Below are 55,148 nucleotides of genomic sequence, written 5' to 3'. Positions count from 1 at the left end.
CGCCGCCGCCTGCTCGACGTGATCGGCGACCTCACCTCCCATTCGCCGGTCGCGCCGAACGTCCAGTTCACCGGCGCCATCGACACGCTCGTGCCCAGCCGCATCCACCCGCACGCGGAGGCGGTGTTGCGCGAGGCCCTGAGCAATGCGCTGCGGCACGCGCGGGCCACCACCATCGACATCTCGGTGGCCGCCGCGGACGACCTCATTGTCACCGTCGCGGACGACGGCATCGGGATCGCCGACGGCGCCCGGCGCAGCGGACTGGACAATCTCGATCGGCGCGCCGAGCACTGCGGCGGCACCTGCACCGTCGATTCCGCGGGCGGGGGAACCGTCGTCACGTGGCGGGTACCGTTGACGTGACGAAACTGTCAGTGCTCTTTGCGTAACTCGGTGGCCAGCACCGCCGCCTGCGTGCGCCGCTGCATCCCTAATTTGGACAACAGCCGCGACACGTAGTTCTTGATCGTCTTCTCGGCGAGGAAGAGTCGCTCGGCGATCTCCCGGTTGGTGAGCCCCTCGCCGATCAAGTCGAACACGGCGCGTTCCTGCTCGGACAGTTGCGCCAGCGGGTCGTCCCGGCGGGCGGATCTGATCCGGTTCATCAGCGCCGACGTCGCCCTGCTGTCGAGCAGCGAACCGCCCTCCCCCACCGTCCGCACGGCCGCCACCAGGTCGGTGCCGAGGATCTGTTTGAGGACGAATCCGGACGCCCCGGCCATGATGGCGTCGAACAGCGCCTCGTCGTCGGAATACGACGTCAGCATCAGGCACCGCAATTCGGGCAGCGCAGCGCGCAGGTCCCGGCACAGCTCGACACCGTTGCCGTCCGGCAACCGGACGTCGAGCACGGCGACGTCCGCGCCGCTGCCCGGGATCCGCGCCATCGCCTCACCCACCGACGCGGCCTCCCCGACCACCTCGAGGTCGGGCACGCTGCCGAGTAGATCGACCAGGCCTCGCCGCACGATCTCGTGGTCGTCGACCAGGAACACCCGCGTGGTCATATCTGCACCTCCACCGCCTTCTCTACGAACCGTACCGCGCACACCCCGGGTATCCACCGATCCGGGACCTCTCCCGCACACAACGGGACCTTCGACCCCAGCGAGCGCCACTCGGCGCGCGGAATGCTGAGGATGCGGGGGAACACCCGGACACCACTACTGGAGGTCGCGATGAACAGCTGGTCGCTCAGTGACATCGAGGTGGTCTCCCGCGCCATCGTCTCGGCTCCGTCGGTCCACGACACGCAGCCGTGGGATCTGCGGCTGGACGGCACGTGCGCGCAGATCAGCGAGCGCCGCGGCTTCACGGACACACCGCGCGCCGACCGCGTGATCTCGTGTGGCGCTGGTGTCGCGAACGTGGAACTCGCGTTGCGGGCACTCGGCAGACAGATCGAGACCGATCTGCTGCCCGATCCGCGCCGGCCCGAACTCGTCGCAACCGTTCGCGCAGTGGGGACGGCTTCGCCCTCGAGCACCGATCTGAGGCTCTTCTCCGCCATCGCCCGCCGCCGAAGTCATCGAGAGGCGTTCGCCGACATACCGGTTCCCGCGGCCACCGTCGCCGACATCGTCGACGCGGCCGAGATGGAGGGTGTCTGCGCTCGCCTGCTCGCCGCGGACGAGGCGCCCGCGCTCGCCGACGTGCTGCTCTATTCGGCCGACCGTGTTCGGCAGGATCCGGGCCACCAGCGCGACCTCTTCCCGTGGACGTCGCACTGGCTGCCGCGGGGCGGTCACGAGTCTTTCGACACGATCCACACCGTCGTCACCCGCGGCGTCCCCGATTCGGCCCGCCTCGCCGCCGCCATCGAGAGCGAGACCGTCCTCGTGTTCGCATCGGACACGCAGGAGTCGATCGACCTGGTCCGCACCGGAATCGCGGTCGAACGGGCGTGGCTCACCGCCGTCGACGCCCGGCTCGGCGCCTCCGTACTCTCCCACCCGCTGCGCGTCGACGACTCGGCGCCTCGGCTCGCGAATCGACTGAACCTGCCGGGCCATCCCCAGCTGATCCTGCGAATCGGATACTGACAGAACAGAAACGGAGCGCCATTGTGAGCCGCGTACTCACGGACCGCGAACTGCTGCACGAACTCGAGGATGTTGCGGAAGACAACGTCAACCGGCACCTCGCCATGGCCAAGGACTGGCACCCCCACGACTACGTTCCGTGGGACGACGGCCGCAACTTCGCGGCGCTGGGCGGCGAGGACTGGGATCCGGAACAATCCCAGCTCAGCGACACCGCGCGGGCGGCGATGATCACCAATCTGCTGACCGAGGACAATCTGCCGTCCTATCACCGCGAGATCGCCCAGCACTTCTCACTCGACGGCGCGTGGGGCACATGGGTGGGCCGGTGGACCGCGGAGGAGAACAAGCATTCGATCGTGATGCGGGACTATCTGGTCGTGACACGAGGGGTCGACCCGGTAGCGCTCGAGCATGCTCGAATGGCCCACATGACACAGGGCTTCGATCCCGGCGGCGGGTCGATGCTCGATTCGGTGTCGTATGTGACGTTCCAGGAACTGGCCACCCGGGTGTCGCACCGCAACACGGGCAAGGCATGCGGTGATCCGGTCGCGGACCGCATGCTCGCCCGGGTGGCGGCCGACGAGAACCTGCACATGATGTTCTATCGCAACATCGTCGGCGCAGCCCTGGACTTCGCTCCCGATCAGACGATCGCCGCGATCCACAAGGTGGTGACCAACTTCCAGATGCCCGGCGCGGGCATGCACAACTTCCGCCGCAATGCGGTCCTGATCGCGAAGGGCGGCATCTACGACCTGCGCCAGCACCTCGACGAGGTCGTACTGCCCGTGCTCCGAAAGTGGAACATGTTCGAGCGCAACGATTTCGGTCCGGACGGGGAGCGTTGCCGGGAGGAGCTGGCGACGTTCCTGCACGGCATGGAGGCCACGGCATCCCGGTTCGAGGAGTCCCGGGATCGCGCACTCGCCCGCGAGGCCCGTCTCGGCGAACGCGTCGCGGCCCGCTGACGCACCTCGAAGACCTAGCTCTCCGGCCGGACGATCATCACCGGGCAGTCCGCGGTGTGGAGCAATGCGTTGCTGGTGGAGCCCAGTAGCATTCCCTTGAATCCACCCCGGCCGCGGCTGCCCACGACGATCAGTTGCGCCTTCTCGGCGAATTCGCTGAGCACCCGCACGGGGCGGTCGCGCGCGACGACGCGTTCGACCGTCACGTCCGGATACCGCTCCTGGTACCCGGCGAGACGCTCCGACAGCACCACTTCCTCGCCCGTCTGAATGCTGCTCCACAGTGGGTCGTCCGGGCTGGCGCCGAGCGACGGCTGCACACTCACATCGCTCCACACGTTGACCGCGACCAGGCTCGCACCCCGGGCGGCGGCCTGCTCGAACGCCACTTCCAACGCGGCCCGGCTGCTTTCCGAACCGTCGACACCGACCACGATCGGCCCCTCGGTCGGCGGCTGCCCGTCCAGGGTGCGCCCCCGCACGACCACCAGCGGGCAGTGGCCGTGCGCGGCGACCGCGGACGTCGTGGAACCGATCAGCAGGCCGGTGAACTCGCCGTGCCCGCGCGAGCCGAGCACCACCATGTGGGCGTTGGCGGACAGTTCGATGAGGGTCTGACTCACCTTGGCCTCGAACTGTTCGGTGGTGATGTCGAGCGGTTCGTCCACCGTCTGCTTGGCGTGCACCCGCGCACTGCCCAGCCGGGCCTTCGCCGTGTCCTCGAGTTCTTCCTTGAAGCTCTCGGCCAGATACGGCTCGGTGTAATAGAAGGCGGGAATGTGGACCACTGTCACGATGTGCAGCGGGAGCGACAGCGCGGCGGCGGCCCGAGCGGCCCACGCCACGGCGGCCGACGCCGACTCGGATCCGTCCACACCCACGACGATCGGCTTGATTCCGGTCATGGTCACCTTTCCTGATTCTTCCGGCTGTGCACTGCTGAGGTGTGCGGGTGCTACCCGCAGATCTTGCGGAGCTTCTCGACCAACGCGACACGACCCGCACGATCCGCGGCGAGCGGTGTGACGGTGAGCGTGGTGACCCCGGACTCGGCGAACGCGGCCACCCGCTCCGCGACGTAGCTCTCCGGACCGATCAGCGACACGGCCCGCACCAGGTCGTCCGGCACCGCGGCTGCGGCCTCGTCCTTCTTGCCCGACAGGTAGAGGTCCTGGATGGTCTCGGCTTCCTTCTCGTAGCCGTACCGGACCGCGAGGTCGTTGTAGAAGTTCTTGCCTTTCGCGCCCATACCGCCGATGTACAGGGCCAGACCGGGGCGGACCCAGTCGAGCATGTGGTCGACGTCGTCGCCGATGGCGAGGGCCGGCGACGCGAAGACCTGCAGGTCGCCGAGGCTCGGGTCGCGCTTCGCCTTGCCCTTGGCCAGCGGCTCTCCCCACACGCTCGCGGCCTTCTCCGGGTGGTAGAAGATGGGTTCCCAGCCTTCGGCGATCTCGGCGGTCAACTCCACGTTCTTCGGTCCGAGCGAGGCGATGACGATCGGGATGCGATCACGCACAGGGTGGTTGATGATCTTCAGCGGCTTGCCCAGCCCGGTGCCCTTCTCGGCAGGCAGCGGAATCTGGTAGTACTTGCCCTGGAATTCGACCTTCTCGCGGCGCCACACCTTGCGGCAGATCTCGACTACCTCGCGGGTGCGTCCGAGCGGGGCGTCGTACTTGACGCCGTGGAAACCCTCGATCACCTGCGGACCGGAGGCGCCGAGCCCCATCACGAAGCGCCCGTCCGACACGAAGTCGAGGCCGGCGGCCGTCATCGCGGTCAGGCTCGGCGTGCGGGTGTAGATCTGGAAGATGCCCGAAGCGAGTTCCAGGGTGGTGGTCTTGGCGGCGAGGTAGCCGATCTGGCTCACCGCGTCGAACGAGTAGGCCTCGGGCACGAACGCGATGTCGAGCCCGGCTTTCTCCAGGTCGGCGACCTCGTCGACCGTCTCGGCGAAACCGCCGCTGTAGTTCAAGCCCATACCTATGCGCACGTCGTTCCCCAATCCTGGCGTTACCTGCAACCTGTTCCTGCTTCGTTCCAGAACACTACTGCTCGTAATCGCCTCAGGGGCGTGCAGGCCTCACGACGACGACCGGGCACTGCGCACCACCGACCAGGCTGTTGCTGGTCGAACCGAGCAGCATCCCCTTGAATCCTCCGCGCCCCCGGCTGCCGACGACCAGCAGTTGCGCCTTCTTCGACCAGTCGAGCAACCGCGCCCGCGGATTGTCGATGTACACCTCGCGGGTGACCCGCACGTCGGGGTATTTCTCCTGCCAGCCGGCGAGGCTCTCGGCGAGGACGGCACGTTCGTCCTCCTCGAGTCCCTGCGGCACGAGAGCCGCGGCCCTCGGATCCTCGAACGCCTTCGATCCGAGGTCGCTCCACACGTGGACGGCCACCAGCGGAGCATTCCGCATCGACGCTTCCTGGAAGGCCACCGAGATCGCCCGCTCACTGGTGGCGCTGCCGTCGACGCCGACCACGACGGGCCCGTCCGGATGGGCGTCGCCGCGGACCACGACGACCGGGCAGTGCGCGTGGCTGGTGACGTTGATCGCCGTGTTCCCGAGCAGCGCGGTGGCCGCGGCCCCGGCCCCGGATGCTCCGACCACCACGATCCGAGCGTTCTCGGACAGGTCGACGAGCCACTGAGCGCTGCTCCCGATCGACAGTTCGGTGCAGACCTCGATGATGGGATTGACCGCGAACGCCCGCTCCTGCGCCTCGGCGAGAATCGCCTTGCCGCTCGCCTCGACCCACTCGTACACGCCGCCCGAATCCATATACGGGCCACCGAACCCGTACGGAGCGAAGTCGAGTGCGTGGATGATCTTCAGGTTCAGTCCACGTTCGGTGGCGAGTTCGGCAGCCATCCGGACAGCGGACTTCGAGCTGTCCGATCCGTCGACGCCGACGACGACGCTGTTGCGGTCCCGTGTGCTCATGGCTTCACACTATCCCCGGCCTCCTTTTCGCGTCTGCCGCCCTTCACCTTTCGACGTGGGGACTTAAGTCCCCACCGATTCGGGCTCTCCGGCCATAGCCTCAGCGGCGAGATTGGGCGATGATGAGAAGTGGAGGCGTGTGTCTCGATCGAATATTACTGGGCCACTGTACTTTTCAGCCCAGTAAATCCCGAGCGATCTCGGTCACAAATTTGGTATCCGAGATGCGAATTAAAGTACGTTCGGGTCATGCAACTCACACAGTTCACCGACCTCGGACTGCGGGTGGTCATGCGACTGGCCGTGGCCGGGAACGGCGAACGACCGGGTAGCCGGGCGATCGCCGAGGAACTGTCGGTGTCGTACACCCACGCCGCCAAGGTGATCACCCGACTCGGCGAACTCGGCATCGTCGACGCACGCCGCGGACGTGCCGGCGGCCTGGCCATCACCGAACTCGGGCGCACCGCGTCCGTCGGCTGGCTCGCCCGCCGACTCGAAGGCGACGCGGAGGTCGTCGACTGCGACGGCGCCCAGCCGTGCCCGCTGCGATCGGGGTGCCTGCTGCGGTCGGCGCTCCGGCGCGCGCAGAACGCGTTCTTCGAGTCGCTGGACGGCCTCACCGTCGAAGACCTCACCCGAACCCCCACCGGAACCGTGCTGCTCGCCCTCCCCCGGGTGGCCACCTCAACTTCCCAGTTTTCTCGAACGATCGGAGAATGACATGCTCTCGCCCACCTCGACGGACGTCATCCGCGCCACCCTGCCCGTGGTCGGCGCCGCGATCTCGGACATCACGACGCTGTTCTACCGCAAGCTGTTCGACGCTCACCCCGAACTCGAACGAGACCTGTTCAACCGCGGGAACCAGAAGCAGGGCGAACAGCAGAAGGCGCTGGCAGGCGCCATCGCCGCGTTCGCCGCCCTCCAACTCGAGCCCGATCAGGCGCGCGTCGACCTCATCCTGTCGCGGATCGCCAACAAGCACGCCTCGCTGGGGATCGAACCCTCCCAGTACGCGATCGTGCACACCCACCTGTTCGCGGCCATCGTCGAGGTCCTCGGCGACGCCGTCACTCCCGAGGTCGCGGCCGCCTGGGACGAGGTGTACTGGCTGATGGCGGAGACCCTGATCGCGATGGAGGCCGGGCTGTACGCCTCGGCGGGGGTGGCCGCCGGGGACGTGTGGCGCGACGTGCGGGTCCGCGAGCGCAGGCACGAGTCCGCGGACACGGTATCGTTCGTGCTCACCTCCGTCGACGGCTCGCCGCTTCCGGCGTTCGCTCCGGGGCAGTACCTCTCCGTCGCCGTTCGCCTGCCGGACGGCGCACGCCAGATTCGCCAGTACAGCCTGTCGTCGGCCCCGTCGCGCGGCGACTGGAGGATCTCGGTGAAGCGCGCCGGCGAGGTGTCGAACTTCCTGTACCACAACGTCTTCGAAGATGACGTCTTGACGGTGTCGACGCCGTTCGGCGATCTCGTCCTACAGGACGACGACGCGCCGCTGCTCCTGGTGTCCGCGGGCATCGGGTGCACCCCGATGATCGGGATGCTCGGCCACCTCGCCGACACCGACGACAGCCGCCCGATCTCGGTGCTCCACGCCGACCGGTCCGCCAGCAGTCACGCGCACCGCGCGGAGCTGACCGAACTGGTGGAACGTCTGCCGTTCGCGGTGATGCACCGCTGGTACGAAGACCTCGGCACCCGACGTCCCGAGGGCGGCCTGCGGGAGGGACGGGCCGACCTCGGCGAGGTCACGATCGCGCCCGGCACCCGCGCCTACCTGTGCGGCCCGCTGCCCTTCATGCTGGGAATACGCGAAGCGCTCCTCGCCAAGGATGTGCCCGCCGAGAACATCCACTACGAGGTGTTCGGCCCCGACAGCTGGTCGGCCACCGTGTGACTGCAGGTGCGGCGCCGTTCACACCGGCCAGGTGTGGACGGGGCTGCCCTCCCGCATGTTCTCCACGTACTGACGCAACATGGCGGCGAGGGCTTCCCGGCGGCTCAGGCCGGCGTTCTCGTGCCGGACCACCTGAGCGCGCTGCCACGACGCCCCCGTCTGCCGGGTGACGCACCGGCCCTCGATGACGCTGAGGTACCGGTCGCGGGCCTTCGCCGACAACCCGAACGCGGCGAGCCCCTCGTCGGCGATCGGCAGCAGCCGCCGCAGGACGAGTTCGTCGGCGCCCGCGAACCCGACACCGGGCCAGTACAATTCGGCGTCCATGCCGTATTTCGCGCCGGCGTGCAGGTTCTCCTCGGCGGCGTTGAACGACATCCGCGACCACACCGGCCGATCCGATTCGGCGAGCCCGCGCAGCGCGCCGTAGTAGAACGCGGCGTTCGCCATCGTGTCGAGCACCGTCGGGCCCGCGGGCAACACCCGGTTCTCGATCCGCAGGTGCGGTTTGCCGTCGTCGCTGTCGTACACCGGGCGGTTCCACCGGTAGATGGTGCCGTTGTGCATCTGCAGTTCGTTGAGGTCCGGCACCCGGCCCGCGTCGAGTTCGGCCGACGGGTCGACGTCGGACACCTCCGGCAGCAGCGCCGGGAAGTACCGCGAGTTCTCCTCGAACAGGTCGAAGACCGACGTGATCCACCGCTCGCCGAACCACACGCGGGGCCGCACACCCTGGTTCTTCAACTCCAGCGGACGCGTGTCCGTGGCCTGCGCGAAGATCGGGATGCGGGACTCGTGCCACAACGCCTTGCCCGCCATGAACGGTGCGTTCGCCGCGAGCGCCACCTGGGCACCGGCCAGGCACTGCGCGGCATTCCAGTGGGCGGCGAATTCGTCCGGCGCGACGCGCAGGTGCAACTGCAGCGACGTGCACGCGGCCTCCGGGAGCACCGAATTGGCGTCCACCTTCAGCTGTTCGGCAGACCGCCCCTCGAGCGGCACGCCCTCGAGGTCGAGTTCGATGTCCTCTCCGCGCGCGGCGAAGATCTGGTCGTTGAGCTGCTCGTAGCGGGGGTTCGCGGTGATCCACTCGCGGCCGAGATGCTCGAGTTCCAGCGTCGGCAGCATGCCGACCATCACCAACTGGGCGTCGTGGCCGTGAATCCGGGCGTCGGCGACGTGCAACGACGCCCGCAGGGTCCGTTCGAGCTCGAACGTCCCCTCACCGTTCAGCGGCCCGGGGCGGACGTTCATCTCGACGTTGAACTGACCGAGCTCGGTCTGGAACACGGCATCGTCGTCGATCGACTCGAGGACCGCGAGATTCGACATCGCGGGCGTCATGTCGGAGTGGACGAGATTGAACTCGATCTCCATGCCCAGCATGGGCCGCGGCGGGTCGACGTCGTCGGCGAACGCTCCCTCCCGCAGCATTCGCTCGAGCGCGTCGACGCACATGAGCACCTTCTGCCGGAACAGGCGCCGGTCTTCTCGGGTGAATGTCCGAGACGTCACTTCGCGACCCATACCACTCCCCAACTGCGCGTCGAACTGCGCTCACGGGGGAGCATATCCGTTCAGCCCTCGCGAATGCGGGATGGCGGGCTAACCTCGAACCAGACGCTGGTGAGCGGAAGGACCGGAGATGACGCCTGATACCGACTCCAAGAAGAAACCAGAGTTCTCCGTGGGCACGCGCGTGAAAACGCGGCACTCGGCCGATCACGAACTGGCCGAGAAGAAGTGGCCCCTGGAGGCCGGCGTCATCGTCGACGATTTCTCCGGCGTCCAGGACATCAGCAACGATTCCTACGGCCGGGACTGGGCCGTGTCACGCCGCTGGGCGATCGCCCTCGACAGCGGACCACTCGTGTTCCGCAACGACGACGATCTCGAGCCGGAATAGGCCCTTACGCGTTGGCGCCCGCGTTGCCCCAGGTGACGGACACGCCGCGCTCCTGCAGCCAGCGCCCGGGATCGATCTTGTTTCCGCTCGCGTCGTGCACCTCGAAGTGCAGGTGCGGTCCGGTGGACTGGCCGCGGTTGCCGACGTGGGCGATTTCCTGCCCTGCGGTGACGCGCTGCCCCACGCTCACGGTGTAGTCGTTGACGTGTCCGTAGACGGTGACGGTGCCGTCGTCGTGCAGCAGACGCACCCACAGTCCGAAGCCGGACGCCGCGCCGGCGTCGATGACCTGACCGTCGGCGGCTGCGAGCACCGACGTGCCGATGGGCGCCGCGATGTCGATGCCGCCGTGGTGGGCGCCCCAGCGGGAACCGAAGTCGGAGGTCAGCTTGCCCGACACCGGCTGAACCGTGTGGGGCTTGACCGGGTTGACGGAGGACAGCCACTGCTGAGCCTGGGCGCCGAGCTCCGGGCCACCGAGGTTCTGGGCGGCGGCGCCGAGGTCTGCGGGCAATTCGAAGCCGGCGGGGAGGACACCGGCCGGGATCTCGAACGGCAGGCCCGGCAGGGTCTGCGCGCCATTCGTCTCGTGGGAGTCGACGGGGGCGGCGGCGGCGTTTCCGGCACCCAGCTGGGCTGCACCGACAACGATGGCTCCGGTGGCGGCCGCGACAGTCGCGGCCTTGATGCCCACACCCGCTCCGGCCTGCTGGTTGCGATGACGCCCGCGCGCCGCGTCCGGATCGATCTCGAAGCGAATGGAAGACCCGCTCGCCCGGTGGTGGGAACCCACAGTTAATACCTCGTCAGTCGTCGGATTGCAGCCCTCCCCGTCCGGGGCGGGCTCCTCTGTCTGGCGACGAATGTAACAAAACGATATAGGACCGCGCCACCGTTACCTAACGTTTATGTTCGGCGCTCCTCGAGTTCCGCCTTGAATGCGGCGTACCGAGCGCGGTGCGGGGCGCGCCGGCGAATCACCGCCCACGCGATCCCGAGCACGATGAACCATACCGGGGTGACGAGGAGCGCCTCGAGAGTGTCGTCCTCCTGGGTCAGGGCCCAGATGAGAAAGACGAAGAACGCCAGGACGACCCAGCACATCACCACCCCGCCGGGCATCTTGAACTTCGAGGCCTCGTGCAGTTCGGGGCGGCGCTTCCGGTACACGAGGTAGCTGGCCAGGATCATCGTCCACACGAAAATGAACAGCACCGATGAGATTGTCGTCACAGTCGTGAACGCCTCGATGACCGAGTCGCCGGAGAACAGCAGCGCGATCGCCGACAGCAGGAAGGCGCAGGAGAACATCAACGCGTTGGCCGGGACCTTGCGGGAGCTGAGCCTGCCGAGCCCGGCCGGTGCGTCACCTTCCTGCGCGAGGCCGTAGACCATCCGGGACGTCGAATAGATTCCCGAGTTGGCCGAGGACGCCGCGGACGTCAGCACGACGAACTGGATGACTCCCGCCGCGATTCCCAGACCGGCGAGCGTGAACATCGCCGTGAAGGGGCTCTCCCCGGGGACGACCTCACGCCACGGCGTGACCGAGATGATCACGATCAGCGACACCACATAGAACAGCAGGATGCGGATCGGGATGGAGTTGATCGCCTTCGGCAGGTTCTTCTCCGGATCCTTCGCCTCGGCCGCCGTGGTACCGACGAGTTCGATACCGACGAATGCGAAGACCGCGATCTGGAATCCGGCCACGAAGCCCATCGCGCCGGTCGGGAACATGCCGCCGTCGTTCCACAGGTTGTCGAATCCCGCCTCCGAGCCGCCCGGCGACGTGAAGTGCGTGAACACCATCACGAGTCCGACGACGATGAGACTGAGGATGGCGATGATCTTGATCAGCGCGAACCAGAACTCGGTCTCTCCGAACGCCCGCACGGTCGGCAGATTCAGCAGCAGCAGCGCCGCGATGGCGATCAGCGCCGGGATCCACAGCTGGAGGTCGGGCCACCAGTACCGGACGTAACCGGAGATCGCGATGATGTCGGCGATCCCCGTGACGATCCAGCAGAACCAGTATGTCCACCCCGTGAAGAACCCGGCCCAGGGGCCGAGCAGGTCTGCCGTGAAGTCGGAGAACGACTTGTAGTGCAGGTTGGAGAGCAGTAGCTCCCCCATCGCCCGCATCACGAAGAACAGCATGAAGCCGATGATCATGTAGACGAAGATCACCGACGGTCCGGCCAGCGAGATCGTCTTCCCGGACCCCATGAACAGGCCCGTGCCGATTGCTCCGCCGATCGCGATCAGCTGGATGTGCCGGTTGGCGAGCTGCCTGGACAGATGCGGTTCGCCGTCCGCTCCCGTCCCCGGGTCGCCGCCCGATCCGATCGAGTCCGTCGAGGAAGTGCGGTCAGCCATGGAACACCTGCAACCCTTCTCAATCCTTGCTGTCACCGTCCGAAAGCGTGGGTCACGTTACGCCCGGGACTTGACAGAAACCGAGTAGCTAAGGCTAACCTCAGTCCGTTACTTCGAGGCGAGGAGCCCGCACATGATCGAGGACCTGATCGAGATCGCGTACGCCCAGGGCGCTGTCACCTGTGTGGCTCAGGCCGCCGGCGGCGTCGACGAGTACGAACTCGCTCGGGTCGATTCGGTCGCGTCCAGCGTCACGGTCACGGTGCGGGCCGACGGCAAGTTCGCGAAGGCCACGAGCATCGAGGGCTACCTCAGCCTCGGCCAGGTCGTCCGGGCATGCGGACTCGACTACCGGCACGCCACCTCCAGCGCCCGCCAGTACGCCCACTGATCAACTCAGATGCTCCCCGAAGAAGCCGTCGATCCTCGTCCACGCATCGGCGGCGGCTTCCGGGTCGGGCACCATCCCCGTGACCTTCATCAGGGGACGCATCACCTTCGGTCCGGCCAGTGCGTCGTTCAGGAACGTATGGCCAGATCTCGGATACTCCTTCACATCGTGGACCACACCTGCCCGGGTCAGCGCCGACTCCAGCTTGGCTGCCGCATTCGGCAGAGCGAAGTCCTTCCCGCCGTAACTGGCCACCACCGGGCACGCCCCCGCCACCGCCGCCTCCAGGTCACGCGGCAGGACGCCGTAGTTCGGGGCTGCCGCGTCGAACCCGGTGCGCAGCGTCATCAGCGCGAACCCGCCACCCATGCAGAACCCGATGACCCCGATCTTCCCCGTGCAGTCCGAAGACCCGGACAGCCACTGACGCGCAGCCTCGATGTCCCCGTACGCCCGGCCCTTCCCCGAGAGCATCGCCCGCATCGTCGACACCAGGCACCGTCGCGCACCGCCCGCACTGAACAGATCCGGCGCCAGAGTGAGAAACCCCGCCGACGCCAGCCTGTCCGCCTGCCGCCGCATCACATCGTCCAAGCCGAACGCCTCGTGCACCATCACCACACCCGGCCACGGACCCTCACCCGACGGCCTCGCCAGATAGCCGTGCAAGTTCAGCGAACCGTCGTGCCGCGCAGCGAGGTCGGTCAAGTCGATCTCGGACATGTGCGTCTCCCGTTCCGTCGTCACTTCCAGAACATCTGCGACAACCATGCCCTCCCCATCGCGAGCGCACCACCATTCCCGCTACACTCACCTCGGTGTGCGCCCCGCGCGTGCACCGCGCCTTCGTAGCTCAGGGGATAGAGCAACCCTCTCCTAAAGGGTAGGTCGCAGGTTCGAATCCTGCCGAGGGCACTCTCCTGCATGCGGTGGTCCGCAGGCGAACAACGGGGCGCGATCATGATCGGCATGCTGCCCGACCTGCCGTACCTGGGGTTGGACTGGGAGTTCTTCTTCCCGACCAATCTGTACATCGCGTTCATCAACTGGGGGAATCCTTTCTAGCGCACGGTAGCCCGGTCAGCGGGGCCCGCGTACACGCCGCCACCACCTGGCCTTTCGCTTCGCCTTCTCTGCCTCCTCCATCTGGTGCCGCATCTGCACCAGGACTGCCGGGGCCTCGAGCGCGTCGAATGCCCGGGATTCGGCTCTGAACTCCTTCAGGTACGTGCAGCACACGAATCCAGGGCCGAGCGAGCCGAGAGAGAAGGGAAGCGACACCAGCAACCAGTTCCCGCCGTACGCGTGGCCGAGCGCCACGCAGATCAGGGCGACAGCGCCCAGGGCGAACTGGAGATACAGGAACTTCCCGCCCTGCCGCCTGGCATGTTCCATCCCGGAGAGGTGATAGTCCATGTTCAGCCTGTGGATCTCGATCTCCCGCTGGGTCCGAATGATGTAGTCGTCGAACGTCTCGCCGTCATTGAGATAGTCGTCCATCGGGCCGCCTTCGTCGCGTGGGAATCGCAGCGTAGACGCGCCGACCGACATTTCACGGACACCCATATCGCGGACCGTGGCTGACCTGAATAGTTCGTATCGTCGCCGCATGACCAACACAGCGAACCGCCCCGCCGCCCTGCACTCGTACTTCGCCTACCGCGACGCCCCGGCCGCTCTGCGGTGGCTCGAGCGCGCGTTCGGTTTCGAGACCACCCTCGAGTTCCCGGACGACAACGGCGGGATCATGCATTCGGAATTGCGACGAGGCGACGCCGCCATCATGGTCTTCAGCGACGACGGCGACTACGACCGGCCGGCGCTCCGGGGTGAGACCGTCGGGCACGGCACCTATCTCAGCGTCGGCACCAATGGCGAAGTCGACGCGGTCTACGCCACCGCCCTCGAGGTCGGCGCCACCTCGGTCTGGGCACCCGCGAACACCGAATGGGGCAACTACCGCTGCCGGGTCCTCGACCTCGAAGGCTTCGAGTGGACTTTCGGCACCCTGCGCCCCGGCGAGAGCAGCAGTGACTGGTCGGACGGCGAACGACGGTGACGCGGAACCTGATAGCCGCGGCACCGCACGACGGCGTCAGTCGATTGCGAAGAGCCGCGCCGCGTTGTCGTGGCACACTGCCCGCAGCCACGGCTCGCCGAGGTCGAATCGGGTGAGACCCTCGAGCGCTTCGAGGTACGGATACGGAATGTTGGGGAAGTCGCTGCCGAACACGATTCGTTCCTGCAGTTCCGACAGGCGATGCACCTGATCGCGCGGAAACGGTGTGGCCGCTTCGGTGTAGTCGGTGAACGTCATCGTGGTGTCGAGATACACGTTGGCGTACTGATCGGCCAGGTCCAGGAATTCCCGGTACTCCGGCAGCCCCATGTGGGCGATGATCAGGTGCAGCCGCGGGTACCGCGACAGCAGTTCGGCGATCGGGCCCGGGCCCGTGTGGGTGCCGGGCGCCGGCCCCGATCCACAGTGGATGACCACGGGCACACCCGTCTCCTGCAGCACGCCCCACACAGGGTCGAGGAGGGGATCGTTCGGCGAGTAGTCGCCCACCTGGATGTGGGACTTGAACACACGCGTCCCCGACTCGATCGCTTCCGCGACGTACGTGGCCGCGGACTCCTCCGGGTAGAACGTGGACGTCCGCAGGCAGTCGGGGGTCTGCGCGGCGAATTCGGCCGACCACTGGTTCAGCCACGCGGCCATCTCCGGCTTGTGCGGGTAGATCATCGACGTGAACCGCCGGACACCGAACCCGCGGAGGTGCTCGACGCGGACGTCCTCTTCGTGCCGGTAGTGGATGGGCCACTCACGGCCGGTGAGGGGACCGACGGCGTCGAAGTAGCCCCACACCTTTTCCATCACGTTCGCGGGCATGAAATGGGTGTGGACGTCGATGATGCCCGGCAGCCCCAGCGCACGCCAGAACTCCTGCACCCGCAGATCCTCGGACAACACTCTTCTCCTCGACGCAGTGCCGGACCACGGAACCCCGGCGGATCGGAACGGGGGCCGACTCAGAACAGCGTGAACGCGTCCTCGGGCTCGGGTGCCGGTGCGACAGGCGCCGGTGCGGCGGCAACGGCGGGGGCAGCGGCAGGGGCTGTGACCGGCGCCGGCGCGACCGCACCGGATGCGACGGCACGAGCCGCCTCGCCGGCGAGGACGTCGGCCATCTCGTTGTAGTGGTTGCCGACGTGGCCGCGAACCCAGCGGAACCGGACCGGCCCGGGGCGTTCGCTGATGGCCCGGTCGATGGACTGCACCAGCCCGAGGTTCTTGACGGGGGCGCCGCCCGCCGTCTTCCAGCCCTTACGTTTCCATCCGGGCAGCCATTCCGACGCGCACTTGATGGCGTACTGGGAGTCGGATTCGATCAGCAGCGGATCGGCGCCGGGATGCGCGGTGATCGCTTCGAGCAGCGCCCGCAGCTCGGCGATCTGGTTGGTCCCGGAGGGTTCGCCACCCGATTGGCTGGGACCCTCGTGATTGACCCATGCCCAGCCGATCGCCCCACCGGGGTTGCGGAGGCAGGATCCGTCGGTACTCACGATGATCATGGCTGGGACTTTACGTGCGCGCTCCGACAGCCGCCGGTAGCGGTCGCCTTCACAGTGGATACGCTGCATTCGATGACGTTTTCGCTCGAGGTGGTCGAGACCACCGTGACCGCGCGGCGTCCCCTGGACGTCGCCATGTCGTTGCAGCCGCTGCAGCGCGGGAAGGGCGACCCCTGCCACCGCCGGACGGCCGACGGCGCGATCTGGCGGACGTCGGTGCAGAAGTCGGGCCCGGTCACCTATCGCCTCACCCAGATCGACCGTCATTCGGTGCGCTGCCAGGCGTGGGGTGCGGGTGCTCCCGAGCTGACGGCGGGGCTGGGCCGCCTCGTCGGCGAGCACGACGAGTGCTCGGACTTCGCCCCCGACCATCCGATCCTCGTCGAGGCGCACCGGCGTTTCCCGCACCTGCGGCTCGGCCGCACGGACCGGGTGCTGGAGGCCCTCGTGCCCGCGATCCTCGAGCAGCGGGTGCACGGCATCGCGGCGTTCGCGGCGTGGCGGCATCTCGTGTGGAAGTTCGGCGCGCCTGCTCCCGGTCCGGCTCCGGACGGGATGCGACTTCCCCCGACCGCGGACGTGTGGCGGCGGGTTCCGTCGTGGGAGTTCCACCGGGCCAACGTCGACCCCGGCCGGTCGAGGACGATCGTGCGCTGCGCGCAGGTCGCCGACCGGCTCGAGAGGATCGTCGACCTCCCCCGCGAGGAGGCGAACCGGCGGCTGATGTCCGTTCCCGGCGTCGGGATCTGGACGGCGGCCGAGGTGTCGCAGCGCGCGCTCGGCGATCCCGATGCCCTGTCGGTCGGCGACTATCACCTGGCCGCGATGGTCGGGTGGTCGCTGCTCGGGAGGCCCCTCGACGACGCCGGGATGGTCGAGTATCTGGCTCCGCTGCAGCCACACCGCCATCGCGCCGTGCGACTGCTGGAGGTGAGCGGGCAGGCCGTGAAACCCAAGTTCGGGCCCCGCACGGCGGTCGTCGACCACAGCCGGCACTGACCAGCGGTCGCGCACGACACCTGCTCACATTCCGATACCTGTGAACACCTGTTCAAGTGTTCATACGAACAACTAGACTTCTAAGGATCAGCTGCCGGCCGGAGGAGACGCCGTGGAATCCGTGGCAATGCACATGAGCGACGGCCTGATCAACGCACCGACCTCGCTGTTGTTCGCAGTCGTCGCCGCAGCGGGACTGTCGATCGCCGCGTGGCGGGCGCGCTCGGAACTCGACGAACGCACCGCACCGATGGCCGGTCTCGTGGCGGCCTTCATCTTCGCGGTCCAGATGGTCAACTTCCCGATCCTTCCCGGTGTGAGCGGCCACCTCCTCGGTGGCGCGCTCGCCGCCATCCTGGTCGGCCCGTACACCGGCATGCTCTGCGTCTCGATCGTGCTGATCGTGCAGGCCCTGCTGTTCGCCGACGGTGGGCTGACGGCGCTGGGGGCGAACATCACCAACATGGCGATCATCGGGGTCGTGGTCGGCTACGGCGTCGCGGTGGCGTTGCGCCCGCTCGTCGTGCGGCAAGAGCGACTGCGCTTCCGCGTCCTCGGCGGACTGTCGTTCGCCGCGGCCCTGTGCGGAACGGTGGCGGCGTCGATGGGCTTCGTCCTCGAGTACGCGATCGGCGGACAGGCCACATCCGGGGATTCGACGTCGCTGGGCGCGGTGGCCGCGTACATGCTCGGGGCGCACGTGCTGATCGGCATCGGCGAGGGCCTCATCACGGCCGTCACGGTCACGGCCGTCGCGAAGGCCCGCCCCGACCTCGTCTATCTGCTGCGGACGGCACCCCGACGGGTCGAGGTGCGGGCATGATCTCCCTTCGCCGCTTCCTGATCGGATTCGCGCTGGTGGCGCTGCTCGTCGCCGGTGCGGTCTCCTACCTGGCCAGCTCCAGTCCGGACGGTCTCGATGCCGCGACGACCCGCGGGTGCGAGACCGTGGAGACCGACACCGGGGAGGCGCTCGTGGGTGACTGCATCGCCCGGAACGCGTCCGCTCATCACCTGTCGGAGTCGCCGCTCGCCGACTACACCGTGGCCGGCCGGGCGCATCTCACCGGGGTCGCAGGTGTGATCGGCGCGACCGCCACGTTCGTCGTCGCGGGTGGCCTGTTCTGGTTGCTCGCCCGCGCGCGGCGGAACCGAACGAGCCCCTGACCGTGGGAGCCGGTCACGCCCATCCGCTCTACCTCGACGGCGCCTCCCCCCTGCACCGACTGCCCGCCGAGGTCAAGATCGTCTGCGCCGTCGTCTTCGTCTTCGCGGTGGTCGCGACACCACGCGAGGAATTCTGGGCATTCGCCGGGTATCTCGCCGTCCTGATCGTGGTCTGGCGGATCGCCGGGATCGCGCTCACCTGGATCGGGCCGAGGATGCTGATCGAGTTGCCGTTCGTGACGCTCGCGGTTCTGCTGCCGTTCGCCGAGGGCGGCGCCCGCGTCACCGTCGCCGGACTGTCGCTGTCCGTCGCGGGCCTCTATGCGGCCTGGGGCATTCTCGTGAAGGGCACTCTCGGCGTCCTCGTCTCGCTGACACTCGCCGCGACGACACCGGCACGGGACCTGCCGTTGGGTCTGGCGCGATTGCGCGTGCCCGCGATGCTCACCTCGATCGTGGTTCTGATGCTGCGCTACCTCGACCTGCTCACCGCCGAGGTCGAGCGGATGCGCACCGCCCGGCTGTCCCGCGGCGACGACCCCCGGACGTTCCGGCAGATCGGCGCCACCGCCCGGGGCGTCGGCGGATTGTTCGTGCGTTCCTACGAGCGCGGCGAGCGCGTCCACCTTGCCATGCTGTCGCGGGGGTTCACGGGTTCGGTTCCCACAATCGGGGCGCCCCCGGCGACCGCTGCGGGGTGGCGGGCGGGACTCGTGCCCGCGGTGTGCGCGGTGGGGATCTGTCTCACCGCGTGGGTGCTCCGATGACCGCGGCCGTGCACCTCGAGGGCGTCTCGTTCGCGTATCCGGACGGCCGGGCCGCGCTGCACCGGATCGACCTCACGGTGGAACCCGGCGAGCGGGTGGCCGTCCTCGGTCCGAACGGGGCGGGCAAGACCACACTGATGTTGCACCTCAACGGCATTCTGACGGCCACCGAAGGCCGCGTCACGGTGGGCGGGCTGGCGCTGTCGCGGGGTGCGCCGCGGGACACGGTGCGCGAGGTCCGGCGGCGAGTCGGCATCGTCTTCCAGGATCCCGACGACCAGTTGTTCATGCCCACCGTCGCGCAGGACGTCGCGTTCGGTCCGGTCAATTTCGGCGTCACCGGGACGGCGCTCGACGCGCGGGTGCGCGACGCGCTGGCGGCCGTGGACATGACGGCGCATTCCGACCGCAACCCCGCGCACCTGTCGGTGGGCCAGCGACGCCGGGTCGCGCTGGCGACCGTCCTCGCGTGCGCCCCGAACGTCCTCGTGCTGGACGAGCCGTCGAGCAATCTCGACCCCGTCGCCCGGCGCGAACTGGCCGAGGTTCTGCTGGGTATCGACACCACGCACCTGCTCGTCACGCACGACCTCCCGTACGCCGCCCAGTTGTGCACACGCGCCGTGATCCTCGACGAGGGTTGCCTGGTGGCCGACGGTCCGATCCTGGACATGCTCGGCGACCCCGCGTTGCTCGCCCGGCATCGCCTCGAGTTGCCGTGGGGTTTCCGGCTTCCCACCGCCGAGCCTCATTCGCCCGGCGAACGATCCGTGACACCGCCGACCGGGTAGCCCACGATGGGGTGACGAAGCTTCGCCCGCACTCCGACCGGAGGTCAGCGATGTCCACACCCGAAGCCGATGCCGCGACGGTGTCCCAGCGCATTTTCGACGCGTCGCTCGGGGCCATCGACCTTCTCGCCGTCCACCTGGGAGACCGCCTCGGCTGGTACCGCAGTCTCGCGTCGGAAGGCCCGGCGACGGCGGACGAACTGGCGGAACGCACCTCCACTCATCCGCGGTACGCACGCGAGTGGCTCGAGCAGCAGGCCGTGTCGGGACTTCTCACGGTGGACGCCGCGGATCCACCGAAGTTCACGCTTCCGGCCGGTGCCGCCGAAGTGCTCACGGACGAGCAGAGTCTCAACTATCTGGCACCGCTCGCGCGGATCTTCGTCGCCGCGACCACGCAGATGCCCGCACTGCTGGAGGCGTATCGCACCGGCGGCGGCGTGGGGTGGTCCCAGTACGGCGCGGATGCTCGTGAGTCGCAGGCCGATATGAATCGGCCGTGGTACGAGCAGGTTCTTCCCGGCGCGCTGGCGTCGGTGCCCGAGGTGGACGCGCTGCTGCGGGCGCCCGGTGCCACCATCGCCGACGTCGGATGCGGCGGCGCCTGGTCCACGATCGCACTCGCGCGCGCCTACCCGGACGCCACGCTCCACGGCTACGACATCGACACCGCGACCGTCGAACTCGCGAGGTCCAACGTGCGCGAGCGGCCGGATGTCGCCGACCGGATCACGATCACCGAATCGGACGCCGCGGGAATCCCCGAGGGCAGTTGCACCGCGGCCTTCGCCTTCGAGTGCATCCACGACATGCCCGCTCCGGTCGAGGTGCTGTCCGCGGTCCGCAGGGCGCTGGCCCCCGGCGGTGCGATGATCGTGATGGACGAGGCGGTCGACGACGAATTCTCCGCGCCGGGAAGCGACGTCGAGCGACTGATGTACGGCTTCAGTCTCACCGTGTGCCTGCCCGACGGCATGAACCACACTCCGAGCGCGGGCACCGGAACGGTCATGCGCCCGAGCACATTGCGCGGCTACGCCGAGTCCGCCGGTTTCGGCACCATGGACGTCCTGCCGATCGAGGATTTCGGGTTCTTCCGGTTCTACCGGCTGACGGTGTAATCCTCGCACCGGCACCCCGATACGTACGTATTTTGCGGAAAGGCCGAAAACTGGGGCGTCCGAAGGGGGAAGATGTCTGCAGTAGGCAGGTTACGGACGCTTTCGCCGGTCGGGGCAACTGTGAAGCGCCAGGTCGAACCAGATTTGTCGTTTGTCATCCGCTACTACGCATGGGAAACACCATGAAACTGCATAGAGTGACAGCGCCGGCAGCGCTGCTGATCGCCACCCTGTGTGTCGGAATGGGTACCGCGTACGCCGCCCCCACTCCCGCCGACCAGGCCGTCATCTCGCACACCAGCCTCAGTGCCGACGGCCGATCGGTCGGCACCGCACTCGACGCGGGATATTTCACCCTGTCGAGGACGGCCGCCGCAGTCGACATCTCCAACGATTCGGGAACCACGGTGGCCACGATCCCACTGCGTTACTCGATCGCCGGCGTGCAGTTCGCGATCGATCCGCTCGTCACCGACGGCGGCCGGTTCCTGAGCCTGACGCCCACGACGACCCCGGTCGCGGGAACACTCGCCCTCACCCCGGTCGACAGGGATTCCGCGTACGCCAACATGATGACGCAGCTCGAGATCGGCTGGGTGAACGGCGGCGGGACCGCGACCGCGATCGGCGCGGGCATCGGATTCGTCGCCGGGTGCATCTTCCTCATCCTCGGCGGATGTCTCCCCGGTGCCGCGGTAGGCGCAGCGATCGGCGCCGTCACCGGTATCAGCAACGCGAACCCCGCTGCGACACCGGCGGTTTACGAATTCCTCGGAACCCTGTAGCGGGGCTTCCGTTCCGACCTCGAGCGACGATTCCGGGAGGACTATGGGTAAGTTCGCACACGGGGAGCATCACCGCGCACCCACATCTGCATGTAGCCGTTCCGGTTTTCCAGCGAATATGGTCCACGCACAACGATGTTCGGTGCACTCAGGTGGGGACCGTGTTCGTCCTACGACATGGTGGGAATTTCCATGAAACTCTTGAGAACTCTGGCATTGTCCATATTCGTCGTGTCCGCGATGGCCGTCGGGGCGGGAACGGCGTACGCCGATCCGGCACCGCAGGGAATCGACTGGTCGCAGCCGCTCATGACCCCGGCCGCCGATGGCGGTAGCAGCCAGGTGGCCGAGCAGTTCTTCCCGGAGAACGAGACCAAGCAGGACGCCTTCGACAAGATGACCAACGAGATCAATACCGGCTGGAACAACGCGGGCCTGCAGGGCATGGCGATCGGTTCCAACGTGGGCATGGCCATCGGGTGCGTGTCGATCTTCCCCAACTTCATCGCAGGCTGCATCGTCGGCGCAGTGGTCGGCACCATCGCCGGCGCCGTCATCGGCATCGGCGTGGGTAACCCCAATGCCCAGCCTGCCGTAGAGCAGTTCTTCGCTACACCCTGAGCGAAGAGCGGGCTGCAGCCCCGGCCTCACTCGGGCCGGGGCTGCGGCGTGTCCGCCCACGACTAGTTGATGCATGACCAATTAGTGCGCTAACTGATCTGCTCGGTCAGCCGACGACACCCTCCGCACGCCGGTGCGCGATGTCCTGCGCCGACCAGCCCAACTCGCCGAGGATCAGATCGGTGTGCGCGCCGAGCGCGGGCACGTCCCCCATCCGCATCTCCACGTCGGAGAACGTCATCGGCGGCAGCATCGCCCGGATCGGCCCGGCCTCGGTGCCGACGTCACGCCAGCGGTCGCGCTGGTCGAGTTGCGGGTGCTCGATCAGGCCGCCCAGGTCGTTGAGTTCGGCCGCCGGGATCCCGGCGTCCGCAAGCGCCTGGTCGAGGGCGGCGCTCGTGAACCGTTGCGTCTCCTCGGCCACCAGGGCGTCCACCTCCGCCCGGTGCTGCACCCGCAGCATGTTGGTCGCGAACCGGGGATGGTCGGCGAGGTCGGGGCGTGTGAACACGTCCGTCACCAGTTGCCGCCAGCCGCGGTCGTTCTGGACACCGATGAGGATCTGTCCGTCCAGGGTCGGATACGAGTCGTACGGGACGATCGCCGCATGACCGAGCCCGACGCGCGGGATCTGCTTGTCGGCGTACATCTTCATGTACATCGGATGGCCCAGCCACTCCGCGGTCGCGTCGAACATCGACACGTCGATCCGCGCTCCCACACCGGTGCGCTCCCGCCGGAACAGGGCACCGAGCACCGACGTCATCGCATACATTCCCGCCGCGATGTCGGAGACCGGAACACCCGTCTTGGTGGGGGTGTCCGGGGTGCCGGTCACCGAGATCATCCCTGTTTCCGCCTGGACCAGCATGTCGTACGCCTTGCGTTCGCGCCGGGGTCCGGCCGACCCGTAGCCCGACATGTTCACGACGATCAGTTCCGGATGCGCGGCGCGCAGTGCGTCGGCGCCGAACCCGAGACGGTCGGCGGCGTCGGGAGCGAGATTCTGGATGAAGACGTCGGCCTTCGCGATCAACTGCACGACGGTGTCCCGCCCGACCTCGGACTTCAGGTCGAGGCCGATCGATTCCTTCGACCGGTTCAGCCACACGAAGTGCGAGGCCTGCCCGAACACCGCGTCGTCGTAGTTGCGGGCGAAATCGCCCTCCCCGACACGTTCGATCTTGATGACCCGCGCGCCCATGTCCGCGAGATGGCGGGTGGCGAGCGGAGCGGCCACGGCCTGCTCGAGTGCCACGACGGTGATGCCGTCGAGCGGCAGCAGTCCGGGGTCGTTCTCCATGTCGGAATTCACTTTTCCTCTTCGGCTCCCGTGTGATTGTGATAGTGCGTGGCACCGATGGTGTGCAGCAGTTCGTGCACGGTGTCGTCGGTGAGCCGGTACCGCATCGAACGGCCGTCCCGCGTCGCCGACACCCATCCCTGGTTGCGGAGCAGCCGCAGCGCGTGCGAGACGGCGGTCCCGGTCATGTCGAGGGCCGCAGCCAGGTCGCCGACGCAGATGTCGGGGGCGTGGTGCAGGCACAGCAGCAGCCGCAGGCGGTTGCCGTCCGACAGCAGTTCGAATCGGTTGGCCCAGCCGTCGATGTCGGGGGTGTGCAGTGCCGCCGCCGCACGCCGAACGTCCTCGGGGTTCAGGGCGGGGGTGGCGGCCATCACGCCAGTCTACAAACGCCGCGAGCCCGCCCGGCCCGGCATCCATAGGCGATCCCTCACTGTCCGTTCGGCTCTGTGACTTTGTTTCCGCACGCACACCGGTGGTCGACTGGCACGACACGTCACCCGGTCCCCCGGCGGCGTCGACGACTCATCGAGGAGCCTGATGTGAGCGGTCTGCATCTTCCCCAGCGCGTGCGGCACCATGCCGAGGAACGGCCCGGAGCACCCGCGGTGACGTGCGGTGACACCACGCTGACCTACGCGGAGCTCGACTGGCGGACCAACCGGATCGCAACAGCGCTGTCGGCGTGGACATCCCGGGGCGGCCGGGTCGGGGCACTGCTCCGGATGCGCATCGAGGGCGTCGAGACGTTCGTGGCCGCCGCCAAGTCGGGGCTCGTGTTCGTCCCGCTCAACTGGCGGCTCCCGGCCGCCGAGGCCGCCGCGGTGGCGGTCGATGCCGGGCTCGAGGTGCTGATCGTCGAATCCGAGTTCGCTGCCACCGCCGACGCCGTCCGCGACGCGCTCCCGCGCGTGGTCGTGGTGGTCATCGACGCGGTCGACGGCGACCCCCTTCCGACCGGCGCCTGGACGTGGGATCGGCTGGTCACGTCGGGCACCGCCACCGACCCGGGGCTCGGGGACGACCCCGCCGCCGAGGTGCTGCAGCTCTACACGTCGGGCACGACCGGGCGTCCGAAGGGTGTGGTCGCGACGCATCGCAACCTGCACAACGAGCCCGACGGCCTGCTCATCTACCACTGGAAACCCGGTTCGGTGGCACTCGACGCCCTGCCGCTGTTCCACATCGCGGGCGCGGGCTGGCTGAGCACCTGCCTGTCCGCAGGCGTCCACGTGGTGCTGCTCGGCACATTCGACGCCCGGCAGGTCGCCGAACTGATCGAACGGCACCGGATCACCCACGCCTTCCTGGTTCCCTCGACCATTCAGATGCTCCTCGACGTGCCCGACCTCGAACGCTACGACGTGTCGAGTCTCGAGCTGGTCGCGTACGGTTCGGCGCCGATCACCACCACGCTGCTCCGGCGGGCGATCGATCGCCTCGGCTGCGGATTCGTGCAGCGTTCCGGAATGACGGAGACGACGGGCTCGGTCACCACGCTCGCCGCCCGGGACCACGACCCGTCCGGGGACCGCGCGCACCTGCTGCGGTCGGCGGGCAGGCCCATGCCCGGCGTCGAGGTCGAGATCCGGGACGTGGTGACCGGCTCCCGGCGGGCGAATCCGGGGAAATCGTGTGCCGCTCACGCAACAACGTCGAGGGCTACTGGAAACGACCGGACGAGACGGCGAACCTGCTCACCCACGACGGTTTCCTTCGCACCGGCGACGCCGGGCACATCGACGCGGAGGGCTATCTGTTCGTCACCGACCGGGTGAAGGACATGATCATCACCGGAGGCGAGAACGTGTACCCGATCGAGGTCGAGACGGTGCTCGCCGACCACCCGGCGGTGGCCGAAGTCGCGGTGGTCGGTGTGCCGCACCGGACCTGGGGTGAGTCCGTGACGGCGGTCGTCCGGCTCGTCGACCCGTCGGACGCACCGGACGAGCAGGACCTGATCGCGTTCACCGCCGCCCGGCTCGCGTCGTACAAGAAGCCGCGCGAGATCGTCTACGTCGCCGAACTTCCGCGGGGCGCGAGCGGCAAGGTCCTCAAACGTGCCCTGCGCGAAGGACTCCGCGACACGGAGGTGCCGTCGTGATCGTCACCGAGGACGTCGGCACCGTCCAGCGTGAGGCCTGGGCCCGCGGCGTGCTCCCACCCGTCGAACAGGTGCGCCCCGGATTGTGGTCGATCCCGGTTCCCATGCCGCGAAACCCGTTGCGGTACGTCCTGATCTACGCGCTCGCGATCCCCGACGGTCTCGCGCTGATCGACGTCGGCTGGGATTCCGAGGAGTCGTGGCGGGCGCTCGTCGACGGGATCGCGCAGACCGGGCACCACGTCACCGACGTCCGGTACGCCGCCGTCACCCACCTGCATCCCGACCATTTCGGTCTCGCACCCCGGCTGCGGAAGGTCAGCGGGGCGGCGCTCGCGATGCACGGCGCGGATGCCGCACTGCTCGGCCACCGTTCGCCGGTGGACACCACAGCCGACGAACACACGTGGAACACCCAGCTCAACCAGCTCGGGGCACCCCCCGGCATCCTCGCGGCCGCCCGCGTCGACCTCGTCCGGCTGGAGCCGGGCGAGTCCATGGACGTCGTACTCGGCGACGGCACTCCCCTGGGCCTGCCCGGCTGGGATCTGCGGGCGGTCTGGACACCCGGGCACACGCCCGGTCATCTGACGTTCGTCGACGACACTCACGGCCTCATGTTCAGCGGCGACCACATGCTGCCCCGCATCAGTCCCAACATCTCCACCGTCCCCGGCGAACTGGAAAATCCGCTGCACCGGTACCTGCTGTCGCTGCACGCCACCACAACGATGCCCGACGGTGAAGTGCTGCCCGCGCACGAGTACCGGTTCCGGGGGATCGCCGAGCGTGCCCGGCAGCTGATGGGTCATCACGAGGAACGCTTCACCGAGATCGTCGCCGCTCTGGCCGTGTGGCCCGAATCGACGGCGTGGGAGATCTCGCAACACATTTCGTGGTCGCGGCCGTTCGACTCCATGTCCGACCGCCTGCTCCGCCTCGCGGTCCGCGAAACCCACGCCCACCTGCTCGTTCTCGCCGACCGCGGAAGCATCCGCTCGCTCGGCGGCCGCCCCGAACGCTGGACCCCTACCTCCCGTAAGGAAGACACCCCATGAGCGTGGTTCTCACCGAATTCGCCGACGGCGTCGCCGTCATCACCCTGAACCGCCCGGAGGCGAAGAACGCCGTCGACCTCGAGGTCGCGAAGGCGCTCGCCGCCGCGATCGACGAATTCGAGGCGCGGCCCGACCTGACGATCGCGATCCTCACCGGCGCCGGGGGAACGTTCTGCGCGGGCATGGATCTGAAGGCGTTCAGCCGCGGCGAACGGCCGTCGCTGCCCGGCCGCGGATTCGGCGGACTCACCGAGGCCCCGCCGACGAAGCCGCTGATCGCCGCCGTCGAAGGGTGGGCGCTCGCCGGCGGCTGCGAGTTGGCGCTGTCGGCCGACCTGATCGTCGCGGCCCGCGACGCCAAGTTCGGCATCCCCGAGGTCAAGCGGGGGCTCGCCGCCGCCGCGGGCGGTCTGCTGCGACTGCCGAAGGTGCTGCCCTACCCGATCGCGATGGAGATGGCGATCACCGGCGATCCCCTCACCGCCGAGGTCGCGCACGCGCACGGACTCGTCAACCGGCTCACCGAGCCCGGGCAGGCGCTCGACACCGCCCGCGACCTAGCGGCCCGGGTCGCCGCCAACGGTCCTCTCGCCGTCCGGGCCACCAAACAGGTACTCGCGATGTCGGCCGCCTACACCGACCCCGACGCGTTCGCCGGGCAACGCCGCTTCCTCGATCCGGTGTTCGCCTCCGAGGACGCCCAGGAGGGTGCGCGTGCGTTCGCGGAGAAGCGCCCGCCGGTGTGGCGTGGCCGATAGCCGCATGATCGGCACAGCCTGCGTCACAGCTTCCGTACGATGACGGCGTGGACCTGCATCTCGTCACCTACTTCGTCGCGGTAGTCGATCACGGCGGGATCACCAGGGCCGCGCAGTCCCTCTACATCTCGCAACCGTCCCTTTCGCAGGCGATCCGCACACTCGAACGCCGCCTCGGTGTCACCCTGTTCGACCGCACCGGGCGACGTCTCGAACTGACCGAGGACGGCCGCACGCTCGACGTCGCCGCCCGGCGCATCCTCGCCGACGTCGAGCGGGCCAAGGCCAAGGTCGCTGCGGTGCGCGAACTCGTGTCCGGCCGCGTCGATGTCGTCACGTACGCGGCGTTCTCGATCGATCCGATCGTCGACCTGGTGCGCCGGTTCCGTGAGCAGTACCCCCGGGTGACGGTCCGCGTCATCGACGCCGACGGCCCCACCGGCGTCCTCGGCGCCCTGCGCCGCGGCGAGGCCGAACTCGGGGTGATCGACCTGTCCGTCGACCACAGTGCGCTGCACTCCGTCCCCATCGGCGATCAGGAACTGGTACTGGCCCTGCCGAACGCCCTCGCCGACACGCTCCCCGATCCGGTGCCCCGCTCGGCGGTGCGGGACATTCCGCTGATCCAGGATCTCGGGGACAAGAGCGACGCGGCCCTGATCACGGAACTCGTGGGTGATCCCGCGAACGTCGTCGTCGACTGCACCCACCCGGGCGCCACGTGGGAACTGGTGATGCGCGGCGCGGGGGCCACCGTCCTGCCCCGCCTGGTCGCCGAGGAACAGTTGCGCGGGGTCGCGATCCGGTCGATGACGCCGAAACTGACCCGCCCCGTCGGACTCGTCCAGCGGTCCGGCCCGGGATCGCCGGCGGCCTCGGCGTTCGTCTCGATCGCGCAGGCCACGGGCACTCGAGAGGGGAACTGACCACATGGAATTGCGTCAGGTCGAGTACTTCCTCGCCGTCGTGGAACACGAAGGCATCAACGGGGCCGCCGCGTCGCTCGGCGTCGCACAACCCACCATCTCGCAGGCACTGCGCGGGCTCGAGCGGGAACTGGGTGTGCAACTGTTCCACCGCATCGGCCGCGGCATGGTGCTCAGCGCCGCAGGCCGCAGCCTGGTCGGGCCGAGCAGGCAGATCCTGCGCGACGTCACCGCCGTCGAAGACCTCCTCGCCACCTCCGACGGGGCACTCGCCGGGCGGCTCGACGTCATGGCGTTTCCGGCGCTGGCGATCGGTCCCGTCGTCGACCTCGTCACCGAATTCCGGCGAACCCACCCGAACGTGCTGGTGCGCTTGGGTGAATTGAAAGACGAGGCCCAGGCAGGCTCGCTGATCGAGGACGGGCACTGCGAATTCGTGGTGGCCCATCTCCCGCTCGACGACGCCCGGCTGGACGTCCTCGAACTCGGCGAACAGGAGTACTGGCTCGTGTACCCTCCCGGCACCGACCTGCCGGAGGGCCCCGTTCCGCTCGCCGACCTCCCCGACGTCCCGATGGTGTTCGTTCCCCGCGGCCACTCCGTCGCGGACGAGATCGAGGCATCGATCCGCCACGCCGGGGCACGACCGCACCTCGCGGCGCTGTCCGATCACCGCGAGGCGCGGCTTCCCCTGGTACTCGCAGGGATCGGCGGAACCCTGCTGGAACGGTCGATCGCGGAAGCGGCCCGGGACCGCGCCGTGGTCCGCCGGGCGGAGCCGACGTTCGCCCGCACCTTCGGGATCGCGTTCGACCCCGACATGCTCTCGCCCGTCGGGCACGCGTTCGTCGAACTGGTGCGGGCGCACACCTCGAACACCTGAACACAGCTCATAGGTTTCGCCTCATCCTGTGTGTCCCAGAACGACTTTGCGACGAGACGTCTCCCGTGATCGACTGGCGGGGAGCGGCACGGCGCCGGCCACCCCGGGCGTCGCCGAGAACCGCGCCCACGTCTGGAGCCGCGCATGAGCATCGAATCCCTCTCCTCCACAGCAGGACCCGCATCCGCCGAATCCGACGTCCTGGTCGGCCGGGACGGCGCGGTCGCGACGATCACGCTGAACCGGCCCACGCGGCGTAATGCGATGACCCTCGACTCGTGGATCGCCTTGCGCGAGGCGCTCGCCGAACTCGCCCTCGACGACGCCACCCGCGTCGTGGTCCTCACCGGTGCGGGCAGTGACTTCTGCACCGGCGCAGACCTCGACAAGCGCGCCCCGATGCACCCGCTGACCCGGATGCGGCAGATCAACGCGACGGCGCTCGCGGTCGCGGAATTCCCCAAACCGCTGATCGCGAAGGTGCGCGGCTACGCCGTCGGAGCCGGCTGGAACCTGGCGCTGCTGTGCGATCTGATCATCGCCTCGCGCGACGCACAGTTCAGCCAGATCTTCGCCAAACGCGGCCTGTCCGTCGATTTCGGCGGCTCCTGGCTCCTGCCGCGCATCGTGGGACTGCACCGCGCGAAACGCCTGGTCATGCTCGCCGAGATGATCGACGCCGAGCAGGCGGACGCGCTGGGACTGGTCAGCGAACTCGTCGAACCGGAAGAACTGGATGGCATGGTCGCCCGGTTCGCCGCCGGCCTCGCGGCGTCGCCGACCGTGGCCGTCATGCAGTCGGCGCGACTGATCGAGGACGGCACCACGTCGTCGCTGCGGGACGCACTCGCGAACGAGGCCCGTTCGCAGGCGGTCAACTTCGCGACCGACGCACCGGCCGCATTGCGCGCCTTCGTGGAAAAGCGTCCCCCCGCATTCAGCGGGGAATGGCAGGTGCCGCAGCCGTCGTAGGAACCGCTAGATGATCGCACCGTCGATCGCGCAGAAGCTGTGGCAGAGCCGGGTGACGATCCGCGGCCCGCGTTCGGGATCGAACCACCGATCGATGTGAGCCCAGTGGTAGGGGTGCGTCATGTACGGCCCGGACAGTCCGTCGAGGTCGGCGTACTCCTGCTCCCAGACGTGGGTCCACCGCGCGGAACCGGCCGACTCGTGCACCCGGCTCAGCTGCGACGTCCCAATGGTGCGAATGTAGTCCGGCATCGCCCGCGTCTCGGATTCGAACTGCTGCACCACGGCCGGGTCGGCCGAATTTTCGACGGAGACGAGGAGCGTCCGGTACACGGCCGGCTCGACAGCGCGTGGGGCGGGAGTGGGCACGCCCGTGTAGCCGACGCGGTCGACGTGCCCGATCTCGGGGACGGACAGCTGTGCGGTGATGTCGGGTTCGACGGCGCGCCAGTCGGATTCGTCGTCGAAGTGGAAGTGCGCGATCACGTCTCCCCCGTTGATGCCGCCGGGCAGGGTCGGTGCCACGAGAACATGCCGGGCCCGGAGAGCCGCGACGTCCTGCAGCCTGCCTGCCACCGACGCAGCGGCGCTGCCGTCCGAGTCCGCGGCGAGGTGAATGAGCGTGGTCACCTTAAACATCGGTCGCGACCTCCACGTCCGCAGGCGCGCAGGACACCGTGCGTCGCCGGGTGGTGAGAAGCTCGTCGGCGTCCTCCCACCAGCGGAGCACCTCCGCGTCGTGGCGCGCGAGCAGGCTCTGTCGCCACCAGGCGCGAGCACCCCGCAGCGTCCAGCTGACACTGACAGTGTTGGACTGGTCCTCGAGCCACACCGGCGGGGAGACGAGCACGCGGTCCAATGTCAGGCCACGCGCAATCGCGCCGGGCGCATAGCGTTCCAGGTAAGCGGCGAGAAACGCGCGCGCCCGACCGGGAATCACCACCATCTCGTCGACGACGTACACGATCGGCTCGGCCGCAACCATCAGCGCTCCCTCCTTCCCGCTACCAGGACGGTAGGGGACGAAGGGAGCGCGTCACAGGGTTGCGTCCACCCAGCGGGAGCTACGTCGTCGCCGTCGCGAGTTGCTCGCGCAGCTTCGTCTTGAGGATCTTCCCGGCCGCCGAGGTCGGCAACTGCTCGACCACCACGACGTCGCGTACCTTCTTGTACGGCAGCACCCGCTCGGCGACGAACGCGGACACCGCGTCCCCGTCGATCGTCACACCGGGCATCGGCACCACGAACGCCACCGGCTCCTGGCCGACGCTGCCGGCCTCCCTGCCGACGACGGCGGCGGAGGACACGTCCGGGTGCGAGACGAGAATCTCCTCGAGCTCACGCGGATACACGTTGTAGCCCTTGTAGATCAGCATGTCCTTGGTGCGGTCGCAGATGAACAGGTACCCGTCCTCGTCGAGGTAGGCGATGTCGCCGGTGTCGAGCCAGCCGTCGACGAACTGTTGCGCCGTGATCTCCGGATGGTTCAGGTAGCCGTCCGTGACCTGCGGTCCGCGGACCCACAACTTGCCGCGGGTGCCGGACTCCAGTGCGGCGCCGGAGTCGTCCTGGGCGCGGATCTGCACCTCGGTGTCGAATACCGGCAACCCCACGCTGCCGAATTTGTAGGCGACGGAGCCGGTCAGCGGTGCGGAGGCGACCAGGCAGGTTCCCTCCGTCAGCCCGTACCCCTCGACCACGCTCGCCGACGGGAACGCCCGGCCCAGGGCCTCGAGCGTCACGTGGTCGATCGGCGCGGCACCCGACGACACGACCCGCACCGAATCGGTGTCCCGGGTCGCGGCGTCGGGATGCGTGGCGACCGCGTGCCACATCGCCGGACTCCCGGTGATATACGTGGCACGGTGCGTCTCGATCAACTCCAGCATCCGCCCGGGCTCGAAGCGTCCGGCGAACACCTGCGTCGCCCCGCACAGCAGCAGGAACGACATGTTGATCAGCGCGTGCGCGTGGAACAGCGGCGACACGACGACGGTCGCGCCGGCGCCGGGCACCACCCCGCGGTCCCCGAGACTCTCGATGGGACGCAGTTCGATTCCGCCGTCGTCGGTGGCGCGCACCTCGTGGCCCGCGCGCCAGGCGATCATCTGGGTGACGTTGGCGAGGACGTTGCGGTGCAGCACCCGCACCCCCTTGGACAAGCCCGTGGTGCCGCCGGTGTACGCGAGGTGGGCGACGTCGTCACCGGACACCTTCGGGGCGAACGGTGCGGCGGCATATCCACGGACGAACTCGTCGAACCCGAACTGGCCGCGCCCGACGCCCGCGGGAAGTCCGGCCACCACGATGGTGCGGACGGTGGTGCCGCTCGCCGCCTCGGTGAGGGTGTCCAGTTGCCCGGGCTGGGTGACGGCGGCGACCGCCCCCGTGTCGATGATCTGCGAGCGCAGGCCGGGGCCCGGCTGCAGCGGGTTGACCAGGGTGACGGTCGCGCCGGCCCGCAGCGCGCCGTAGTAGGCCACCACGAATTCGACGCAGTTGCCGAGGTGCAGGAGCACCACGTCGCGTTCGGTCACTCCCGCGTCCCGCAGCGCGGCGGCGAACGCTCCCGACCGCTGGTCGAGTTCGCGGTAGGTGCACACCGTGTCGCCGTCGACCACTGCGGCCTTGTCGCCGTACAGGTTCGCCATGCCGGGCGGGAACGCCGCCAACGTCAGTTCGGGGTAATGCAGTACCGGTGCAGCAGAATTCACGTTGGGTCCTTAGTTCGTCAGCGAGGTGCCATGCGGATGGCGCCGTCCAGGCGGATGGTCTCGCCGTTGAGGTAACCGTTCTCGAGGATCTGGCAGGCGAGCTGCCCGAACTCGCTCGGCTTGCCCAGACGCGACGGGTTCGGCACCGACTTCTCCAGCGACGCGCGCACGTCCTCGCGCAGCCGGGCGAGGAGCGGGGTGTCCATGATCCCCGGGGCGATGGTGCACACCCGGATGTTACGGCTGGCGAGGTCCCGGGCCGCGGTGACCGTCATGCCCACGATGCCCGCCTTCGATGCGGTGTAGTTGATCTGGCCGATCTGGCCCTCGAACGCGGCGACGGACGCCGTCAGCACGACCGCGCCGCGCTCGCCGTCGATCTCCTCCTGCCGCGCCATCCGCTCCGCCCCGAGCCGCAGGGCGTTGAACGAGCCGACGAGGTTGAGCCGGATCACGAACTCGAAGTCCTCGACGGAGCCTGCCTTGCCCTCGGAGTCGAGGATGCGCATCCGGCGTCCGGCGCCGGCGCAGTGCACGAGGCCGCGCAGTCCGCCGCGGTCGTCGGCGACGTCGAGTGCGGCCGCGAACTGCTCGGAATCGGTCACGTCGGCGGGGGCGAACTGGGCGGCGCTGCCCAATTCCTTCGCGGCCGCCTCACCGTCGGAGTTCGGCAGGTCGATGAGCGTGACCTGGGCGCCCGCGTCGACGAGCCGGCGGGCCGTCGCGAGGCCGAGACCGGACGCGCCGCCGGTGACCGCGGTCGAAATTCCCTTGAGTTCCATCGTGCGTGTGTTCCCTTCGAAAGATGTTGTCGGATCAGAGAAGTTCGAGAATGGTGGCGTTGGCGAGGCCACCCGCCTCACACATCGTCTGCAGTCCGTACCGAATGTCGTTGTCCCGCATGTGGTGGACGAGCCTGGTCATGAGGATCGCCCCGGAACCGCCGAGCGGGTGCCCGACGGCGATGGCGCCGCCGAGCGGGTTCAGCCGGTCGGTGGCGGCGCCGGTCTCCGCCTGCCACGCCATCGGGACGGGAGCGAACGCCTCGTTCACCTCGAATGCGCCGATGTCGTCGATCTTCAGTCCCGAGCGGGACAGTGCCTTCTCCGTCGCGGCGATGGGTCCGGTCAGCATGATCACCGGGTCGTCGCCCGCGACGGCGCACGTGTGGATGCGGGCCATCGGGGTCAGGCCCAGTTGGGCGGCCTTCTCGCTCGTCGTGACGAGCAGCGCACCGGCGCCGTCGGAGATCTGCGAGGAGTTGCCGGCGTGGATCACGCCGTCCTCCTTGAAGACGGTCTTCAGCTTGCCGAGCGATTCGAGGGTGCCGCCGCGGCGGATCCCCTCGTCGCCTGCGAGGACGTCGGAGAGCGGTGCGAGCTGCCCGTCGAATGCGCCCCGGTCCGCGGCGTCGGCCGCGAGTGCGTGCGATCGCAGTGCGTACTCGTCGAGCGCCTGACGGGACAGCCCCCACTTCTCGGCCATCATCTCGGCGCCGGTGCCCTGGCTGAACCCGCCGACGCCGTACCGGTCGAGGACGGCCGCCGGGAAGTGCTCACCGTTCGTGCTGGCGCTGCCCATGGGAACCCGGCTCATCGACTCCACACCACCGGCGACGACGATGTCCTCGTGGCCTGCGATGACGGTGGCGGCGGCGAAGCTCACGGCCTGCTGGCTCGATCCACACGCCCGGGTGAGGGTGGTGCCCGGCACCGATTCGGGCCAGCCGGCGGCGAGCACGGCAGTGCGGGCGACGTTGCCCGCCTGCTCCCCCACCTGACTGACGCAGCCCCAGACGACGTCGCCGACCTGATCCGGGGAGAGGCCGGTGCGCGCCGCGAGGGCCTCGAGGACGTGCGCCGACAGGTTTGCGGGGTGGATTCCGGACAGGGAACCGCCACGCCGCCCGATGGGCGTGCGGACGGCGTCGACGATCACTGCATCGCGCATGGTGTGTTCCTTCGATCTGAGGGGGTGACTCGAATCAATCACGGGCGAAGTCGTCGGCACAACGACTTTCGGCCGATCGCAGCGTTAGTTCGTGCCTATGTCCGCAGCGTCGCCCCGGACCAGCTTCTTGTCGCGCTCGGGGTTCGCGAAGAGCAGCGCCCCGACGGCGCACACGGCGGCGATGAGTCCGAGGGCCTGGAACGCGGTGGCGTACCCCTCGGCGGGCGAGGCGGCCGCGTCGACGATCAGACCCGTCGCGTAGGGGGCGACGAGACCGCCGATCGCCATGACGGCGAGGAAGACGCCCAGGGTGCCCGCGGTCTGGCGGGGCGGGCAGATCTCCGAGATCGCCGCGTTGAGCAGCGGGAACACCGACGCCGCGAAGCCGTAGCCGACGGAGACGACGAGGACTGCCACCGCGGGCGCGGTGATCGACGGGAGGGCAAGCAGGATCGCACCGCAGATCAGCACCCCGACGGCGGGGACGACGACGCGGACCACGCGGGACGTCGAGCCGCGCGCGAGCAGGCGGTCGCCGACCACGGACGACAACAGCATGAGGATCAGCCCGGCGATGCTCGGGAACGCGAACATGGAGCCGGCCTGCAGGCGGCTGTACCCGAGGCCCACCTCGAAGTACGACGGCAGCCACGTCAGAACCACGGCGACCAGTGCGTACACGCTCATGACGAGAAGCGCGCCGCTGATGAACGTGCGGGTCCGGAAGATGCGGACCCACGGCACCGCCGGTTCGCCCGCGTCACCGGCGGCCGCGGAATCGGCGCCCTTGCCGCTGCGGATGTACGGGCCTTCGCTCCAGACGGTGAGCCAGACGACGCACCACAGAACTCCGATGGCGGCCAGCGCGACCAGCGCGTAGCGCCACCCGAATGTGACGGTCACGAACGCGAGAGCAGGCGCGACGGCGATCTTCGCGATCGACGCGGCGCCGGCGAGCAGGGCGCTCGGAAGCCCGCGCTTGGCGGGTGCGTGCCAGGAGTACGCCGCGGTGTGGAGCAGCGCGGAGCTCGGACCTTCCGCGAGCCCGAGCAGCAGGCGACTGACCAGCAGCACTCCGAAACTCGCGACGACCACGAGCGGAAGAATTGCGACGGACCAGGCGATCGCGAGCAGCAGCAGCGCCCATCGCAGCGACATCCAGCGGTTCAGCGCGCCGGCGAAGAAGCCGCCGACGGTGAAGGTCAGGAAGAAGAGGCTTCCCACCAGCCCGATCTGAGAGGCGCTCAGCCCCAGTTCGTGGGCGAGGGGCTGGGCGATGATGCCGAGGACGGCCTTGTCGGCGTAGTTGACGACGTAGAGCAGCACGAGGAGCGCGGTCAGGCCCCAAGCGCGGCTGCGGGACTCGGAACCGATGGCGAGGGCCCGGCCGAGGGTGGCAGAGGAGTGGGTCACGTGGTGATCCCTTCGGGGTATGTCGTGGCGTGGGTCACAGTGTCTCGATTCATTGAACGGACCGGGAAGCCGGCGATCAATACGTACTCGGCGAAGGCACCGGCTACGTCTGCCTATGAGTCGCCGAGGTGCGGGTGCATTGGACTGCGCTATCCGACAGATAGCCCGAACGCCCCTAGCCGTGCCCCCGCGGATCGGGCATTCTGAATTTCATGAGCCGCCTCGCCCACACTCTCGATCTGACCGAATTCCAGACCGAGATCGTCGACACCGTACGCACTTTCGTCGATCGCGACATCATCCCGGCCGCACAGGAACTCGAACACTCCGACACCTACCCCCAGGCCATCGTCGACAAGATGCGCGACATGGGCCTGTTCGGGCTGATGATCCCCGAGGAGTACGGCGGGCTGGGCGAATCCCTGCTCACGTACGCGTTGTGCGTCGAGGAACTCGCCCGCGGCTGGATGAGCGTGTCGGGTGTGATCAACACCCACTTCATCGTCGCGTACATGATCCGTCAGCACGGCACCGACGCCCAGAAGAACCACTACCTGCCGCGGATGGCGACCGGTGAGGTGCGCGGCGCGTTCTCGATGTCCGAGCCCGAGCTGGGTTCCGACGTCGCCGCGATCCGCACCAAGGCCAAGCGCAACGCCGACGGCGACTACGTGATCAACGGCCAGAAGATGTGGCTCACCAACGGTGGCAGCTCGACGCTCGTCGCCGCGCTGGTGCGCACCGAGGAGGGCGCCGCCACACCGCACGCCAACCTGACCACCTTCCTGATCGAGAAGCCCGCCGGTTTCGGTGAGGTCCTCCCCGGACTCACCGTCCCGGGGAAGATCGACAAGATGGGCTACAAGGGCATCGACACCACCGAGTTGCTGTTCGACAACTATCGCGCGGCCGCCGGCGACGTCCTCGGCGGAACCCCGGGCCGAGGGTTCTCGCAGATGATGGACGGCGTCGAGGTCGGCCGGGTCAACGTCTCCGCCCGCGCGTGCGGGGTCGCGATCCGGGCGTTCGAGCTCGCCGCCCGATACGCACAGCAACGCAGCACGTTCGGCAAGCCGATCGCGGAGCATCAGGCGGTCGCCTTCAGCCTCGCCGAGATGGCGACGAAAGTGGAAGCCGCGCATCTGATGATGGTCAACGCGGCCCGCCTGAAGGACTCCGGGGAACGCAACGACGTCGCCGCGGGCATGGCCAAGTACCTCACCAGCGAGTACTGCTCCGAAGTGACCCAGGCCAGCTTCCGCATCCACGGCGGCTACGGCTACTCGAAGGAGTACGAGATCGAGCGCCTGATGCGCGAGGCACCGTTCCTCCTCATCGGCGAGGGCACCAGCGAGATTCAGAAAATGATCATCAGCAAGGGCGTACTGCGCAGTTACGCACTGTAATCCGAAGGAGAAAACCCGTGCAGCGTACGGTGTTCAACGAAGATCACGACGCGTTCCGGAAGACGATCCGCGACTTCATCGCCAAGAAAGTCGCGCCCGTCCACCACGACTGGGAGGGTGAAGGGCATCCGCCGCGCGACTTCTACCGCCGTCTCGGCGAGCTCGGCGTGCTCGGGATCCAGGTGCCGGAGGAGTTCGGCGGCGGCGGTGAGAAGAGTTTCAAGTTCGCCGCGGTGGTCGGCGAGGAGACGGCGGCCGCCGGCGTCACGTTCGGCAGCTATTCCGTGCACACCAACCTGATCCTGCCGTACCTGCTCGAGTACGCCAGCGACGAGCAGAAGCAGCGGTGGCTCCCCGGATTCGCGTCCGGCGACATCATGTTCGCGATCGCGATGACCGAGCCGGGCACCGGTTCCGACCTCGCGAACATCGCGACGTCGGCGAAGCTGTCGGAGGACGGGTCGCACTACGTCCTCAACGGCGCGAAGACGTTCATCACCGGTGGCGCGCTCGCCGACCGGATCCTCGTGGTGTGCCGCACCGCGCCCAGCACCCCCGAGGACCGCCGGGCCGGTCTGACCATCCTCGTCGTCGACACGACCGCCGAGGGTTTCGCGGTGGGCCGCAAGATCGAGAAGATCGGCCTGAAGGCGTCGGACACCGCCGAACTGTCCTTCACCGACGTGCAGGTGCCGGTGGCGGACCGCCTCGGCGAGGAGGGGGCCGGTTTCAGCTACCTCACCCACAACCTCGCGCAGGAACGTCTGTCCATCGCGCTCGGCGGTTCGGCGACCGCGGCCGCGGCGTTGCAGCACGCGATCGCGTACGTCAAGGAACGCAAGGTGTTCGGCAAGCCCGTCGCGGCGTTCCAGAACACCAAGTTCGTGCTCGCCGAGTGCGCCACCGAGGTCGAGGCGATCCAGTTGATGGCCGACCGCGCACTCGAACTGCACGACGCGGGCGAACTCACGGTCGCGGACGCCGCGAAGGCGAAGCTGTTCTGCACCGAGGCCGCGGGCCGGGTCATCGACAAGTGCCTGCAACTGCACGGCGGTTACGGCTACGTCCTCGAATACCCCATCGCGCGCCTGTACGCGGACACCCGCGTGTCCCGCATCTACGGCGGGACGAGCGAGGTCATGAAGACGATCATCGCGAAGGATCTCGGCCTCTGACCCCACACACCAACAGTATGGGCGTACTGTTTGAAGGCGTGGACGACATCTGGGATCCGGACAAGTACCTCGCCTTCGCGGACCATCGGGGGCGCCCGTTCTACGAGTTGCTGTCGCGTGTCGACGCGCGGTCACCCCGCCGCGTGGTCGACCTCGGCTGCGGCCCGGGAAACCTGACCGTCAGCCTCGCCCAGCGGTGGCCGGACGCCGTCCTGGAGGCGTCCGACAGCTCACCCGAGATGGTCCGGGCCGCGCGTGACCGCGGCCTCGACGCCGCCCGGCTGGACGTCCGCGACTGGACGCCGCAGCCCGACACCGACGTCGTCGTCTCCAACGCCGCCCTGCAGTGGGTGCCCGAACACCGGGAGTTGCTGCGCCGCTGGCCGGCACAGCTGCCGTCGGGGGCGTGGATCGCGGTGCAGGTCCCCGGCAACTTCGACGCGCCCTCGCACGCGATCGTCCGGGACCTCGCCGGGACCGAGCGGTGGTCCCGGTGGTTGACGGACGTGCCGTTCCGGGCGGACAACGTCGTCGACGATCCCGTCGGGTACGCGGGCCTGCTCGCGGACGCCGGATGCGCCGTCGACGCCTGGGAGACCACGTACGTCCAGCAGTTGACCGGGGAGAACCCGGTGCTGGAGTGGATCACCGGAACGGCGCTCCGACCGGTCAAGGATGCCCTCTCGGCGCCGGACTGGGACCGCTTCCGCGAGGAACTCGTCCCGCTCCTCGACGAGGCGTATCCCCGGCGACCGGACGGGAGCACGTTCTTCCCGTTCCGGCGCATCTTCGTCGTCGCCCGGGTGCAGTAGAGACCGGTCACCCGTGGTGCCTGCGGTACGCCGCGGCCGCTCCGGGGTGCAGCGGCACGCCGGCGGTGACGATCAACGACTGCCGGTCCAGGAACTGGCTGCCGGTCGCCTGATCCGGCACCAGTTCCGCCGCGTGGTCGATGAGCGCCTCGACGATCGCGCCCGCGGCGCCGTCGGACACGGCCGGATCGGCGAGCAGCAGGTTCGCGAGACCGATCGTCGCGACCGACGTCTGCTGTCCGTACGTGCCGGGTGGAATCAGCACCGGCTCGTAGCGTGGGCCGAACCGCTCCCGCAGTAGTTCCAGTTCGGCGGACAGGTCGAGCAGTCGCAGCGGGATCCCGAGATCCGCGAACGACGGAGTCGGCACTCCGCCCGCCCACAGCACCGCGTCGACGGTGCCGTTCCGCAGGGCCTGCCCCGCATCGGTCATCGACAGGTGCAGTCGCGTCACGTCTTCCGGGCCCGCCAGGCCCAGGACGTCGAGGATGCGTTCACCCGTCAGTTCCGCTCCGGAGCCTGTGGCGCCCAGACTGATTCGGGCACCCCGCAGCTGCGCGGTGCCCGTGATCGCGGAATCGGCGCGCACCGCGAGCTGCATGTAGTTCTCGTACACCTTGCCGAGGGCGGTGAATGCGGCGCCGGCCTCCATGGCCGACACGGCGGCGTCGGCGAGGCTCAGTGCCAGTTCCGCGTCCCCGGACGCGAGCGCCGCCAGATTCTCCATCGACCCCGCGGTCCGGACCGGGACGATCCGCACCGGCAGTGCGGCACGTTCTGCGGCCGCGGCCGTCAACTGGGCGAACTCCCAGAAGAATCCGCCCTCCTCACCCGCGGCGAGTCGCAGCGGATCGGTGCCGCTGTCCGAGCACGCGGCGAGAACCGCACCCGTGGCCGCGGTGGCACCCGCCGCGAGGACGCCGCGCAGCAGTGTTCGTCGCGTGATCACGGCGCCACCGCCGGGAGTGTCAGGCTCACCCGGAGCCCGTGTGGCCGCTCCGCACCGATCGTCAGCGCCCCACCGCCACCCTCGACCAGTGCGGTCGCGATGGACAACCCGAGCCCGGTGCCCTGCTGCGCCGCCCCGGACCCGCGGAAGAACCGGGAAGACAGTTTGCCGATCTCGTCGTCGCTCACCCCGACCCCGTCGTCGCTGACCCGGATCTCGATTCCGGCGGCGGACCGTCCCGTGTCGATCCGGACCGTCGCCCCGCAGCCGGCGTACGCGTGCGCGTTGCTGAGCAGGACGTCCAGGACCTGGGACAGGTGACTGTCCCGGAAGTCCGCGACCAGCGGTTCGGCCGGCGGCCGGAACACGAGGGCCATCCCCGATTCCCCGAGAGCCTCCGTCCAGGCGTCGGCACGGTCCGCGAGGACGGCACCGACGTCGCACCCGCCGCGCGCGGACTCGTCCTCGCCGGCGTCGGCGGGTGATTCGGCGACGGCGAGCGCGAGCAGTCCGTCGAGGATTCCGCCGAGCCGATCGACCTCCATCCCCGTCCGGCGGTAGGTTTCGGCGCCGGCCTCGGCGACGTGCGGGCCGAGGGAGTCCAGCCGGATGTGCAGGGCCGCGAGGGGGTTCCGAAGTTGATGGGCGGTGTCGGCGATCAGCTGACGCTGCGCCTGACCCGACGCCTGGACGGCGCCCGACATGGTGTCGAACGCCTTCGCGAGTTCCTGCACCTCCGGCGGTCCGCTGTACCGGCCGGACGTCGGCCCGGAGGTGCGACCCGACCGCGGGCGCGGGGACGGGACCGCCTCGGTGAGTGCGCCGACCCTGGCGGTGAGCGCCCCGAGCGGGCGAACGGTCCACCGGGACAGCGCGATCGCGACGGCCGTGACCGCTGCCAGCGCGCCGAACGCCCCCGCGACGATCACCAGCCACGACGTCCGGATGGATTCTCGTGCGGCGCGGGTGGACACGTCCAGGACGACGGCGCCGTCGACCTGCGCCCCGGTGCCGACGGGCACGGCCGACAGCACGCGGTCCGCCGACCACGGGGTCAGCGAACCGCCGATCCCCTGCTTCTGGTTGCGCAGTCCCGCCGTGATCGCCGCGGTGACGTCGGAGTCGTCCGGCGACAGTCCCGCCCCGGCGCGGACGTTGCCCCTGGCGTCGACGATGAGGACGCCCTCGCCGTACAACTCGTGGTAGCGGGCCACCTCCTCGCGCAGCAGCGTGGTACTTCCGGGGGCCTGGGTCTGCCCGGCGAGGCTCGCGAAATGCGTCGCGTCCGCCTCCCGGCTCAGCCGCAGTGTCTGGGTCCGCCCGGCACTGGTGGCCAGCGCCAGCGGGACCGCGAAGGCCACCACCGCGACGGCCGCGAACACCAGCAGGACGGCGAGCACACGGCGGCGCACGTCAGGTACCCCAGCGGTAGCCGTACCCGCGGATGGTCGAGATGAGGCCGGGGCGGCCCAGTTTCGCGCGCAGCCCCGTCATGTGCACGTCGAGGGTGCGGGAGATGGCCACGTATGCGTCGCCCCACACGGCGTCCATCAACTGCTGGCGGCTCACGGCGGCGCCGGGGCGGGTGACGAGCACCTCGAGGAGCTCGAACTCCTTGGCCGTCAACGCCACCGGAGCGCCGCCGACCTCCACTTCGCGGGCGGCCAGATCGACCACCACATCGCCTTTGGTGACCGTCTGCGCAGATGAAGGTCCGGTCGCCCGGCGGCGCTGGGTCACGACGTCGAGCCGGGCCAGCAGTTCCGCGAGCCGCGCCGGCTTGACGAGGTAGTCGTCCGCCCCGCCGCGCAGCCCCCGCACCACCGATCGTTCGTCGTCGCGGGCCGTGAGGATCACCACCGGAACGTCGCTGACGGCCCGCAGCTGCCGGAGCACCTGCAGGCCGTCCGCGTCGGGGAGACCGAGGTCCAGGATCACCGCGTCCATACCGCGATGGCCCAGAAGGAGATCGGAACCGCGGCGCATGCGCACCGCCTCGTGGCCGTGGGTTCCCAGCGCCTCCACGAGTGCGTCGCCGACTCCGTCGTCGTCCTCGACCACCGCGATCTGCACGTCACTTCCCTTCGATCAGCTCCGCGAGTCGACCAACTCGACGTCGTCGTCCGGGGTGTCCTCCCGGCTGGACGTCCGGTCGAGGGGCGAACCGTTCGAAGTCTCACGCATGAAGACGTAGACGACGAGCGAGATGGCGATGCACCCGGTCACGTAGTAGAAGAATAGCGATTCGTGGCCTGCCCGCTTCAGGGCGAGGGCGACGGTCTCGACGGTTCCGCCGAAGATCGCCAACGTGAGGGCGTACGGCAGGCCGACACCGAGCGCACGGACCTTGGTCGGGAACAGCTCGGTCTTCACGATCGCGTTCACTGACGTGTATCCGGTGACGACGATCAGTCCCAGCATCATCAGCGCGAACGCGACCAGCGGATTCGTCGTCTTCCCGAGCACGGTCATCAGCGGCACGGTGAGGACGGTTCCGCCGACGCCGAAGAAGATGAGCAGCTTCCGGCGGCCGATGCGGTCGGACAGTGCGCCGCCGATCGGCTGCAACACGATGAACACCAGCAGGGCCGCGAAGTTGATCCACGCCACCGTGTCCTTGGAGATGCCGGACGTGTTGATCATGTACTTCTGCATGTACGTGGTGTACGTGTAGAACGCCACGCACCCACCGAGCGTCAGGGCGCAGACCAGCAGGCATTCGCGGGGGTACTGCAGCAGCATCCGCAGCGACCCCTCCTTCGGCCCACTCGCCGGCGCGTCGTCTTCGCGCGTGGCCTCCACCTCTTCGGTGAACGCCTCCGACTCGTCCATCGTGCGACGCAGCCACATCACCGCGACGGCACCGGCGGCGCCGATAACGAACGGGATCCGCCAGCCCCACGACTGCATGGCCTCCGCGGGCAATGTCAGCTGCAGGATGATCTGCACGCCCAGCGCGATCAGCTGCCCGGCGACGAGCGTGACGTACTGGAAGCTCGAGTAGAACCCGCGCCTGCCCGGCGAGGCGACCTCGGCCAGGTACGTGGCGCTGGTGGCGTACTCGCCGCCGACCGACAGTCCCTGCAGCATCCGGGCGATCACCAGCAGCACCGGCGCCACGAGCCCGATGCTCGCATAGGACGGCGTGACGGCGATGACGAGCGATCCCGCCGCCATCACCGTCACCGACAGGGTGAGCGCCGACCGGCGGCCGCGGCGGTCCGCGTACCGGCCCATGATCCAGCCGCCGATCGGACGCATGAGGAACCCGACCGCGAAAACGGCTGCCGTGGACAGCAACTGCGCGGTGGTGTCGCCCTCGGGGAAGAACTCCTTCGCGAAATACACGCTGAACGCCGCGTAGACGTACCAGTCGTACCATTCGATCAGGTTGCCGACCGAACCCTTCAAAACATTGCCGATGACTCGGCGCTCACCCGTCGATGTGGTGCTCACGCGGGACTCCTCTCGATGCCCTGGATCTCTGCGTTCACACCACAGTGGGTCACGTCACATCGATACGGAAGGGCCGCGGAGCCTTCCTAACAGTCCCTTAGGAAAGAGCCCCCGTGAGTACTTGTTAACCGCGGGCGGTTAACAAGTACTCACGGCTGGGGTGTCCTCGCCGAGCCGGGGCGGGGCGCTGCGGTAGCTCGCCGGGGTGGCGCTGAGCCGGATCGGGTTCGCCATCTGCCGCACCGGCCGGTCCCTTCGCGGGTCGTCGATCTCGACCACCGGATTCAGCCCGAGCCGCTCGGCGAGCGCCACCGCGTCGGCGATGTCGTTGAGTGGCCCGCACGGGACACCCTCCTCGGTCAGCTTCTCGAACCACACGTCCGCGGAGTCCGCGGACAGTGCGTCGGTGATGTCCCGGACCAGTTGCTCGCGGTGCGCCACCCGTTGCGTGTTGGTCGCGTACCGCTCGTCGCCGGCGAGTTCGGGAACACCGAGAACCTCGACGAGAGAGGCGAACTGACGGTTGTTCCCCACCGCGAGCACCAGCGGACGGTCGCCGGTCTGGAACACCTCGTACGGCGCGATGCTGGGGTGCCGGTTGCCCATCGCCTGCGGGACGACGCCGGCGCCCACATACCCCGAGGTCTGGTTCGCCAGGGCGGACAGCAGCGACGACAGCAGGTTCACCTCGACCCGCTGCCCCTCCCCGCTCCGGTCGCGGTGCCGCAGCGCCGCCAGAATCCCGACCGCGGCGTGCAGCCCCGTGATGACGTCGACGACGGCCACCCCGACCTTCGTCGGAACGCCGGGTTCCGGACCGGTGATGCTCATCAACCCGCCGACGGCCTGGATGAGCAGGTCGTATCCGGGGAGGTTGTTCTGGCCGCCGAACCCCGTCACGGAGCAGTACACGACGTCCGGATTGATCTCCCGCACGGCGTCGTAGCCGAGTCCGAGCCGGTCCATCGTGCCGGGCAGGAAGTTCTCCACCACCACGTCGGCCCGGGCCGCCAGTTCCCGCGCCTGTTCCAGGTCGACGGGGTCGCGCAGGTCCCACGCGAAGGACCGCTTGTTGCGGTTGACGGACTGGAAGTAGGTGGACTCGTCGCCCACCCACGGCGGACCCCACTGCCGCGTGTCGTCACCGACGCCGGCACGCTCGATCTTCACGACCTCGGCGCCGAGATCGGCGAGCAGCATCGTGGCGTACGGCCCGGCGAGCACCCGACCGAAGTCGGCGATCAGCAGGCCCTCCAGCGAAGCAGTCCGGGCAGATTCGAGCGACCCGCTCACCGGAACGCTGCCTCGCCCGTCAGCGCACGGCCGATCACCAGCTGGTGCACCTCGGACGTTCCCTCGTAGGTCAGCACCGACTCGAGGTTGTTGGCGTGACGGATCACGGGGTACTCCAACGTGATTCCGTTGGCGCCGAGGATGGTCCGGCACTCGCGGGCGATGGCGATGGCCTCGCGGACGTTGTTCAGCTTGCCCGTGCTGACCTGCTCGGGGCGGGCCTCGCCGCGGTCCTTCAGACGTCCGAGGTGGTAGGCCAGCAGGTGGCCCTTGCCGACCTCGAGGGCCATGTCGGCGATCTTCACCTGAGTGATCTGGTAGGCGGCGAGCGACTTGTCGAACACCTGACGGTCCTGCGCGTAGGAGATGGCGGATTCGAGGCAGTCGCGGGCGGCGCCCATCGCACCGAAGATGATGCCGAACCGGGCCTCGTTGAGGCAGCCCAGCGGGCCGGACAGTCCCTTGGCCTCCGGCAGCATCGCGGTTTCGGGCAGCCGGACGTCCTCGAGCACGAGCTCCGAGGTGACGGACGCGCGCAGCGACATCTTGTGCTTGATCTCGGGCGCCGAGAAGCCGGGGGTGTCGGTGGGCACGACGAATCCGCGGATGCCGTCGTCGGTGCGCGCCCACACGACGGCGACGTCGGCGACGGATCCGTTGGTGATCCACATCTTGGTGCCGTTGAGGATCCAGTCGTCACCGTCCCGCTTGGCGTTGGTGCGCATCCCTGCGGGGTTGGAGCCGAAGTCGGGTTCGGTCAGGCCGAAGCAGCCGATCGCCTTGCCCGCGGCCATGCGCGGCAGCCATTCCTGCTTCTGGTCCTCGCTGCCGTAGTGGTGGATCGCGTACATGGCCAGCGAGCCCTGCACGGACACGAGGCTGCGGATTCCGGAGTCGACGGCCTCGAGTTCGAGGCAGGCCAGGCCGTAGGCGGTGGCGCTCATGCCGGCGCAGCCGTATCCCTCGAGGTGCATGCCGAGCACACCGAGTTCGCCCAGCCCTTCCGCCAGTTCACGCACCGGCAGCGCCGCCGCTTCGAACCATTCGCCGATGTGGGGCCGGATCTTCTCGTCCGCGAATCGGCGCACGGTGTCGCGGATCGCGATCTCCTCGGTGTCGAGCAGCGAGTCGAGGGCGAACAGCTGGGACAGGGTCTGCGAGTCGGACATGTGTTCCTCCACGGGGCCGGTGGGGCTGATGTGCAAACGTTCGCGAGAACGATTGCACGAACGATTTCGTCACGTAGACTAAGTCGCGTTCCGGCGGACGTCAACCACGAGGCCGCCGGGTCCCCGACCCCGAGCGCGAGGATTGCCCGTGAACCTGCCGGATCGCCCGACCCGCACGTCCGGGCGTCCGCCGACACTCCGCGAGATCGCCGAACGTGCCGGCGTCCACGTGTCGACGGCGTCGCGGGTGCTCCGGCAACCCGAACCCGCCGACGGCTGGTCCGACGCCGCGCTGCGGGTCCGCGAGGTGGCGGTGGAACTCGGCTACCAGCCCAACCTGTGGGCCGCGAGCCTGCGCACCCGAAAGACCACCACCCTCGGCGTCGTCATGCCGCGACTCACCGACGGGGTGGTCGCGACCATGTTCCAGGGCATCGAGGAGACGGCCACGCAAGCCGGCTACTCCGTGCTGCTGTCGAGCCCACCCGACGACCTCGACGCCCAGCGCCGCGCCATCGAGTTTCTCGTCAGCAGGCAGGTCGACGGCCTGCTGCTCAGCAGCCTGCACAGTCCCGGACGCGAGTTCGTCGACTCACTGTCGGTGGGGTCGCTGCCGATGCTGCAGCTCAATCGGCACGCCGATGTCGGTCTGCCGTTCGTGTCCGGCGACGACCACCGGGGCGGCTACCTCGCCGGACGCCACCTCCTCGACCGCGGGTTCACCGAGATCGCCGCCATCGCCGGCCCCGACCATGCGAGCACCTCCCGCGATCGGCTCGCCGGATTCCGGGACGCGCTGGCCGAGAACGGCATCGAACTCCGGCCGGATCGCGTGGTCCGCTCCGACTTCGACGTGTCCGGCGGTGTCGCCGCCGCCACCGTTCTCCTCGAGTCGGATTCGCGCCCCGAGGCGATCTTCACCGTCAGCGACACCATCGCGATCGGCGTCCTCGGCGTCGCCCGCGACCTCGGGTTGCGGATCCCCGACGACCTCGCACTGGTCGGGTACAACGACATTCCGGTGGTCGCCCAGTTGCCGGTGCCGCTGACGACCGTCCGGTCACCCGCCCGCCTGATCGGCGCGACGGGGGTGCGTCACCTCCTGTCGCTCATCGCGGGCAACGACGTGGAATCGGTGAAGCTCCCGGTCGAGCTGATCGAGCGGGCGTCCACCAAGAAGTAGTAGTCAGAGTGTCGCCCGCAGTTCCCGCTTGAGCAGCTTTCCGCTCTGGTTGCGGGGCAGTTCGTCCACGAACACCACCTGCTTGGGCACCTTGAACGGCGCGATGCGCTCTTTGACGTGCGCGATCAAGCCGTCCGGGGTCACGCCGGACGCGTCCTCCCGCAGCACCACCACCGCGGTGATCGCCTCGATCCACTTCTCGTCCGGCGTCCCGATGACGGCCACCTCCGCCACGTCCGGGTGTGTGTAGACGGCGTCCTCGACCTCCCGCGACGCCACCAGGATGCCGCCGGTGTTGATGACGTCCTTGATGCGGTCGACGACGGTGATGTACCCCTCCGCGTCCCGCGTCACCAGATCACCGGAGTGGAACCAGCCGTCGCGGAACGCCTCCGCGGTGGCGTCGGGATTGTCCCAGTACCCCAGGCACAGCTGGGGCGAGCGGTAGAGCACCTCGCCCGGCGTGCCGTCCGGAACGTCGTTGCCGTCCGGATCCACCACCCGGGTCTCGACGAAGAACACCGCCTTGCCGCACGACGACGGCCTCTCCTCGTGCTCGGCGGGCTGCAGCACCGTGGCGAGCGGCCCGATCTCGGACTGTCCGAAGCAGTTGTAGAAGCCGAGGTCGGGGTAGCGTTCGCGCAGCCGGTTCAGCACCGTCACCGGCATGATCGACGCACCGTACTGCGCCTTCTTCAGCGACGACAGGTCGCGGGTCGCGAGATCGGGATGTGTGGCGAGCGGCACCCACACCGTCGGCGCGAGGAACAGCGAGCCGATGCGATCCGCCTCGATGCGACGCAGGATCTCCGGGATGTCGGGGGTCTGCATCAGATGCACCGAGGCACCCACCGACAGATACGGCATCATGAACACGTGCATGCCCGCCGAGTGGTACAGCGGCATGCAGATCAGCGGATTGTCACCGTCGTCCAGCGCGAGGGCGATCACGGAGGACACGTACTCGTGCACGAGTCCAGCGTGAGTCATCATGGCGCCCTTCGGCTTCGACGTCGTCCCCGACGTGTACAGCAGTTGCGCCAGGTCGGTGGACGCGACCGGCACGGCCACGGCGGGCACGTCGCCGGAGCCGCTGTGGGCGAGCAGGGAATCCTCGGCGTCACGCAACGGCACCACGTGACGCAGGTCCAGCCCGTCCCGAATCGAGTCGAGGGTGCCCCGCAGCGCCGGATCGACCAGCACCGCGGCGCTCCCGGACTGCGACACCAGGTAGGTCAGCTCTTCGCCCTTGAGCGCATAGTTGACGGGGACGTGCACGAGACCCGCACGCGCGCAGGCCAGAAAACCGATCGTGTACGCGTCCGAGTTGGTGCCGTACGCGGCGACGCGCTCACCGGCCGACAGTCCCAGCGACTGCAGGTAGGCGGCGGCGCGGCTGACCGCGTCGTCGAGTTCCCGGTACGTCCACGTGCGGTCCTCGAACGACAACGCCCTGCGGTCGGGGAACTTGGCGGCCGAGCGCCGCAGCACTCCGTCGACGGTATCGGTGCGCGCATCCAGACTCATGCACGAAGGTTATAGGACGTCCAACTACCTTGCCGGAGGTTTCGGGCTACCTCCCAGCCGACACCAGCATCGGCGAATGCATGTCGTAGTACGTCACGTCGTCGGTCAGCCGGCCCTCCTCCTCGAACAACGACCTCAGGTCGTCCGGAATCTCCATCTTCTCGTGGGAACGGGCCTCCGCTTCGGACGTGAAGTACACCGCCTCGACGTACCCGCCGTCGCCGTACGTGCACAGCGTTCCACCGAGGATCTCCGGCCGCAGCTCGTGCACCCGGTCGGCGGACTCGTCCAGCAACTCCCGCATCCGGTGCGCGTCCGTCGTGTGGCCCTCCATGACCTGCACGAACGTCGCGTCGTCCGAACCGCCGCCCATCCACTCGGCCACCTCGGGGCAGTCCATGAAGGACACCGGGCCGTCGAAGCACCGCTCGGTCTCCGCCCACCAGGCGCTCTGCTCGGGGCGCTCACTGTTGAGCCGGGCGGCCTCTGCCGATTCGAATCGCGCCAGCGCGATGAACGTTCCGTCGTCGCACAATCCCTGGGTGCATCCGAGGAAGCCCGTCGCCCCCGGACGCACGTCCTCGGTCCAGCGGTCCATGCACCGGACGAGGCCGGCCTCGTCCGACACCTTTCCTTGAATGATTTGGATGAACATCGATGTCACCTCCCGCGGGACCGTCGCCCCGCAGTGAGAACATTCTCGGTGGCCGGCCTGTCGCGGTCCACCGTCGGCGGGCGCCGACGGCCCGCGGCCGCAGCCACTGCACCCCTGATCTTTCGCCGGTTCGCTACACCACGCAATGCAGGCAGGGCCTGTCGCGGAGGGCTATTTTCCCTGCCACTGCGGGGTGCGCTTCTCGACGAACGCCTGCATGCCCTCCTGGGCGTCGCAGGTGACGGCGTTGGTCGCCATCGTCTCGGCCATCGCCTGATACGCCTCGCCCTGGGGAAGGTCGATCTGGCGGTAGAACGCCTGCTTGCCGATCTTCACGGTGAGCGGGCTGGCCTTCGTGATCTTCGCGGCGAGCGCCCGGGTCTGTGCGTCGAGGTCCTCCGGTGCGACCACCAGGTTCACCAGACCCCAGTCCGCCGCGGTCTCCGCATCGATCGTCTCGCCGGTGAGCAGCATCTGCAGTGCGCGCTTGCGTCCGATCGCGCGGCTCAGCGCCACCATCGGCGTGGAGCAGAACAGTCCGATCTTCACGCCCGGCGTCCCGAACACGGCGTTCGACGACGCGACGACAAGGTCGCACGACGCGGCGAGCTGACAGCCCGCCGCGACCGCCGCACCCTGGACGGACGCGATGACCGGCTGCGGAATCTCCTGCACGGCCTGCATCATCTCGACGCAAGTGTCGAAGATGGTCTGCTCGTCCTCGAGTGTGCGGCCGATCATCTCCTTCAGGTCGTGACCCGCGGAGAACACCGGTCCTGCAGCCCTGATGACGACGACGCGGGTGGTGTCGTCGTCGCCCAGCTTCCGAAGCGCTGCGGTGACGTCCCGCATGGCCTCGGACGACAGCGGATTGCGCTGCTCGGGGCGGTTCAGGGTGAGGAACGCGACGCCGGTGTCCGGCAAGGCAGTGGTCTCGACGAAGTTCTCGGTCATGACTACTGCCTACCACCCGTGAGTACTTCTTAACCGCCGGCGGTTAAGAAGTACTCACAGGGGGAGCAATGCGGGCCCGCACCTCACCGAAGCCGATGCGGGTGCCGTTGGGGCCCGGTGCGGTGGCGGAGATGGCGATCTCGTCGCCGTCCTCGAGGAACGTGCGCTTCTCGTCCCCCACGACGACCGGTTCCTGCCCACCCCACGTCAGTTCGATGAACGCGCCGCGCTGGTCCTTTTCGGGTCCGGAGATGGTGCCCGACGCGAACAGGTCACCCGTGCTGGCGGCGGCGCCGTTGACCGTGGTGTGCGCGAGCATCTGCGCCGGCGACCAGTACATCTGCGCGTACGGCGGCCGCGACACGACGTGCCCGTTCCACTCGACGGCCAGGTCGATGTCCAGACCCCACTTCTCCTCGCCGCGCAGGTACGGCAGCGGCTGCGGATCCTGGATCGGGGTGTCGATGCGGGCCGCCTCGAGGGCCGCCAGCGGCACCACCCACGGGGAGATGGACGTCGCGAAACTCTTCCCGAGGAACGGGCCGAGCGGAACGTACTCCCAGGCCTGGATGTCGCGGGCGGACCAGTCGTTCACGACGACCGCGCCGAACACGTGGTCCGCGAACCGATCCGGCGTGATGGTCTCCCCCAGCTTCGTCGGGACGCCGACGAGGAAGCCCATCTCGGCCTCGATGTCGAGGCGCCGGGACGGCCCGAAGTCGGGGGCGTCCTGATTCGGGGCCTTGCGCTGCCCGCACGGCCGGACCACGTCGGTGCCCGACACGATGACGGTGCTCGACCGCCCGTGGTATCCGACCGGCAGATGCTTCCAGTTGGGCATCAGCGGTTCGGAGTCGGGGCGGAACAACCGTCCGAGGTTGGTGGCGTGATTCTCGGACGCGTAGAAGTCGACGTAGTCGGCGATGGCCACCGGCAGGTGCATCGTCACGTCCTCGACCGCGAACACCGCGGTGTCGGCGACGTCGCCCTGGACGAGTTCGGTGATCTGCCGGCGAACCTCGCTCCAGCGGGCAGGCCCCTGCGCCATGAACGCGTTGAGGGTGGGCTGCGCGAAGACGTCGTCACCCAGGGTGGCGGCGAGATCCACCACGGAATCCCCCACCCGCACACCGACCCGGGGGGCCGAGTCCGCGATCGAGAACACGCCGTACGGCAGGTTCTCCAACCCGAACAGCGAATCGGCGGGAATGTCGAGGACGGTCATGCGTGGGCTCCTTCATCGGCGGAAGCGTGTTCATCGGAGAGGGCGGACGACGGCACCAGGTGCAGTGCGACGAGATCCTCGAGGGGCTCGAGGATGCTGCACGTGCCGAAGGATCGGAAGGCGGTGCGGACGGCGCCGACGGCGTCTGCGGGGAGGTCACTCAGTTCGCGGGCGATCCGGGTGCCGTCACGCTCCGCGAGGGTCGAGGCCACCCGGTCGGTGTCGGCGCCGTCGAGTGCGTGCCGGGTGGCGAGAAGCACGTTGAGGAAACCGTGCTGCTCGAAACCGGTGCGCGGATCGGTGTTGCGGACGGCGTGGTGCAGTCCGGCGGTGGCCTTGAACGGGACGCGCGTCGTGACGGCGGCGCGCACAGCCGACGCGAGTTCGCTCTCGTCCGGGTATGCCTCGGCGACAACGCCTCCCGTGCGGAACTTCGCCGCGAACGGGCGGCCGACGAGTGCGGCGAGGAAGTCGGCCCGGCGCTCGCCGCGCGGAACCTCGACGAACACCTCACAGCCGGAGGTCAGGTCTGCCGCGGCGTCCAGCGCGGCGAAGAACTCCGCGGCCGTCTGTTCGGCGGTCGGCGCGATCTCGAGCGCGACGGCGGTGGCACCGTCGATCTGCGCGAGGCGGTCGAGTGCGGGTTCGAGGGTTGCGGGGCCACCGGGCAGTGTCAGGCTCAGCTCGATCGCGCCGGCTGTCAGTTCGTCCAGCCGGGCGACGGGGAACACGAAGGGGCCGACGAGGTCTCCGTACGGCGCCGACAGATGCCTGGTGTGCGCGGGCAGAGCGTCCGGTAGCGGCGCGTTTCCGGGCGGAAACAGGGCGGCGTCGTCGCAGAGACCGGAGAAGAGGGCGGGGATCACTGCTTCGGCCCCCGTCCTGCCCAGGTCCACGCGTAGCCCGAGTCCTCGCAGGCCAGTGCGCCCTCGCCGAGTTCGAGCGGACGGAACGTGTCGACCATGACGGCGAGTTCGTCGAAGAATTCGGCCCCGATGCTGCGTTCGTACGCGCCCGGCTGCGGTCCGTGCGCGTGGCCGCCGGGGTGGATCGAGATGGACCCCTGCCCGATGCCGGAACCCTTGCGCGCCTCGTAGTCGCCGCCGACGTAGAACATGATCTCGTCGGAGTCGACGTTCGAGTGGTAGTACGGCACCGGAATCGACAGCGGATGGTAGTCGACCTTGCGGGGCACGAAGTTGCAGATGACGAAGTTGTTGCCCTCGAACGCCTGATGCGCCGGCGGCGGCTGGTGCACACGCCCGGTGATCGGTTCGTAGTCGGAGATGTTGAACGTGTACGGGTACAGGCACCCGTCCCAGCCCACGACGTCGAAGGGATGCTGCGGGTACACCATTCGCGTGCCGACGATCCCGTGCGACGTCCGGTGCTTGACGAGCACCTCGACGTCCGTGCCCTCGGACTGCAGCGTGTCGGACGGTCCGTGCAGGTCGCGCTCGCAGTAGGGCGCGTTTTCGAGCAGCTGACCGAACCGCGACAGGTACCGCTTCGGCGGGACGATGTGGCTGTTGGCCTCCATTGCATAGGCGCGCAACGGTTCCGGGCCCTGCGGGATCCAGCGGTGCGTGGTCGACATCGGAATCAGTACGTAGTCGCCCTGCTTCGCCTCGAGCGAGCCGAACACGGTTTCGACGGTGGCGGCACCGGATTCGACGTACACCATCTCGTCGCCGATCGCGTTGCGGTACAGCGGCGACTCCTTGGCGGCGACCACGTAGGAGATACGGACGTCGGCGTTACCGAGGATCAGCCGGCGTCCGGTGACCACGTCCGTGTCGGCCCAGACCGTCTCCGGAAAGAGGTCGTGCAACTTCAGGTGGCGCGGCTTGAGCGGGTGATTGGGGGTGGTGCTCTGGTCGGGCAACTCCCACACCGTGGCGTCGACGATCGCCGACGGGATGTGGCGGTGGTAGAGCAGCGAGGAGTCGGAGGAGAAGCCCTCTTCTCCCATCAACTCCTCGAAGTAGAGCTGACCGTTGCCGTCACGGTGCTGCGTGTGCCGCTTGGGCGGAATGTTGCCCACGTGCCGATAGAACGCCATGACCGGCCTCCCTAGAAGTGCGTGTCCGTAGTAGTAAACACATTAACTAAATTGAGGGCGTGATGGCAAGGACAGATTTTCCGGAGGCACAGCAGGGTCAGTTGCGGCCGCGGACGTCGAACTGACTGCGGTTGGTGATCAGCTTGTCGAGCAGCATGACGAGAATGCGCTGCTCCGGCTCGGTGAGGACGCTCGCCCAGGCGTGTTCGCGCTCGTTCTGCTCACGGTAGATCTCGCCGATCTCGCTGCGGCCCTTCTCGGTGAGCGACAACTGGACCGACCGGCCGTCCCGCTCATCAGGGGACCGCTCCATCAGACCCCCACTGACCAGCGTTTTCGTCAGATTCGACACGGCGGCCCGGCTCATGCCGGTGAGCTTGGCGGCAGTCTTCGACTCGACCGGACCCGCCAGCCACGTGACGAACATCAGCCGGAACGCTGACCACGACAGCCCGCGCGGTCGGTGGATCGACGACTCCAGGTCGTACGTCACCACGTTCGACGCGCGGTTCAACGTCAGGAGCACCTGGGTGGCGAGTTCGTGCGTCGAACCGTATTCGGTGCTCAGACGCCTGTTCGCGAGTTCGATGAACGACCAGAAGTCGAGGCTCTCGGGCACCTCGAGAGGCACCGGCGCTACGTCATCGGTCATGGGGGGAACCCTATCGCGAGCGGGTGGCAGGCCCAGCGCCCGCCGCCTCCGCTTTTAGTATATCTATGAACTAGTTGCGCTGACGCGCCTGTGAGTACTTATTAACGTCGGGCGCTGGCTGTCAGCATGGTCGTGAGACACCTGGCAGTCAGCGTGGGGAGCGGAGT

General features: G+C 68.5%; 59 protein-coding genes, 1 tRNA gene and 1 pseudogene (1 of these 61 running past the window's edge). 28 read left to right on the top strand and 33 right to left on the bottom strand.

Annotated features, from left to right (window positions below):
* Positions 1-366, top strand: partial view of a GAF domain-containing sensor histidine kinase gene (locus tag P3H15_RS21695; RefSeq protein WP_276139147.1) — the 3' portion only. Its footprint begins 1,281 nt before the window's first position; the window shows 366 of its 1,647 coding nt (coding positions 1,282-1,647); its start codon lies off the left edge, out of view; it ends in the stop codon at positions 364-366.
* Positions 367-374: 8 nt separating this feature from the next.
* Here the strand turns inward: P3H15_RS21695 and P3H15_RS21690 are convergent, their stop codons facing one another.
* A complete protein-coding gene (locus P3H15_RS21690; protein ID WP_072947172.1) occupies positions 375-1,010 on the bottom strand; it encodes a response regulator transcription factor in 636 nt (211 codons plus the stop codon).
* The gene (locus P3H15_RS21685) at positions 1,007-1,207 is read right to left on the bottom strand and encodes a hypothetical protein (RefSeq protein ID WP_276139146.1); all 201 of its coding nucleotides are present in this window, start codon (positions 1,205-1,207) and stop codon (positions 1,007-1,009) included. Before P3H15_RS21685 ends, P3H15_RS21690 begins: the two co-directional genes overlap by 4 nt.
* Here P3H15_RS21685 and P3H15_RS21680 point away from each other — a divergent pair.
* Both P3H15_RS21680 and P3H15_RS21675 read left to right on the top strand, forming a co-directional pair.
* On the top strand, positions 1,182-2,045 hold the full coding sequence (locus P3H15_RS21680) for a nitroreductase family protein (RefSeq protein ID WP_276139145.1): 864 nt from the start codon (positions 1,182-1,184) through the stop codon (positions 2,043-2,045). The two genes, P3H15_RS21685 and P3H15_RS21680, sit on opposite strands and share 26 nt — an antisense overlap.
* A 23-nt stretch (positions 2,046-2,068) precedes the next feature.
* Positions 2,069-3,019: an acyl-ACP desaturase gene (locus P3H15_RS21675; protein WP_276139144.1), complete on the top strand. Its 951-nt coding sequence runs from the start codon at positions 2,069-2,071 to the stop codon at positions 3,017-3,019.
* A gap of 14 nt (positions 3,020-3,033) precedes the next feature.
* Here P3H15_RS21675 and P3H15_RS21670 read toward each other — a convergent pair whose 3' ends face one another.
* The 3 genes from P3H15_RS21670 to P3H15_RS21660 form a co-directional block, all read right to left on the bottom strand.
* Positions 3,034-3,924, bottom strand: coding sequence for a universal stress protein (locus P3H15_RS21670; protein ID WP_276139143.1), 891 nt, complete (start codon positions 3,922-3,924; stop codon positions 3,034-3,036).
* A 50-nt stretch (positions 3,925-3,974) separates the two neighbouring features.
* Complete coding sequence (locus tag P3H15_RS21665; RefSeq protein ID WP_012689174.1) at positions 3,975-5,015, bottom strand: LLM class F420-dependent oxidoreductase; 1,041 nt, start codon at positions 5,013-5,015, stop codon at positions 3,975-3,977.
* A gap of 73 nt (positions 5,016-5,088) precedes the next feature.
* Positions 5,089-5,973: a universal stress protein gene (locus P3H15_RS21660; protein ID WP_276139142.1), complete on the bottom strand. Its 885-nt coding sequence runs from the start codon at positions 5,971-5,973 to the stop codon at positions 5,089-5,091.
* A 249-nt stretch (positions 5,974-6,222) separates the two neighbouring features.
* Between P3H15_RS21660 and P3H15_RS21655 the strand changes: the two genes are divergently transcribed.
* Positions 6,223-6,696, top strand: coding sequence for an Rrf2 family transcriptional regulator (locus P3H15_RS21655; protein WP_276139141.1), 474 nt, complete (start codon positions 6,223-6,225; stop codon positions 6,694-6,696).
* A gap of 1 nt (position 6,697) precedes the next feature.
* Complete coding sequence (locus tag P3H15_RS21650; protein WP_276139140.1) at positions 6,698-7,879, top strand: globin domain-containing protein; 1,182 nt, start codon at positions 6,698-6,700, stop codon at positions 7,877-7,879.
* Positions 7,880-7,897: 18 nt separating this feature from the next.
* Here P3H15_RS21650 and P3H15_RS21645 read toward each other — a convergent pair whose 3' ends face one another.
* The gene (locus P3H15_RS21645) at positions 7,898-9,406 is read right to left on the bottom strand and encodes a glutamate--cysteine ligase (protein WP_072947178.1); all 1,509 of its coding nucleotides are present in this window, start codon (positions 9,404-9,406) and stop codon (positions 7,898-7,900) included.
* A gap of 118 nt (positions 9,407-9,524) precedes the next feature.
* Between P3H15_RS21645 and P3H15_RS21640 the strand changes: the two genes are divergently transcribed.
* Positions 9,525-9,785 (top strand): hypothetical protein, encoded by a 261-nt coding sequence (locus tag P3H15_RS21640; RefSeq protein WP_276139139.1) that lies wholly within the window; start codon positions 9,525-9,527, stop codon positions 9,783-9,785.
* A 4-nt stretch (positions 9,786-9,789) separates the two neighbouring features.
* Here P3H15_RS21640 and P3H15_RS21635 read toward each other — a convergent pair whose 3' ends face one another.
* Positions 9,790-10,578 (bottom strand): M23 family metallopeptidase, encoded by a 789-nt coding sequence (locus tag P3H15_RS21635; protein WP_276139138.1) that lies wholly within the window; start codon positions 10,576-10,578, stop codon positions 9,790-9,792.
* A gap of 113 nt (positions 10,579-10,691) precedes the next feature.
* Positions 10,692-12,164 carry a D-serine/D-alanine/glycine transporter gene (gene cycA, locus P3H15_RS21630; RefSeq protein ID WP_276139137.1) on the bottom strand — a complete coding sequence of 491 codons (1,473 nt, stop codon included), beginning with the start codon at positions 12,162-12,164 and terminating at the stop codon, positions 10,692-10,694.
* Positions 12,165-12,297: 133 nt separating this feature from the next.
* Between cycA and P3H15_RS21625 the strand changes: the two genes are divergently transcribed.
* Entirely contained in the window at positions 12,298-12,555 is a 258-nt protein-coding gene (locus tag P3H15_RS21625) for a hypothetical protein (RefSeq protein WP_276139136.1), read from the top strand.
* On the opposite strand, the gene P3H15_RS21620 is transcribed toward P3H15_RS21625, so the two are convergent.
* Positions 12,556-13,326 (bottom strand): dienelactone hydrolase family protein, encoded by a 771-nt coding sequence (locus tag P3H15_RS21620; RefSeq protein ID WP_276139135.1) that lies wholly within the window; start codon positions 13,324-13,326, stop codon positions 12,556-12,558.
* Positions 13,327-13,397: 71 nt separating this feature from the next.
* Here P3H15_RS21620 and P3H15_RS21615 point away from each other — a divergent pair.
* A tRNA-Arg gene (locus P3H15_RS21615) sits at positions 13,398-13,470 on the top strand.
* 9 nt (positions 13,471-13,479) lie between these two features.
* Positions 13,480-13,620 carry a hypothetical protein gene (locus P3H15_RS21610; protein WP_276139134.1) on the top strand — a complete coding sequence of 47 codons (141 nt, stop codon included), beginning with the start codon at positions 13,480-13,482 and terminating at the stop codon, positions 13,618-13,620.
* Positions 13,621-13,635: 15 nt separating this feature from the next.
* Here P3H15_RS21610 and P3H15_RS21605 read toward each other — a convergent pair whose 3' ends face one another.
* Positions 13,636-14,055, bottom strand: a complete 420-nt coding sequence (locus P3H15_RS21605; RefSeq protein ID WP_276139133.1) for a hypothetical protein — start codon at positions 14,053-14,055, stop codon at positions 13,636-13,638.
* Positions 14,056-14,164: 109 nt separating this feature from the next.
* On the opposite strand from P3H15_RS21605, the gene P3H15_RS21600 reads away from it, so the two are divergent.
* Positions 14,165-14,614: a VOC family protein gene (locus tag P3H15_RS21600; protein ID WP_276139132.1), complete on the top strand. Its 450-nt coding sequence runs from the start codon at positions 14,165-14,167 to the stop codon at positions 14,612-14,614.
* A 36-nt stretch (positions 14,615-14,650) separates the two neighbouring features.
* On the opposite strand, the gene P3H15_RS21595 is transcribed toward P3H15_RS21600, so the two are convergent.
* Both P3H15_RS21595 and P3H15_RS21590 read right to left on the bottom strand, forming a co-directional pair.
* On the bottom strand, positions 14,651-15,526 hold the full coding sequence (locus P3H15_RS21595) for an amidohydrolase family protein (protein ID WP_276139131.1): 876 nt from the start codon (positions 15,524-15,526) through the stop codon (positions 14,651-14,653).
* 62 nt (positions 15,527-15,588) lie between these two features.
* Complete coding sequence (locus P3H15_RS21590) at positions 15,589-16,131, bottom strand: ribonuclease H (RefSeq protein WP_276139130.1); 543 nt, start codon at positions 16,129-16,131, stop codon at positions 15,589-15,591.
* A gap of 72 nt (positions 16,132-16,203) precedes the next feature.
* On the opposite strand from P3H15_RS21590, the gene P3H15_RS21585 reads away from it, so the two are divergent.
* From P3H15_RS21585 to P3H15_RS21550, 8 genes are all read left to right on the top strand, one after another.
* The gene (locus P3H15_RS21585; protein ID WP_276139129.1) at positions 16,204-17,130 is read left to right on the top strand and encodes a DNA-3-methyladenine glycosylase; all 927 of its coding nucleotides are present in this window, start codon (positions 16,204-16,206) and stop codon (positions 17,128-17,130) included.
* Between the two features lie 127 nt (positions 17,131-17,257).
* A complete protein-coding gene (locus P3H15_RS21580; protein ID WP_276139190.1) occupies positions 17,258-17,953 on the top strand; it encodes an energy-coupling factor ABC transporter permease in 696 nt (231 codons plus the stop codon).
* Positions 17,950-18,297 (top strand): PDGLE domain-containing protein, encoded by a 348-nt coding sequence (locus P3H15_RS21575; protein ID WP_276139128.1) that lies wholly within the window; start codon positions 17,950-17,952, stop codon positions 18,295-18,297. Before P3H15_RS21580 ends, P3H15_RS21575 begins: the two co-directional genes overlap by 4 nt.
* 2 nt (positions 18,298-18,299) lie before the next feature.
* Entirely contained in the window at positions 18,300-19,064 is a 765-nt protein-coding gene (gene cbiQ / locus P3H15_RS21570; RefSeq protein WP_276139127.1) for a cobalt ECF transporter T component CbiQ, read from the top strand.
* Positions 19,061-19,855: an energy-coupling factor ABC transporter ATP-binding protein gene (locus P3H15_RS21565; protein WP_276139126.1), complete on the top strand. Its 795-nt coding sequence runs from the start codon at positions 19,061-19,063 to the stop codon at positions 19,853-19,855. Before cbiQ ends, P3H15_RS21565 begins: the two co-directional genes overlap by 4 nt.
* A gap of 50 nt (positions 19,856-19,905) precedes the next feature.
* Positions 19,906-20,976 (top strand): class I SAM-dependent methyltransferase, encoded by a 1,071-nt coding sequence (locus P3H15_RS21560; RefSeq protein WP_206013229.1) that lies wholly within the window; start codon positions 19,906-19,908, stop codon positions 20,974-20,976.
* A gap of 182 nt (positions 20,977-21,158) precedes the next feature.
* Positions 21,159-21,761 (top strand): hypothetical protein, encoded by a 603-nt coding sequence (locus P3H15_RS21555; RefSeq protein ID WP_072947219.1) that lies wholly within the window; start codon positions 21,159-21,161, stop codon positions 21,759-21,761.
* A gap of 192 nt (positions 21,762-21,953) precedes the next feature.
* The gene (locus P3H15_RS21550) at positions 21,954-22,382 is read left to right on the top strand and encodes a hypothetical protein (RefSeq protein WP_072947192.1); all 429 of its coding nucleotides are present in this window, start codon (positions 21,954-21,956) and stop codon (positions 22,380-22,382) included.
* 106 nt (positions 22,383-22,488) lie between these two features.
* Here P3H15_RS21550 and P3H15_RS21545 read toward each other — a convergent pair whose 3' ends face one another.
* Together P3H15_RS21545 and P3H15_RS21540 are read right to left on the bottom strand one after the other, a co-directional pair.
* Positions 22,489-23,697, bottom strand: coding sequence for a CaiB/BaiF CoA-transferase family protein (locus P3H15_RS21545; RefSeq protein WP_276139125.1), 1,209 nt, complete (start codon positions 23,695-23,697; stop codon positions 22,489-22,491).
* Positions 23,694-24,059: a helix-turn-helix transcriptional regulator gene (locus P3H15_RS21540; protein WP_276139124.1), complete on the bottom strand. Its 366-nt coding sequence runs from the start codon at positions 24,057-24,059 to the stop codon at positions 23,694-23,696. Before P3H15_RS21540 ends, P3H15_RS21545 begins: the two co-directional genes overlap by 4 nt.
* 168 nt (positions 24,060-24,227) lie before the next feature.
* Between P3H15_RS21540 and P3H15_RS21535 the strand changes: the two are divergent.
* The 6 genes and pseudogenes from P3H15_RS21535 to P3H15_RS21510 all read left to right on the top strand — a co-directional run bounded on the left by P3H15_RS21535 (position 24,228) and on the right by P3H15_RS21510 (position 30,386).
* Positions 24,228-25,789: pseudogene (locus P3H15_RS21535) on the top strand (AMP-binding protein).
* Positions 25,786-26,847 (top strand): MBL fold metallo-hydrolase, encoded by a 1,062-nt coding sequence (locus P3H15_RS21530; RefSeq protein ID WP_276139123.1) that lies wholly within the window; start codon positions 25,786-25,788, stop codon positions 26,845-26,847. Before P3H15_RS21535 ends, P3H15_RS21530 begins: the two are co-directional and overlap by 4 nt.
* Complete coding sequence (locus tag P3H15_RS21525) at positions 26,844-27,605, top strand: crotonase/enoyl-CoA hydratase family protein (RefSeq protein WP_095862425.1); 762 nt, start codon at positions 26,844-26,846, stop codon at positions 27,603-27,605. The genes P3H15_RS21530 and P3H15_RS21525 overlap by 4 nt, the downstream gene beginning before the upstream one ends.
* 47 nt (positions 27,606-27,652) lie before the next feature.
* A complete protein-coding gene (locus tag P3H15_RS21520) occupies positions 27,653-28,531 on the top strand; it encodes a LysR family transcriptional regulator (RefSeq protein WP_276139122.1) in 879 nt (292 codons plus the stop codon).
* 4 nt (positions 28,532-28,535) lie between these two features.
* Complete coding sequence (locus P3H15_RS21515) at positions 28,536-29,414, top strand: LysR family transcriptional regulator (protein ID WP_276139121.1); 879 nt, start codon at positions 28,536-28,538, stop codon at positions 29,412-29,414.
* A gap of 144 nt (positions 29,415-29,558) precedes the next feature.
* The gene (locus tag P3H15_RS21510) at positions 29,559-30,386 is read left to right on the top strand and encodes an enoyl-CoA hydratase/isomerase family protein (protein WP_276139120.1); all 828 of its coding nucleotides are present in this window, start codon (positions 29,559-29,561) and stop codon (positions 30,384-30,386) included.
* A gap of 6 nt (positions 30,387-30,392) precedes the next feature.
* Here the strand turns inward: P3H15_RS21510 and P3H15_RS21505 are convergent, their stop codons facing one another.
* The 6 genes from P3H15_RS21505 to P3H15_RS21480 form a co-directional block, all read right to left on the bottom strand.
* A complete protein-coding gene (locus tag P3H15_RS21505; protein WP_276139119.1) occupies positions 30,393-31,025 on the bottom strand; it encodes a Dabb family protein in 633 nt (210 codons plus the stop codon).
* Complete coding sequence (locus P3H15_RS21500; RefSeq protein WP_276139118.1) at positions 31,018-31,371, bottom strand: hypothetical protein; 354 nt, start codon at positions 31,369-31,371, stop codon at positions 31,018-31,020. Before P3H15_RS21500 ends, P3H15_RS21505 begins: the two co-directional genes overlap by 8 nt.
* Before the next feature lie 79 nt (positions 31,372-31,450).
* Positions 31,451-33,100: a class I adenylate-forming enzyme family protein gene (locus tag P3H15_RS21495; protein WP_276139117.1), complete on the bottom strand. Its 1,650-nt coding sequence runs from the start codon at positions 33,098-33,100 to the stop codon at positions 31,451-31,453.
* A gap of 17 nt (positions 33,101-33,117) precedes the next feature.
* Positions 33,118-33,882, bottom strand: coding sequence for an SDR family NAD(P)-dependent oxidoreductase (locus P3H15_RS21490; RefSeq protein ID WP_276139116.1), 765 nt, complete (start codon positions 33,880-33,882; stop codon positions 33,118-33,120).
* A 34-nt stretch (positions 33,883-33,916) separates the two neighbouring features.
* Positions 33,917-35,050: a thiolase family protein gene (locus P3H15_RS21485; protein WP_276139115.1), complete on the bottom strand. Its 1,134-nt coding sequence runs from the start codon at positions 35,048-35,050 to the stop codon at positions 33,917-33,919.
* 84 nt (positions 35,051-35,134) lie between these two features.
* Complete coding sequence (locus tag P3H15_RS21480; protein WP_276139114.1) at positions 35,135-36,463, bottom strand: MFS transporter; 1,329 nt, start codon at positions 36,461-36,463, stop codon at positions 35,135-35,137.
* 212 nt (positions 36,464-36,675) lie between these two features.
* Here P3H15_RS21480 and P3H15_RS21475 point away from each other — a divergent pair, with 212 nt between their 5' ends.
* Genes P3H15_RS21475 through P3H15_RS21465 form a run of 3 tightly spaced genes read left to right on the top strand, consistent with a single transcriptional unit; the run spans position 36,676 to position 39,856 of the window.
* Positions 36,676-37,869: an acyl-CoA dehydrogenase family protein gene (locus P3H15_RS21475; RefSeq protein ID WP_276139113.1), complete on the top strand. Its 1,194-nt coding sequence runs from the start codon at positions 36,676-36,678 to the stop codon at positions 37,867-37,869.
* 17 nt (positions 37,870-37,886) lie between these two features.
* Positions 37,887-39,044: an acyl-CoA dehydrogenase family protein gene (locus P3H15_RS21470; protein ID WP_276139112.1), complete on the top strand. Its 1,158-nt coding sequence runs from the start codon at positions 37,887-37,889 to the stop codon at positions 39,042-39,044.
* 47 nt (positions 39,045-39,091) lie between these two features.
* On the top strand, positions 39,092-39,856 hold the full coding sequence (locus tag P3H15_RS21465) for a trans-aconitate 2-methyltransferase (protein WP_206015985.1): 765 nt from the start codon (positions 39,092-39,094) through the stop codon (positions 39,854-39,856).
* A gap of 7 nt (positions 39,857-39,863) precedes the next feature.
* Here P3H15_RS21465 and P3H15_RS21460 read toward each other — a convergent pair whose 3' ends face one another.
* From P3H15_RS21460 to P3H15_RS21435, 6 genes are all read right to left on the bottom strand, one after another.
* Positions 39,864-40,805: a TAXI family TRAP transporter solute-binding subunit gene (locus P3H15_RS21460; protein ID WP_276139111.1), complete on the bottom strand. Its 942-nt coding sequence runs from the start codon at positions 40,803-40,805 to the stop codon at positions 39,864-39,866.
* Positions 40,802-42,217, bottom strand: coding sequence for a HAMP domain-containing sensor histidine kinase (locus P3H15_RS21455; RefSeq protein WP_276139110.1), 1,416 nt, complete (start codon positions 42,215-42,217; stop codon positions 40,802-40,804). The genes P3H15_RS21460 and P3H15_RS21455 overlap by 4 nt, the downstream gene beginning before the upstream one ends.
* A gap of 1 nt (position 42,218) precedes the next feature.
* Positions 42,219-42,878, bottom strand: coding sequence for a response regulator transcription factor (locus P3H15_RS21450; RefSeq protein ID WP_276139109.1), 660 nt, complete (start codon positions 42,876-42,878; stop codon positions 42,219-42,221).
* A 15-nt stretch (positions 42,879-42,893) separates the two neighbouring features.
* The gene (locus P3H15_RS21445; RefSeq protein ID WP_276139108.1) at positions 42,894-44,261 is read right to left on the bottom strand and encodes an MFS transporter; all 1,368 of its coding nucleotides are present in this window, start codon (positions 44,259-44,261) and stop codon (positions 42,894-42,896) included.
* A 138-nt stretch (positions 44,262-44,399) separates the two neighbouring features.
* Positions 44,400-45,554 carry a CaiB/BaiF CoA-transferase family protein gene (locus P3H15_RS21440; protein WP_276139107.1) on the bottom strand — a complete coding sequence of 385 codons (1,155 nt, stop codon included), beginning with the start codon at positions 45,552-45,554 and terminating at the stop codon, positions 44,400-44,402.
* Complete coding sequence (locus P3H15_RS21435; protein ID WP_276139106.1) at positions 45,551-46,723, bottom strand: acyl-CoA dehydrogenase family protein; 1,173 nt, start codon at positions 46,721-46,723, stop codon at positions 45,551-45,553. The genes P3H15_RS21440 and P3H15_RS21435 overlap by 4 nt, the downstream gene beginning before the upstream one ends.
* A 148-nt stretch (positions 46,724-46,871) precedes the next feature.
* On the opposite strand from P3H15_RS21435, the gene P3H15_RS21430 reads away from it, so the two are divergent.
* Positions 46,872-47,906: a LacI family DNA-binding transcriptional regulator gene (locus P3H15_RS21430; RefSeq protein ID WP_276139105.1), complete on the top strand. Its 1,035-nt coding sequence runs from the start codon at positions 46,872-46,874 to the stop codon at positions 47,904-47,906.
* A 3-nt stretch (positions 47,907-47,909) separates the two neighbouring features.
* On the opposite strand, the gene P3H15_RS21425 is transcribed toward P3H15_RS21430, so the two are convergent.
* The 7 genes from P3H15_RS21425 to P3H15_RS21395 all read right to left on the bottom strand — a co-directional run bounded on the left by P3H15_RS21425 (position 47,910) and on the right by P3H15_RS21395 (position 54,981).
* Positions 47,910-49,433, bottom strand: coding sequence for an acyl-CoA synthetase (locus P3H15_RS21425; protein ID WP_276139104.1), 1,524 nt, complete (start codon positions 49,431-49,433; stop codon positions 47,910-47,912).
* Between the two features lie 46 nt (positions 49,434-49,479).
* The gene (locus P3H15_RS21420; RefSeq protein ID WP_276139103.1) at positions 49,480-50,088 is read right to left on the bottom strand and encodes a hypothetical protein; all 609 of its coding nucleotides are present in this window, start codon (positions 50,086-50,088) and stop codon (positions 49,480-49,482) included.
* A 171-nt stretch (positions 50,089-50,259) separates the two neighbouring features.
* On the bottom strand, positions 50,260-51,042 hold the full coding sequence (locus tag P3H15_RS21415; protein WP_276139102.1) for an enoyl-CoA hydratase: 783 nt from the start codon (positions 51,040-51,042) through the stop codon (positions 50,260-50,262).
* 43 nt (positions 51,043-51,085) lie between these two features.
* A complete protein-coding gene (gene fahA / locus P3H15_RS21410) occupies positions 51,086-52,267 on the bottom strand; it encodes a fumarylacetoacetase (protein WP_276139101.1) in 1,182 nt (393 codons plus the stop codon).
* Positions 52,264-53,133 (bottom strand): hypothetical protein, encoded by an 870-nt coding sequence (locus P3H15_RS21405; protein ID WP_276139189.1) that lies wholly within the window; start codon positions 53,131-53,133, stop codon positions 52,264-52,266. The genes fahA and P3H15_RS21405 overlap by 4 nt, the downstream gene beginning before the upstream one ends.
* The gene (locus P3H15_RS21400; protein WP_276139100.1) at positions 53,130-54,329 is read right to left on the bottom strand and encodes a homogentisate 1,2-dioxygenase; all 1,200 of its coding nucleotides are present in this window, start codon (positions 54,327-54,329) and stop codon (positions 53,130-53,132) included. The genes P3H15_RS21405 and P3H15_RS21400 overlap by 4 nt, the downstream gene beginning before the upstream one ends.
* A 97-nt stretch (positions 54,330-54,426) precedes the next feature.
* A complete protein-coding gene (locus P3H15_RS21395) occupies positions 54,427-54,981 on the bottom strand; it encodes a MarR family winged helix-turn-helix transcriptional regulator (RefSeq protein ID WP_276139099.1) in 555 nt (184 codons plus the stop codon).
* Positions 54,982-55,148 lie beyond the last annotated feature (167 nt).

This window comes from Rhodococcus sp. T2V, assembly GCF_029269925.1.
Classification (GTDB): domain Bacteria; phylum Actinomycetota; class Actinomycetes; order Mycobacteriales; family Mycobacteriaceae; genus Rhodococcus_F; species Rhodococcus_F koreensis.
The sequence above is the reverse complement of the archived record's forward strand: the minus strand, read 5'-3'. Positions and strand labels throughout refer to the sequence as shown.

Bases quoted from the DNA above. Each gene is read 5' to 3' on its own strand.
- P3H15_RS21425 (WP_276139104.1), bottom strand. From the start codon at position 49,433: ATGAGTCTGGATGCGCGCACCGATACCGTCGACGGAGTGCTGCGGCGC.
- P3H15_RS21475 (WP_276139113.1), top strand. From the start codon at position 36,676: ATGAGCCGCCTCGCCCACACTCTCGATCTGACCGAATTCCAGACCGAG.
- P3H15_RS21670 (WP_276139143.1), bottom strand. From the start codon at position 3,924: ATGACCGGAATCAAGCCGATCGTCGTGGGTGTGGACGGATCCGAGTCG.
- P3H15_RS21415 (WP_276139102.1), bottom strand. From the start codon at position 51,042: ATGACCGAGAACTTCGTCGAGACCACTGCCTTGCCGGACACCGGCGTC.
- P3H15_RS21560 (WP_206013229.1), top strand. From the start codon at position 19,906: ATGTCCACACCCGAAGCCGATGCCGCGACGGTGTCCCAGCGCATTTTC.
- P3H15_RS21505 (WP_276139119.1), bottom strand. From the start codon at position 31,025: ATGTTTAAGGTGACCACGCTCATTCACCTCGCCGCGGACTCGGACGGC.
- fahA (WP_276139101.1), bottom strand. From the start codon at position 52,267: ATGACCGTCCTCGACATTCCCGCCGATTCGCTGTTCGGGTTGGAGAAC.
- P3H15_RS21490 (WP_276139116.1), bottom strand. From the start codon at position 33,882: ATGGAACTCAAGGGAATTTCGACCGCGGTCACCGGCGGCGCGTCCGGT.
- P3H15_RS21555 (WP_072947219.1), top strand. From the start codon at position 21,159: ATGAAACTGCATAGAGTGACAGCGCCGGCAGCGCTGCTGATCGCCACC.
- P3H15_RS21640 (WP_276139139.1), top strand. From the start codon at position 9,525: ATGACGCCTGATACCGACTCCAAGAAGAAACCAGAGTTCTCCGTGGGC.
- P3H15_RS21565 (WP_276139126.1), top strand. From the start codon at position 19,061: ATGACCGCGGCCGTGCACCTCGAGGGCGTCTCGTTCGCGTATCCGGAC.
- P3H15_RS21650 (WP_276139140.1), top strand. From the start codon at position 6,698: ATGCTCTCGCCCACCTCGACGGACGTCATCCGCGCCACCCTGCCCGTG.
- P3H15_RS21625 (WP_276139136.1), top strand. From the start codon at position 12,298: ATGATCGAGGACCTGATCGAGATCGCGTACGCCCAGGGCGCTGTCACC.
- P3H15_RS21515 (WP_276139121.1), top strand. From the start codon at position 28,536: ATGGAATTGCGTCAGGTCGAGTACTTCCTCGCCGTCGTGGAACACGAA.
- P3H15_RS21510 (WP_276139120.1), top strand. From the start codon at position 29,559: ATGAGCATCGAATCCCTCTCCTCCACAGCAGGACCCGCATCCGCCGAA.
- P3H15_RS21525 (WP_095862425.1), top strand. From the start codon at position 26,844: ATGAGCGTGGTTCTCACCGAATTCGCCGACGGCGTCGCCGTCATCACC.
- P3H15_RS21610 (WP_276139134.1), top strand. From the start codon at position 13,480: ATGCGGTGGTCCGCAGGCGAACAACGGGGCGCGATCATGATCGGCATG.
- P3H15_RS21685 (WP_276139146.1), bottom strand. From the start codon at position 1,207: ATGTCACTGAGCGACCAGCTGTTCATCGCGACCTCCAGTAGTGGTGTC.
- P3H15_RS21600 (WP_276139132.1), top strand. From the start codon at position 14,165: ATGACCAACACAGCGAACCGCCCCGCCGCCCTGCACTCGTACTTCGCC.
- P3H15_RS21485 (WP_276139115.1), bottom strand. From the start codon at position 35,050: ATGCGCGATGCAGTGATCGTCGACGCCGTCCGCACGCCCATCGGGCGG.
- P3H15_RS21400 (WP_276139100.1), bottom strand. From the start codon at position 54,329: ATGGCGTTCTATCGGCACGTGGGCAACATTCCGCCCAAGCGGCACACG.
- P3H15_RS21420 (WP_276139103.1), bottom strand. From the start codon at position 50,088: ATGTTCATCCAAATCATTCAAGGAAAGGTGTCGGACGAGGCCGGCCTC.
- P3H15_RS21550 (WP_072947192.1), top strand. From the start codon at position 21,954: ATGAAACTCTTGAGAACTCTGGCATTGTCCATATTCGTCGTGTCCGCG.
- P3H15_RS21690 (WP_072947172.1), bottom strand. From the start codon at position 1,010: ATGACCACGCGGGTGTTCCTGGTCGACGACCACGAGATCGTGCGGCGA.
- P3H15_RS21580 (WP_276139190.1), top strand. From the start codon at position 17,258: ATGCACATGAGCGACGGCCTGATCAACGCACCGACCTCGCTGTTGTTC.
- P3H15_RS21585 (WP_276139129.1), top strand. From the start codon at position 16,204: ATGACGTTTTCGCTCGAGGTGGTCGAGACCACCGTGACCGCGCGGCGT.
- P3H15_RS21395 (WP_276139099.1), bottom strand. From the start codon at position 54,981: ATGACCGATGACGTAGCGCCGGTGCCTCTCGAGGTGCCCGAGAGCCTC.
- P3H15_RS21660 (WP_276139142.1), bottom strand. From the start codon at position 5,973: ATGAGCACACGGGACCGCAACAGCGTCGTCGTCGGCGTCGACGGATCG.
- P3H15_RS21645 (WP_072947178.1), bottom strand. From the start codon at position 9,406: ATGGGTCGCGAAGTGACGTCTCGGACATTCACCCGAGAAGACCGGCGC.
- P3H15_RS21680 (WP_276139145.1), top strand. From the start codon at position 1,182: ATGAACAGCTGGTCGCTCAGTGACATCGAGGTGGTCTCCCGCGCCATC.
- P3H15_RS21605 (WP_276139133.1), bottom strand. From the start codon at position 14,055: ATGGACGACTATCTCAATGACGGCGAGACGTTCGACGACTACATCATT.
- P3H15_RS21435 (WP_276139106.1), bottom strand. From the start codon at position 46,723: ATGTCCGACTCGCAGACCCTGTCCCAGCTGTTCGCCCTCGACTCGCTG.
- P3H15_RS21575 (WP_276139128.1), top strand. From the start codon at position 17,950: ATGATCTCCCTTCGCCGCTTCCTGATCGGATTCGCGCTGGTGGCGCTG.
- cycA (WP_276139137.1), bottom strand. From the start codon at position 12,164: ATGGCTGACCGCACTTCCTCGACGGACTCGATCGGATCGGGCGGCGAC.
- P3H15_RS21655 (WP_276139141.1), top strand. From the start codon at position 6,223: ATGCAACTCACACAGTTCACCGACCTCGGACTGCGGGTGGTCATGCGA.
- P3H15_RS21590 (WP_276139130.1), bottom strand. From the start codon at position 16,131: ATGATCATCGTGAGTACCGACGGATCCTGCCTCCGCAACCCCGGTGGG.
- P3H15_RS21500 (WP_276139118.1), bottom strand. From the start codon at position 31,371: ATGGTTGCGGCCGAGCCGATCGTGTACGTCGTCGACGAGATGGTGGTG.
- P3H15_RS21540 (WP_276139124.1), bottom strand. From the start codon at position 24,059: ATGGCCGCCACCCCCGCCCTGAACCCCGAGGACGTTCGGCGTGCGGCG.
- P3H15_RS21620 (WP_276139135.1), bottom strand. From the start codon at position 13,326: ATGGTTGTCGCAGATGTTCTGGAAGTGACGACGGAACGGGAGACGCAC.